This is a genomic window from Polaromonas jejuensis NBRC 106434, from assembly GCF_001598235.1.
In the GTDB taxonomy this organism is placed as follows: domain Bacteria; phylum Pseudomonadota; class Gammaproteobacteria; order Burkholderiales; family Burkholderiaceae_C; genus Polaromonas; species Polaromonas jejuensis.
Genome location: NZ_BCYO01000024.1, coordinates 1 through 56166, shown reverse-complemented (window position 1 = coordinate 56166; position 56166 = coordinate 1). Strand labels below are relative to the sequence as shown.

Genomic DNA, 56166 nt, shown 5'->3' with positions numbered 1-56166 from the left:
AGCGTCGAGACCGATTCCTTTGCGGCCAGCAGCTCGTTCTGGATGCTGCGGCCATGCTGGTACAGGCGCAGGCCGACCTCGGTGGGCTCCACCCGCCGTGTCGTGCGCCGCACCAGCTGCAGCCCGACCGATCGCTCGAGCTGGTTCAGGTGGTAGCTGACATTGGCGCGGGTCATTTTCAGCTTGCGCGCGGCCTGGCTGAGGTTGCCGGCATCGAGGATGTCGACCAGCAGGGTCAGAGAGGTGAGGTCCATGGAGGTCCAGTGTCAAATATTACTTGACAGTCTGTCAACGATCTAGGTGATTGTCAAGAACGATATTCCCTAGAACAATCGTTGGCTCACACCCAGAGCCCGATCGCGGTTCTCAACCCGGAGACAAATACCATGGCCTCAGGCCTCAATTCCCAAGTCGTCAAGTCCGAGCTTCGCGCCAGCGTGCTGGTGGTGACCATAGCCAACCCGCCCGTCAACGCCCTGGGCATGGATGTGCGCCGCGGCCTGATCGAAGCGATAGCCGCGGCAGAAACCGACGCCGCCGTGGCCGCGGTGCTGATCGTCGGCGCGGGCCGCAACTTCATTGCCGGCGCCGACATCCGCGAATTCGGCAAGACCCCGCAGCCACCATCGCTGCCCGAAGTCTGCCTTGCCATCGAGAACTGCCGCAAGCCCGTGGTGGCCGCCATCCAGGGCGCCGCGCTCGGCGGTGGCCTCGAGGTCGCGCTGTCGGCGCACTACCGCCTGGCCGTGGCTTCGGCCAGGCTCGGCCTGCCCGAAGTCGCATTGGGCCTGCTGCCGGGCTCGGGTGGCACGCAGCGCGCGCCGCGCCTGATCGGTGCCAAGGCCGCGCTCGACCTGATGCTCAGCGGCCGCCACGCAGGCGCCAGGGAAGCGCTGGCGCTCGGTCTGATAGACCGCCTGGGCGAAGGGGCCGACGCCTTGCCCGAGGGCCTGGCCTATGCACAGGAACTGGTCGCCGCCAAGGCACCGGTGCGCCGCACGCGCGATGCGCAAGCGCTCGCCGACGCCGAAACCAGCCGCGCCGCGCTCGAAGCCGCGCGCGCCGACACCGCCAGGAAGAGCCGGGGCCTGTTCTCGCCGATGAAGATCATCGAAGCCGTCGAAGGCGCACTCACGCTGCCCTTTGACGAGGGCATGGCGCTGGAGCGCAAGCTGTTCCTGCAATGCATAGCCAGCCCGCAGCGCGCCGGCCTGATCCACGCCTTCTTCGCCGAGCGCGAAGTGCTGAAGGCGCCCGAGACAAAAGCCGCCAAGCCGCGCGCGCTGGAGTCGGCCGGCATCGTCGGCGGCGGCACCATGGGCGCGGGCATCGCGGTGGCGATGCTCGACGCGGGCCTGCCCGTGACCATGATCGAGCGCGACGAGCCCAGCCTTGCGCGCGGCCGCTCGCATGTCGAGAAGGTCTACGACGGCCTGATCAAGAAGGGCCGCATGACGCCAGAGGCCAAGGCGGCGGTGATGGCGCGCTTCTCGGGCTCCACGTCTTACGACGCACTCGCGCAGGTCGACATCGTGGTCGAGGCCGTGTTCGAGGAGATGTCCGTCAAGAAGGCCGTGTTCGCCGAACTCGACCGCGTCTGCAAGCCGGGCGCAGTGCTCGCCACCAACACCTCCTACCTCGACATCGACGAGATCGCGGCCAGCGTCTCGCGCCCCGGCGACGTGGTGGGCCTGCACTTCTTCTCGCCGGCCAACATCATGAAGCTGCTGGAAATTGTGGTGCCGGCCAAGGTCAGCGCCGACGTGGTGGCCACCGGCTTCGAGCTCGCGAAGAAGCTCAAGAAAACACCGGTGCGCGCCGGCGTGTGCGACGGCTTCATCGGCAACCGCATCCTCGCGGTGTACCGCCAGGCTGCCGACCACATGATGGAAGACGGCGCCTCGCCCTACCAGATCGACGAAGCCGTGCGCAACTTCGGCTACCCCATGGGCCCGTTCCAGGTGTCCGACCTGGCCGGCGGCGACATCGGCTGGGCCACGCGCAAGCGCAAGGCCGCAGCACGCAAACCGGGCGACCCGAAGGTCCGCTACGTGCAGGTGGCCGACCGCATCTGCGAGCGCGGCTGGTTCGGCCAGAAGACGCAGCGCGGCTACTACCTCTACCCCGAAGGCGCACGCACCGGGCAACCCGACCCCGAAGTGCTGGCCATCATAGACGCCGAGCGCCAGCGCGCCGGCATCAAGCCGCGCAGCTTCACCGAGGAAGAAATCATGCGCCGCTACATGGCCGCGATGATCAACGAAGGCGCCAACGTCGTTCACCAGCGCATCGCGCTGCGCCCGCTGGACGTGGACGTGACCTTCCTCTACGGCTATGGCTTCCCGCGCCACCGCGGCGGCCCGATGCAATACGCCGACAGCGTGGGCCTGCCCAAGGTGCTGGCCGACATCCGCGAGTTCGCCAAGGAAGACCCGCTGTTCTGGCAGCCCTCGCCGCTGCTGGTCGAGCTGGTCGAGCGCGGTGCCGATTTCGCCAGTCTCAATCAATCCGAATAACTGCAGCCCAGGAGCAAAACCATGCGTGAAGCCGTCATCGTTTCCACCGCCCGTACACCGCTGACCAAGTCGCACCGCGGTGAATTCAACATCACCCCCGGCGCGACGCTGGCCGCCTTCGCGGTACGCGCCGCCGTCGAGCGCTCGGGCCTGGACCCGGCGCTGATCGAGGACGCCATCCTCGGCTGCGGCTACCCCGAAGGCACCACCGGCCGCAACGTGGCGCGCCAGAGCATCATCCGCGCCGGCCTGCCGATCACGATTGCCGGCACCACGGTCAACCGCTTCTGCGCCTCAGGTCTGCAGGCCATCGCCATGGCCGCCGGCCGCATCGTCGTCGAGGGCGCGCCGGCCATGATCGCCGGCGGCGTGGAAAGCATCTCGGCCATTCGCACCCGCGAGGACGGCGATACCGGCATGGACCCGTGGATCGTGGAACACAAGCCAGCGCTGTACCTGTCGATGATAGAAACCGCCGACATCGTGGCTCAGCGCTACGGCATCAGCCGCGAGGCGCAAGACCGCTTCTCGGCCGAGAGCCAGCGCAAGACCGAAGAGGCGCAGCTCGCCGGCCGCTACCAGGAAGAGATCGTCGCCTGCACCACCACCATGGCCGTGACCGACAAGGAAACCAAGGCGGTGACCCGCCGCGAAGTCACGGTGGACGCCGACAACTGCAACCGGCGCGGCACCACCTACGAGGCGCTGGCCAAGCTGGCGCCAGTCAATGGCCCGGACAAGTTCGTCACCGCCGGCAACGCCTCTCAGCTCTCCGATGGCGCCTCGGCCTGCGTGATGATGGAAGCCAAGGAAGCCGAGCGTCTCAATCTCAAGCCGCTGGGCGCCTTCCGTGGCCTGGCCGTGGCCGGCTGCGAGCCCGACGAGATGGGCATAGGCCCGGTGTTCGCGGTGCCGAAACTGCTGGCGCGCCATGGCCTGAAGGTTCAGGATATCGACCTGTGGGAGCTCAACGAAGCCTTTGCCTCGCAGTCCATTTACTGCCAGCAAAAGCTCGGCATTCCATCGGAGCGGCTCAACGTCAACGGTGGCGCCATCTCCATCGGCCACCCGTTCGGCATGACCGGCGCCCGCCTCACGGGCCACGTGCTGCTCGAGGGCAAGCGACGCGGCGCGAAGTACGCCGTCGTGACCATGTGCATCGCCGGTGGCATGGGTGCGGCCGGCCTGTTCGAGATTTATTGAAACCTTGCGGGACAGACCAAGAAATTGCGCGGCAATTTTGCTCTGTCCTCAACTGACTAAAGACACGACATGGACCTGAACTTCACCCCCGAAGAAGAAGCCTTCCGCAGCGAAGTGCGCGCCTTCCTGGCCGCCAAGCTGCCCGCGCGCCTGTCCGACAAGGTCGCGAGCGGCAAGCATTTGAGCAAAGCCGACATGCAGGAATGGCACGCCATCCTCAACGCGCGCGGCTGGCTCGCCAACCACTGGCCCGAACAGTGGGGCGGCCCCGGCTGGACCGCGATCGAGAAGTTCATCTTCGAGAACGAATGCGCGCTGGCCCATGCACCGCGCATCGTGCCCTTCGGCGTGAACATGCTGGGCCCGGTGCTGATCAAGTACGGCAACGAGGCGCAGAAGCGCCACTGGCTGCCGCGCATCCTCGACGGCTCGGACTGGTGGTGCCAGGGCTACTCGGAACCCGGCGCCGGCTCCGACCTGGCAGCGGTCAAGACCTCGGCCGTGCGCGGCACCGATGCCCAGGGTGATCACTACATCGTCAACGGCCAGAAGACCTGGACCACGCTGGGCCAGCACGCCAACATGATCTTCTGCCTGGTGCGCACCAACCGCGAGGCCAAGAAGCAGGAGGGCATCAGCTTCCTCTTGATCGATATGACGACGCCCGGCGTCGAGGTGCGGCCCATCATCACGCTCGACGGCGAACACGAAGTCAACGAGGTGTTCTTTTCCGACGTGCGCGTGCCGGCCGAGAACCTGGTGGGCGAAGAGGACAAGGGCTGGACCTGCGCCAAGTACCTGCTGACCTACGAGCGCACCAACATCGCCGGCGTGGGCTTCTCGGTGGCGGCGCTGGAGCAGCTCAAGGGCATTGCGGCGAAGCAGACGAAGAACGGCAAGCCGCTGAACGAAGACCCGGCCTTCGCGGCGCGCCTGGCGCGTGTCGAGATCGACCTCGAGAACATGTTGACGACGAACCTGCGCGTGATCGCGGCCGTGGCCGGCGGCGGCGTGCCGGGCGCGGAGAGCTCGATGCTCAAGATTCGCGGCACCGAGATCCGCCAGGAAATCTCCTCGCTGGCCCGGCGCGCGATGGGCGTCTATGGACGGCCTTTCGTCGCAGAGGCCCTGCAGGATGGCTACGAAGGCGAGACCTTCGGTCCGGCCTACGCATCGGCCGCCGCGGCGCGCTACTTCAACAACCGCAAGCTGTCGATCTTCGGCGGCTCCAACGAAATCCAGAAGAACATCATCTCCAAGATGATCCTCGGGCTGTAAAGGAGACATGCCATGAACTTCGAACACACCGAAGATCGGCGCATGCTCGCCGACAGCTTGAATCGCTTCATAGCCGAGCAGTACGCCTTCGATAAGCGCGACCGCATCGCCAGGTCGGCCCAGGGCTTCAGCACCGAGATCTGGCAGCAGTTCGCCGAACTGGGCGTGATCGGCGCGCTGTTCAGCGAAGCCGACGGCGGCTTCGGCGGCGCAGGCTTCGACGTCGCCGTGGTTTTCGAGTCGCTGGGCCGCGGCCTGGTGGTCGAGCCGCTGCTGGGCGCCGTCATGGCCGGCGAAGCGATCTCGGCTGCTGGCGACGACGCGCAGAAGGCCCAGCTGGCCGACATCATAGGCGGCACGACCATCGCGGCCTTCGCACATGACGAGCCCGATGCCCACTACGAGCTGGCGCGCGTGCAGACCCGCGCCGAGCGCAGCGGCAACGGCTGGGTGCTGCAAGGCGCCAAGGCCGTGGTGCCGCAGGGCGAGCAGGCCGACCTGTTCGTGGTCTCGGCCCGCAGCTCGGGCGCAGCAGACAGCGAGGCCGGCATCTCGCTGTTCCTGGTTCCCGCAAAGACGCCAGGACTCAGCGTGCGCGGCTGTCCCGCCATCGACGGCGGCCGCGTGGCCGAACTCACGCTCGACGGCGTGACGCTCGGCGCCGATGCGCTGCTGGGCGCCGAAGGCCAGGGCCACACCACGCTGGAACGCGCCATAGGCCGCGGCGTGCTGGCGCTGTGCGCGGAAAGCCTGGGCGCGATGGAAGCCGCCAAGACCGCGACACTCGACTACCTGCGCACGCGCAAGCAGTTCGGCACACTGATCGGCAGCTTCCAGGCACTGCAGCACCGCATGGCGGACCTGCTGCTCGAGATCGAGCAGGCCCGCTCGGCCGTGATCAATGCCGCCGCCGCGATCGATGCCGACCGGTTGACGCGCGAGCGCGCGCTGTCGGCCGCCAAGTTCAGCATAGGCCGCATCGGCACGCTGGTGGCGGAAGAGAGCATCCAGATGCACGGCGGCATCGGTATGACCTGGGAACTGCCGCTGGCCCACTACGCCAAGCGGTTGGTGATGATCGACCACCAGCTGGGCGACGAAGACCATCACCTGCAGCGCTACATCGCGCTCGGCAAGCAGGTGGCGGCATGAGCGAAACGGTTCAGCAACCAAAGATTCAGCAAAGAACTGAACGCACACCTCAGGGGGCCTCAATGCAATCTCATCTCGTCGATCCTTCACGCCGCCAATGGCTGGCGCGCACCGCCTTCGCCGGCGCCTCTCTCGGTTTCGGGCCGCTCGTGCGCGCCCAGGCCGCCTGGCCCGGCAGGCCGGTGCGCCTCATTGTGCCTTTCAATGCCGGCGGCGCCACCGACATCGTGGCTCGCGTGGTGGGCGAGAAGCTCTCGTCGCGCCTGGGCCAGCCGATGCTGGTCGACAACCGAAGCGGCGCCGGCGGCATCCTGGGCACCGAGGCGGTGGCGAAGGCGCCGGCCGACGGCTACACCTTCGCGGTGTCGCTGAGCACATCGCTGCTGATCAACCAGTTCCTCTACCAGAAGCTGCCCTACGACCCGCGACGCGACCTGTCGCTGGTTTCGCTGATCGCTTCCGCGCCGGTGACGCTGGCCGTCCATCCGAGCCTGCCGGTCCGCAACGGTCCGGAACTGCTGGCCTACATCAAGCAAAACAAGGGCAAGTTGTCGTATGGCTCGTGGGGCATCGGTTCCTACGCCCATCTTGGCGGCGCTTTCATGAGCCGGAGCCAGGACGCGGACATGGCGCACGCGGCCTACCGCGGCGAGGCGCCGATGCTGCAGGACCTGATCGGCGGGCAGATCAAGATCGCCTTCGCCAGCGCGCTGGGCACCAAGGCGCACGCGGCAGCGGGCAAGCTCCGGCTCATCGGCGTCACGGGTGAACAGCGCATGGGCATTCTTCCCGACGTGCCGACGCTGCAGGAGCAGGGCCTGAAGGACGATGCCTACCGCGTCGTCGGTTTCGTGGGCATGGCGGCGCCCGCCAGGACACCGGCCGAGATCGTGCAGCGCATGGCCAGGGAAGTGGGCGCCATCTGCGCACTGCCAGACGTGCGCGAACGCATCGAGGGCATGGGATTCCGGTCGGTGGGGAGCACGCCCGAAGCTTTCGCCGCCGCCTACCGCAAGGACTGGCCGGTATGGGAGGCCCTCGTGAAGCAATCCGGCGCGCAACTCGATTGAGGTACGGCGCAGCATGAGCAGCCAGAACCCCACCGCGGCGCTGCCGCCGTTTCGCAGCCTGTCGGACCTGGTGCGAGAGCATGCCCATCAGCGCCCGCATGCTCTCGCCCTGTGCGACGCCGAGCAAACCCTGGACTACGCCGCGCTCGACGTGTTGATGGATCGCGTCGCCGCGGCACTGCAGCTTGACGGGTTGAAGCCGGGCGATGTCATCGCCCTGTGCGCAACGCCCTCGGTGCGCTATGCGGCCGTTTTCCTGGGTGCGCTTCGAGCGGGTGTTGTGCCCGCGCCGCTGGCGCCTTCGGTCACCGCCGCGAGCCTGGCCGCGATGCTGCACGATGCAAACGCGCGCGGTCTGTTCGCCGATGCCGCAGCGGCGGCGCTGCTGCCTCCGTCGCCAGGCGACGGTGATGCGCCCACGCGCATTGCCCTCGACGGCGTGACCGCCGGCCGCCGCTTCGAGGATTGGCTCGCGCCCGAGGGCTCGCGGCCCCAACCCGTCGAGGTCTCGCCGCAAGACCCTTTCAACATCATCTATTCCTCAGGCACCACCGGCACGCCCAAAGGCATCGTGCAATCGCATGGCATGCGCTGGGCGCACATCCAGCGCGGACTGGCCTACGGTTATGGCCGCGACAGCGTGACGCTGCTGGCCACGCCGCTGTACTCCAACACCACGCTCGTCTCGTTTTTCCCCACGCTGGGATGGGGCGGCTGCGTGCGGTTGATGCCGAAGTTCGACGCACTGGGTTACCTGGCGCTCGCCCAGCGCATCCGCGCGACGCATTCGATGCTGGTGCCGGTTCAATACCAGCGCATCATGGCCCACCCGCGCTTCGGCGACTTCGACCTGTCGTCCTTCCGCTTCAAGTTCTGCACCAGCGCGCCGTTCCATGCCTCGCTGAAAGCCGACGTGCTGGCCCGCTGGCCCGGCGGCCTGGTCGAGTTCTACGGCATGACCGAGGGCGGTGGCAGTTGCATCCTCTCCGCGCACGAGCATCCGGACAAGCTCCACACCGTGGGCCAGCCCGCCCAAGGCAGCGACATCAGGCTCATCGACGAAGAGGAACGCGAACTGCCGCCGGGTTCGACCGGCGAGGTCGTGGGGCATTCGGCCGGCATGATGACCGGCTACCACAACCAGCCCGAAAAGACGCGGGAGGCCGAATGGTTCGATCGAACCGGCAAGCGCTTCATCCGCACGGGTGACGTCGGCCGCTTCGACGCCGACGGCTTCCTCACGCTGGTGGATCGCCGCAAGGACATGATCATCAGCGGCGGCTTCAACATCTATCCGAGCGACATCGAGGCCGGGCTGCGCGCCCATCCGGGGGTGCAGGACGTGGCCGTCATCGGCGTGCCGTCGGAGCAATGGGGCGAGACACCGGTGGCCTTCGTTGTGCGGCACGCGGACGCCGCCGAAACGCCGGCACAACTCATGGCCTGGTACAACGCGCGCGCCGGCAAGACGCAGCGCCTGGCCGACCTGCGCCACCTCGACGAACTGCCGCGCAGCGCCATCGGCAAGGTGCTCAAGCGTGAGCTGCGCGATGTGTATCTGAGCGATCCCGAAAGTGCAACGCAATGAGAGAACCGTCATGAACTGCGAACACATCAAAGACCATCATCTTCAGCGCTCCAGGACGCTGGAAAAGGAAGCCGCCGCATGAGCAATTCAGTGCTGATCCGCCAGGAGGGCGCCGTCCGCATCCTGGTCAACAACAACCCGGCCGCGCGCAACGCCATCACGGCCGGCCTGTACACCGAGCTGCCGGCCGCACTGGCCGCCGCAGCGGCCGACCCCGAGGTCGGCGCCATCGTGCTGACCGGCGTCGGCGATTTCTTCTGCTCGGGCGGCGACCTGAACCAGCTGGCGACCCGCCGCCAACTGGCGCCCGCGCAGCGGCGCGAGAAGCTCGAAGGCCTGCACGGCATGATTCGCGCCATCCGCGATTGCGGCAAGCCGGTGATTGCCGCCGTCGAAGGCGGTGCGGCCGGTGCGGGCGTGTCGATCGCGCTCGCCTGCGACATGCTGGTGGTGGCGCGCAACGCCTTCTTCTCTGTCGCCTACGTCAAGGTCGGCCTGACGCCGGATGGCGGCGCCACCGCCTTTCTGGCGGAGTTCGTCTCGCGCCAGGTGCTGACCGAGCTGTGCCTGACCGGCGACCGCGTGCCGGCCGAACGCCTGCATGCGCTGGGCGCCGTCAACCGGCTCAGCGAACAGGGTGCGGCACTGGCCGAGGCGGTCGCCCTGGCGGCCCGCATCGCCAGTGGCCCGACGCGGGCCAACGCCCGCATCAAGGCCCTGTGCCACCATGCCTATGGTGCCGATCTGGAAGCCCAAATGGCGCTGGAGGCGCAGCTGATGGTCGAATCGCAGGCCGACGACGAGGCGGCCGAAGGCATAGGCGCCTTCCTTGCCAAACGCACGCCGGATTTCGCCCTGCTGCGTGGCAAGCCGAACGCGCCTTGATGCCAATCATGTCCTTTCATTGCGCAGCCATGCAATGGATTCCTGAACCCCTGGAGTTGCCATGTCAACGATGAATTCCTCGCTACCGCTGGCCGGCGTACGCGTTCTCGATCTGTCCCGTATCCTTGCCGGCCCCTGGTGCGGCATGGTGCTGGCCGACCTCGGCGCCGAGGTGATCAAGGTCGAACACCCCGGGCGCGGCGACGACACGCGCGACTGGGGCCTGCGCGTCGGCTCCACCGAGACGGCCTACTTCAACAGCGTCAACCGCAACAAGCGCTCGGTCACGCTCGACCTGCAGACCGCCGAAGGCCAGGAGATCGCGCGTGAACTCGCACGGAAAAGCGACGTCGTGATCCAGAACTTCAAGTACGGCGGCATCGACAAGCTGGGCCTCGGCTACGAGCGCCTGCGCGAAGAGCAGCCCGGGCTGATCTACTGCTCGATCTCCGGCTACGACCGCACCGGGCCGGAGGCCGCACGCCCCGGCTACGACCTGGTCGTGCAGGGCGAGGCCGGACTGATGGCGCTCAACGGCGAAGCCCACCAGCCGCCGCTGAAATTCGGCGTGGCCGCGGTCGACCTGTTCACCGGCATGTACTCGGCCCAGGCCATTCTGGCCGCGCTGTTCGAGCGCCACAAAACCGGCAAGGGCCGTCACATCGAGATGGCGCTGTTCGATTGCGGGCTGATGATCACCGCCTACTACGGCCTCGAGGCGCTGCTGATGGGCGAAGACCCGCCGCGCTACGGCAACGCGCACCCGTCCATCGTGCCCTACGGCGTCTTCGATGCGCAAGACGGGCCGCTGGTGATCACGGTCGGCAACAACAGCCAGTTCGCACGCTTTTGCACCGAGGTGATAGAGCGGCCCGACCTGGCGGCCGATGAACGCTTCAAGACCAACATCCTGCGCTCGGCGAACCGGGCGGCGCTGATGCCAGAGATCAACCGCGAGCTCGGGCGCCGCAAGCGCAAGCAGCTGCTCGAACAGCTGACCCGCTCCGGCATTCCCTGCGGCGAGGTGCTAGGCCTGCACGAGGCGCTGACCTCGAAACGCGCAACCGATGCCGGCCTCGTGACGACGCAGCCGCATCCCGAGGCTGGCAGCGTCAACGTGCTGGCGCCGCCCTACCGCTTCGACGGTGAGCGCCTGCCGGTGCGCAGCGCGCCGCCGCAGCTGGGCGAAGGGACGCGCGAGGTGCTTCAGTCACTGCTCGGCCTGTCCGAAGAAAAGCTTTCGCAGTTGAAGGCGAATGGCGTCGTTTGACGTTTGAATCGCCCCCTTTTATCCATGGAGAAGACAATGCAATCCCTGTTATCCATTTTCGGCTTGACACGCCGTTCCCTGCTCGCCCTGGCGCTGCCGCTGCTCACCGGCGCGGCGTTCGCCCAGGCCTATCCGAACAAGGTCATCAAGCTGGTCGTGCCGTTTCCTGCGGGAGGACCGACCGACACGGCGTCGCGCATTGTGGGCCAGAAATTGGGCGAGCGCCTGAAGCAGCCCGTGGTGGTCGAGAACCGCGCGGGCGCCTCCGGGTCGATCGCTGCGGCCTTCGTCGCCAAGAGTGCGCCGGACGGCTACACGCTCATGATGCTGGCGACGCCCACGCTGCTGGCGCCCCATCTGTACAAGAAGGCCGGCTACGACATCCTGAAGGACTTCGCGCCGGTCGCCACGGTCTACGACCTGCCCATCGTGATGGTGGTCAATCCGGCGCTTATGCCCAGCGTGACGGATTTGCAAAAGCTGATCACCCATGCCAAGGCGCAGCCGGGCAAGCTCAACTACACCAGCTCGGGCGCGGGAAGCTTCGGTCACCTGAGCATGGAGTTGCTCAAGACGCAGGGCCAGTTTGACATGCAGCATGTGGCCTACCGGGGCGGCGTGCCGGCCATCACCGATCTTCTCGGCGGCCAGGTTCCCATGATGTATGCCGATCTCGTCGCGGCGCTGCCGCACATCCAGGCAGGCAAGCTGCGCGCCATCGCCGTCGGTTCGCCGCGCCGCGTGAGCCTGATTCCGAATGTCAAGACGGTCGCGGAACAAGGCATCTCGGGCTTCGATGCCGTGTCATGGGGCGGCCTGCTGGCGCCGGCGGGCACACCCAGGGACATCGTCGCGCGCCTGAGCGCAGAAGTAAAACAGATATTGGCGGAGAAAGACGTGCAGGAGAGGCTGGAGCACGTCGGCACCTTCGCGGCCTACCAGTCGCCGGACCAGATGGCCGCGCGCATGCGTCAAGACTATGATAAATGGGGTAAGGTGATTCGTGACAAGGGCATCTCTGCGGAGTAATGACAGCCCTGACTGGAGACATCGCGTGAACCCCATCCATCCCCCCTTTGCCCCCTCGTTTCCGATCCGCAGCATCGACGATGTTCGCCGCCTTGAGCAGACACCGATAGCGACGGCCCTGCCGGTGCGCAGCACCTACGAGATATTCAGCAACGCGGCCCACGCCTTTGGCAACAAGACCGCGCTGACTTTTCTGCGCAGTGGCGATCCCGATGACACGCCGATCCGCTGGTCCTATGCCCAGCTGCTGGCCGGCATCCACCAGACCGCCAACCTGCTGCATGCACTCGGCGTCGGGTCCGGGGACGCGGTGGCCGTGTTGCTGCCGGCCTGCCTCGAATACCACCTGGCGCTGTGGGGCGGCGAGGCGGCCGGCATTGTGCAGCCGCTCAACCCGCTGCTGACCGACGAAAAGCTGGTGTCGCTGATGAGCGCGGCCGGCGCCAAGGTGCTGATCGCCTGGGGCTCGGACGACGAATCCGGCATGTGGTCCAAGGCCATGCGCCTGCGCGACCAGGTGCCCACGCTCCGGGCGGTGCTGCGCGTGGCGCCGCACGATGAGCCGCCAGGCAGTGCACCTGCGCTGCCCGAAGGCGTGGCCGACTTCAACGCGCTGCGCGCAGGTGAGCCGGCCGACCGCCTCGTGAGCGGCCGCGACATCGCGCCGACCGACATCGCCGCTTACTTCCACACCGGCGGCACCACCGGCGCACCCAAGCTGGCGCGCCACAGCCATGGCGCCCAGGTCTTCACTGCCTGGGCCAGCGTGAAGCTGCAGGGGCTTCAGCACACCGACATCACCATCAACGGCTATCCGCTGTTCCATGTGGCCGGGGTCCTGCCGGCCTCGCTGGCCTCGCTGTCGGCGGGCGTCGAGGTCATCATTCCGACCACCGCCCTGATGCGCAACAAGGCGGTGATCAGCAATTACTGGCGGCTTGTCGAGAAGTACCGCCCGACCTCGCTGTCGGCCGTGCCCACGGTGCTGGCGGCGCTGGCCAATGTGCCGCTGGACGGCGCCGATATCTCGTCGATACGCTACTGCCGCACCGGCGCTGCCGTGCTGGCGCCGGAACTCGCCGCGCGCTTCGAGCGCCTGTTCGGCCTGCATGTGCATGAGAGCCTGGGCATGACCGAGATGGCCGGCATCTCGACCATCACGCCCCCCGGGGTCGTGGGGCCGGCGGGCTGCGTCGGCTTTCCCTTGCCCTATGTGCGGCTGCGCATCGTGGCGCTGGACGAGCATGGCAATGCCTCCGACCGCGACCTGGCCGCAGGCGAGCAGGGCATGGTGCTGTTCAAGTCGCCCAACCTGTTCTCGGGTTTTCTCGATCCGGCCGACAACGCCAAGGCCTTCACCGCCGATGGCTGGCTCGCCACCGGCGACCTGGGCTGGCTTGATGACCAGGGCCGGCTCAACCTCACGGGCCGCTCCAAGGATCTGATCATCCGCAGCGGCCACAACATCGACCCCAAGGTGATAGAGGACGCCCTGGGCGCCCATCCGGCGGTGCAGCTGTGTGCGGCCGTGGGTGCGCCCGATGCCTATGCCGGCGAGTTGCCGGTGGTCTTCGCGACCCTGGTGCCCGGGGCCTCGGCCAGCGAGGAGGAGTTGCTCGCGTTCACCGCCGCGCGCGTTGACGAAGCGCCTGCCAGGCCCAAGTCGGTGGTCATCATCGAACATATGCCCATGACCAACGTCGGCAAGATCTACAAGCCCGAGCTGCGCGCGCTGGCCGCACGCAAGGTGGCCGATGCGCTGGTGGACGAAGCCTGCGCCGCGCTGGGCCTGCCTGCCGCGGCACGCCCGCAGGTGCAGGCCGACGGCGAGAGCGCGCTCAAGGTCGTCATCGACGCGGCCGCTGCCGGGACGCTGGCAGCGCAGTTGCAGGCGCAACTGCAGCAGGTGCTAGGGCGCCTGCCGTTCAAGGCGCAGGTGATCCTGCAGTAGCCCCATCCCCCTCATATTTTGAAAACCCGAACAGGAGACACACCATGAACTCCAGATTCCTGGACCGCCGCGCGTGGCTTTGCGCCGCAGCCTCAGTCGTCGCGTTGTGCGCCGGGACCGCCACCCAGGCCCAGACCTACCCGAGCAAGCCTATCAAGATGGTGGTGCCCTTCGCCGCCGGCGGTGCAACCGACGTGCTGGCGCGCGTGATCGGCCAGAAGATGGCGGCCAGCATGGGGCAGCCCGTCATCATCGACAACAAGCCGGGCGCGGCCGGCATCATTGGCACCGACGCGGTCGCCAAGGCGGCCCCGGACGGCCACACCATGGTGCTGTCGCTGAGCAACTCGCTGCTCACCAACCAGTTCCTGTATGAGAAGCTGCCCTACGATCCGCAGCGCGACCTGACGCTGGTCTACCAGATCGCCACGGCGCCGCTGGTGCTGGTGGTGCACCCGAGCGTGCCGGTCAAGACCGCTCCCGAACTGCTGAAGTACGTGAGCGCCAACAAGGGCAAGCTGGCCTATGGCTCCTACGGCATTGGCGCTTATCCGCACTTGGCCGGCGCGCACATGAGCCTGACGCAGCAGGCCGACATGAGCCATGTCGCCTACAAGGGCGAGGCGCCGATGATGCAGGACCTGATAGGCGGCCAGATCCAGATGGCCTATGCCAGTGCGCTACAGGCCAAGCCGCACATCGAGGCCGGCAAGGTCAAGGCCATCGGCGTGACCGGCGAACGCCGCATGAACACCTTGCCCAACGTACCGACGCTGGTCGAGCAGGGGCTGAAGGACGAGGCCTACCGCGTGACCGGCTGGCTGGCCATTGCGGTCCCCGCCAAGACACCCAAGCCCATCGTGGACCGCATCGCCGAGGAAGTGCGCAAGGCCACGCAGCAGGCCGATGTGCAGCAGAAAATCGCAGCGATGGGTTTCGAGATCAAGGACAGCTCGCCCGAGGCCTTTGCCGCGGCCTACAAGCTGGAGCGCCCGGTGTGGGAGCGCCTGATCAAGCAGTCGGGCGCCAAGCTCGAGTGAGCTGGGGCCGCTCAACAACCTCTGGAAACAAAGCATGAAAACCCGTATCACAGAATTGCTCGGCATCCGCTACCCCATCATCCAGGGCGGCATGCAATGGGTCGGTCTGGCCGAACTGGCCGCGGCGGTCTCCAACGCCGGCGGCCTGGGGCTGCTGACGGCGCTGACGCAGCAGACGCCCGACGATTTGCGGCGCGAGATCGAGCGCACGCGCGCCATGACCGACCGCCCCTTCGGCGTGAACCTGACCATCCTGCCGGCCGTGAAACCGCCGCCGTATGCCGAGTACGTGCATGCCATCATCGACAGCGGCATCAAGATCGTCGAGACCGCGGGCAACAGCCCCAGGGACTTCATCGACCAGTTCAAGACCCATGGCGTGAAGATCGTGCACAAGTGCACCACGGTGCGGCATGCACTGTCGGCCGAGCGCAATGGCGTCGATGCGGTCTCTATCGACGGCTTCGAATGCGCGGGCCATCCCGGTGAAGACGATGTGCCGGGGCTGGTGCTGCTGCCGATCGCGGCACGTGCGCTCACGATTCCCATCATCGCCTCGGGCGGCATCGCCGACGGCCGCGGCATGGCGGCCGCGCTGGCGCTAGGCGCCGAGGGCATCAACATGGGCACGCGCTTTTGCGTGACGCAGGAGGCGCCCATCCACTACAACATCAAGCAGGCGCTGGTCGCGGCCTCCGAGCGCGACACCAAGCTGATGTTCCGCACCATGAAGAACACGGCGCGCGTGTTCAGGAACGCCATTTCGGAAGAGGTGGTGGCGATGGAAAACCGCCCGGGCGGCTGCCAGTTCGAGGACATCCGACCGCTGGTGGCGGGGGTGCGCGGGCGCGCCGCGCTGCAGGCCGGCGAGGTCAACGGAGGCGTCGTTTCAGCCGGCCTGTGCATAGGCCTGATCGACGATGTGCCGACCTGCGCCGAACTGATCGCGCGCATGGTTCGCGAATGCCGCGAACACCTGGACCGGGCTCGCGCCTGGTGTGATTGAGCAATATTGAAAGGTTTGTCATGAAAATCCTCGTCCCCGTCAAACGTGTAGTCGATTTCAACGTCAAGGTCCGCGTCAAGTCCGACGGCACTGGCGTCGACATCGCCAACGTCAAGATGAGCATGAACCCCTTCGACGAGATCGCCGTCGAAGAGGCCACCCGCCTGAAGGAAAAGGGTGTGGCCACCGAGGTCATCGCGGTCAGCTGCGGCGTCGCCCAGTGCCAGGAAACCCTGCGCACCGCCATGGCCATAGGCGCCGACCGCGCCCTCCTGGTCGAGACCGCCGAAGAACTGCAGCCCCTGGCCGTGGCCAAGCTGCTCAAGGCCCTGGTCGACAAGGAAGCCCCCCAGCTGGTGATCCTGGGCAAGCAGGCCATCGACGACGACTGCAACCAGACCGGCCAGATGCTGGCCGCCCTGCTGGGCTGGCCCCAGGCCACCTTCGCCTCCAGGGTCGAAGTCGAGGGCGGCCAGGCCCGGGTCACCCGCGAGGTCGACGGCGGCCTGGAAACCCTGGCGCTCACGCTGCCGGCCATCATCACCACCGACCTGCGCCTCAACGAGCCGCGCTATGTGACGCTGCCCAACATCATGAAGGCCAAGAAAAAGCAGCTCGACCGCTTCTTGCCCGAGGACCTGGGCGTGGACGTCAAGCCCCGCCTCAAGACCCTCAAGGTCAGCGAGCCGCCCAAGCGCAGCGCCGGCGTCAAGGTCGCCGATGTGGCCGCCCTGGTGGACAAACTCAAAAACGAAGCGAAGGTGATCTAAATGACCGCACTTGTAATTGCCGAACACGACAACCATTCCATCAAGCCCGCCACCCTCAACACCGTGACCGCCGCCGCCCAATGTGGCGGCGAGGTCCATGTGCTGGTGGCCGGCCAGGGCGCCGAAGCCGCGGCCCAGGCCGCCAGCCAGATCACCGGCGTGGCCAAGGTCATCCATGTCGAGGGCGAGCATTTCGCCCATGGCCTGGCCGAAAACATGGCCGCCCAGGTGCTGGCCATGGCGCAAAACTACAGCCACATCCTGTTCCCCGCCACCGCCTCGGGCAAGAACATCGCCCCCCGCGTGGCTGCCCTGCTGGATGTGGCGCAGATCTCCGACATCACCAAGGTCGATGCGGTGGACACCTTCGAGCGCCCGATTTACGCCGGCAACGCCATTGCCATCGTGCAAAGCCTGGACGACAAGAAAGTCATCACCGTGCGCACCACCGGCTTTGATGCGGCGGCGGCCAGCGGTGGCGCCGCCACCGTGGAGACCCTGGCCGGTGTGGCCGACAGCGGCAGGTCCAGCTTTGTCGGCAGCGAGATCGCCAAGAGCGACCGCCCGGAGCTGACCGCCGCCAAGATCATCGTCTCCGGCGGCCGCGCCCTGGGCTCGGCCGAGAAGTTCAACGAAATCATGACGCCGCTGGCCGACAAGCTGGGCGCCGCGCTGGGCGCCAGCCGGGCCGCCGTCGATGCCGGCTACGCGCCCAACGACTGGCAGGTGGGCCAGACCGGCAAGATCGTCGCGCCCCAGCTCTACATTGCCTGCGGCATCTCGGGCGCCATCCAGCACCTGGCCGGCATGAAGGACTCCAAGGTCATCGTGGCGATCAACAAGGACCCCGAGGCACCGATCTTCAGCGTGGCCGACTATGGCCTGGAGGCGGACCTGTTTACCGCCGTGCCGGAACTGGTGGCGGCGCTGTAAGCCACTGGCGGGTTGAGCGTTCAGCGAAAAATGCCAACGCTCAATTAGGGCCTGTTCGCACTTGCAAAAATAGTGTGAACGGGCCCTAGGCTGCGCTGAGCACGTCGGCGAGCACGGCCGCATCCACATTGCCGCCGCTGAGCGTCAGGCCGACCTTCAGTCCCGCCAGCCGGGCACGTTCCTGCATGGCGGCGGCGAAACTGGCGGCGCCAGCGCCTTCGGCCACGTTGTGGGTGTCGGCATAGAGGTCGCGCATGGCCTGGGCAATTTCGTTGTCAGTGACTTTCACGATGCGCTCCAGATGCGGCAGCAGGATGTTCAGGGCGCTCTGGTCCGCGATGCGGCAGGCCATGCCGTCGGCCAGCCGGGTGGTCACGGGGGCCTCCACCACAAGGCCGGTGGCCAGCGAATCGGCGTAGGTGGTGGCATGTGCACTGACCACGCCGACGACGCGCAGGCTGCGCTTCAAGGCCAGCTTGGCGGCAATCGCCGCGCAGGCGCCCGAGCCCTGGCCAATCGGCACGTACACCACATCGAGCTCGGGCACGGCCCGCATGAACTCCCACCAGTAGGTGGCCACGCCGCGCAGCAGATCGGTGTGAAAGCTAGGCACCATGTGCGCGCCGCGCTCGGCGGCCAGGCGGATGGCGAACTCGCGGCTTTCCTGGAAGTCGTTGCCGTGCTCGATCAGCGTCACACCCAGGGCGCGCATGGCGGCATTTTTTTCCAGCGAATTGCCCTGCGGAACCACGATGGTGCAGGCCACGCCATGGGCGCGTGCCGCCCAGCCTATGCTCTGGCCATGGTTGCCGCGCGTGGCGCTGATGACTTCCTGGGGCAGCTGGCCGGCTTGCTGGAGCGCCTCAAAGTAGGTCAGCCCGCCGCGTATCTTGAAGGCGCCGACCGGCGTGTGGTTCTCGTGCTTGATCCAGCAGTCGGTGCCCAGGCGCTGGCTGGACAGGCCCCAGCGGTATTGCGGCGTGGCCTGGAATTCGCGGTAGACGACGCGGGCGGCGGCCTCAATGTCTTCCAGGCCTGGCAAACCAGCGCCAGGTTCACTGCGCAAAACAGCGTTCATTGGCCCCCACGCTTGTCGCTTCGCGTAATGCGCTGCCCCCCGAGGGGGCTGAACTTGCTCGGGGCGGCCCTTCGCGGCGTTCATGCCGCCGCCCGCTTCTCGGTCAGCAGGCGCAGCGCCAGCAGGCCCAGCACCGTCCCCATCACATAGCGCTGCACGCGCATCCAGCTGATGTTGCGGTTCAGGAAACCGGCAATGGCCGCTGCAAAGCAGATCAGGATGGTGTTCACGCCGGTGCTCACGCCAATCTGCACGGCGCCCAAAGTCAGGCTTTGCAGCAGCAACTCGCCGCGCTCCGGATGCAGGAACTGCGGGAAAAAAGACAGGTAAAACATCGCCACCTTGGGATTGAGCAGATTGGTCATCAAGCCCATGAGGAACAGCGTGCGTGGCGGGTCGTGCGGCAGCTCCCTCGTCTCAAATGGGGCTAGTCCGCCCGGCTTGACGGCCTGCCAGGCCAGCCACAGCAGGTAAGCCGCGCCTGCCATCTTGATGGTGTCAAACGCCAGCGGCACGGCCAGCAGCAGCGCGGTCAGGCCGAACGAGGCCGCCAGCAAATGCACCACAAAGCCCAGCACCACGCCGCCCAGTGACACCAGCCCGGCGCCGCGGCCCTGGCACAGGGTGCGCGAGATGCAGTAAATCATGTTGGGGCCGGGCGTGAGCACCAGCACCAGGGCGGCGAGTGCAAAGAAGGCGAGTTCCTGAAACGTCAACATCTAGATTCCCCTTGATTCAAGCGTGAGCAGGCCGCGCGGCGTTTGCAGCGTGGCGATGAGATTGGGCGGGCCCTGCATGACTTCCACATCCGTCAGCCCGATCGCCGCGTAAGCGGCGCGCAGCACCTCGGGCCGCGGGTGCTGTGCCTGCAGCGCCTGCAGGGTGATGCCCGAAGGTGCCATGCCGGGCGTCGGGTGCACCGCGCCCCACTGGATCAGCGTGGGCAGCGTGCCGTAAAAAAGCCGCTGGCCATCATGGCGCACGGTGATCTGCCATTCCAGCAGGCCTTGCGGCGTCATGCGAGAGGCTGGCAGCACCTCACCCCGCTCCAGCCCGAGGCGGGCCAGGGCACGCACGCCGGCCTGCGCCTGCGTGGTGCTGGCGACAAAGTGCGCCAGTTGCGGTCCGTTCTTGTCCAGCCGCAGCTGCAATTCCCGGTCATCCATGTCAAACCAGCGCTTTGCGCCCTCGGCACGGGCGCAGGGTGCTCCTGAATGAATAGCAATTATTTCAAGATAGGTCCGCGGGAACAAGGCTGACGTCACCGGGACGAGACGGTTGTGCGTGCCCATCAGCCCATGTTCGCCGCCCGGCCCGGGCGTGATGCCCAGCAGGTCTTCGCACCACTGCACGCCCTCGGCCAGGCTGGCCGCGACCACCACCAGGTGATCGACCTGCGAAGCCAGGGGCCCTGAGGCGGATGCGGCGGTTTTCATGGGCATTCCCGCTTAAAGCGTGACCTGGCCGGTGATGCAGGTCACCGATTCACCGCCCACCCATACCTGGCCCGACGCGTCGCGCTCCAGGTACACCTGCCCCGCGCGGCCCAGGCAAACGCCTTGTGACGCGGTATAGCGCTCGGGCATGTGGCCTTCGGCCATCAGCCATTGGGCCAGGCTGGCATTGAGGCTGCCGGTCACCGGGTCTTCGTTGACGCCTATCGGTGCCGCAAATCCGCGCACTTCCAGGTCAGGCGCAGCGCTTGCTGTAGTGGCAAGCGCGGGGGCTAATTCCGTCGAAGGGCCGCCCCGAGGCGGAATAGCCCCCTCGGGGGGCAGCGCAGCGCGCGTAGCGGCAGGCGTGGGGGCCATAAATGTGCGTGCTTCGCGATTGGCCCGGGCGATCAGGGCTGGCGTTTCCTGGGCTTCATAGACGGCCGCAACGCCGACCTTGGCATCCAGCTTGACGAGTTCCGCATGGTTGGGCGCCAGCTGCAGCACGGTCTCGGGGCTGTCCAGCAGCAGGCCCAGCCAGAGCGGTCCGTTGTCCAGCAGTTGCGCCGCCACGATTTGCGTGGCTTTCAGTCCGAGGGCGGCCGCAACCTGGGCCAGCCGCACGGGGCTGGGCGCCGAGCGCTTGAGCGGCGGGGCGGCAAATGCCAGGCGCTGGGTGCCGGGTTCGCGGCGAATTTTGACCAGGCCCACCTGGCATTCCTGCACGATGAAGTCCTTGCCCTGCGGCTGGCCGCCCGCCTGCAGCCAGCTGTGGCAACTGCCCAGCGTCGGGTGGCCGGCAAAAGGCAGTTCGCCGCCGGGCGTGAAGATGCGCACGCGGTAGTCGGCGGACGGATCTGTGGGCGGCAGCAAAAAAGTGGTTTCCGACAGATTGGTCCAGCTGGCAAAGCGCCGCATGGCGGCATCGTCCAGCGCGCTGCCGTCCAGCACAACGGCCAGCGGGTTGCCGAAATAAGGGGTTGCGGTGAACACGTCAACTTGCTTGAAAGGGCGTTGTTTCATCGGTCTTCTCTCTGTTGTCTGGTGTTTTTGTGTGTGCTCGGGCTCAGGATAGCGGCAGGTCCAGCACGCCGCGCGTGGCCGGGCGCGCCAGAATCGCCTGGTACCAGCGGTCCAGGTGCGGACGTGCAGGCCGTGGCTGGGGCAGGCCAAACCAGCGATGCATTTCGCATGCCAGCGGAATGTCGGCCATGCCGAATTGCTCGCCTCCCACAAAAGGGTAGCGCGCCAGGTGCGCATCCAGCATGGCCAGCAACGGTTCGGTGGCGGCGTTGGACTGCGCGATGAGTTCGGGCCTGCGCTGCTCGGCCGGTGTGCGGATCCACTGAATGAAGGCGTTTCGTCCCGCAGGGTTGAAGGTGGTCTGCTGCCAGTCCATCCATTGTTCGGCGGTAAAGCGCTCCGGCAGCGTGAGCGGATACAGGTGGCCCGGGGAATGCCTGGCGCACAAGTAGCGCACGATCACGTTGGATTCCCACAAAACCAGTTCACCGTCTTCAATCATGGGCACCAGGGCGTTCGGGTTCTTGCGCAGGTAGTCGGGCTCCTTCACGATGCCGAACTGGCGCCCGGCATCCGTGCGCTGCACCTCAAGATCCAGCTCCTTGGCGGCCCAGACGACCTTGCGAACATTGATGGAGCTGATGCGCCCCCAGATATGCAGCATGTTTCAGATTCCTTTGGCGGGCCGGTCGAGAAAAAGAAGCCGCAGCGCCAGTCCTATCATGACAAAGGCCAGCAGCCCGTGCTGGAATTTTTCAGCGCCTGGCCGTGCCTGCAGGCGGCGGCCGATCTCGCCGCTGAAGGCGCCGAGCAGGGTGTTGAATACCAGTGCCATGGCGGCCAGCGTGACACCGAGCGCCAGCAGCTGCAGCGTGACATGGCCGTGTGACGGATTGACGAACTGCGGCAGGAACACCATGAAAAAAAGCAACGCCTTTGGGTTCACCAGGTTGTTCAGCAGCGCCATGCGCACAATGCGCGGGAATGCCATGGGCCGGGCCTGCCCGTTGCTGCGCGTTGGGGCCGGACGCATGGCCTGCCAGGCCAGCCACAGCAGGTAGATGGCGCCCGCATAGCGCAGCACATCGAAGGACGGCGGCCAGGCCGCGACCAGCGCGGTGACCCCGGTGGCGGCACACAGCGTATGGACCAGGTCCGCCGCAGAGATGCCTAGCGCCGCCGCGAACCCGCCGCGCACCCCGTGCGCCACGCCATGGGAGAGCACGAAGGCCATGTTGGGCCCGGGCGACAGGAACAGCGCCAGCACCGCCAGCAAAAACAGCGAGAAGGTAGCCGGGTCAATCATGGTGCGCTCCGTGCTGTCAGGCCGCCGGCAGTGCAACCGGGTCGCGCTCGGCCTGCACGTGCGCGGTGCCGGGCAACTGTTCGCGTATCGCTGCCGCCAGTGCGGCAATGCCGATATTGATCTGCTCCACGCTGGAGGTCACGAATGACAGCCGCAAGGTGCGTGCGTCGGCCTTATCGGCGTAAAACGCCCAGCCGGGCACAAAGGCCACATTGCGCTCCACCGCCTTGGGCAGCAGGTCGATGGCGTTCATGCCCTCGGGCAGGCGCGCCCACAAAAACATGCCGCCGGCCGGGGTGTTCCAGGTCACGCCCTCGGGCATCTCGCGTTGCATGGCGGCCAGCATGGCGTCGCGCTGCGACTTGTAGAGCGCGCGTATGGTCGGCACATGGCGGCCCAGGAAGCCGTCCTTCATCACCTCGGCCACCATGCGCTGGTTAAAACCGGGGCTGTGCAGATCGGCCGCCTGCTTGGCCTGCAGCAGCTTGGGGTAGAGCGACTTGGGCGCCACCATGAAGCCCAGCCGCAAACCGGGCGCCAGCACCTTGGAAAACGATCCCAGGTAGACGCAGCCTTCCGGGTTGCGCGCGGTGAGGGGCCGCGGCGGCGCTTCGTCAAACCACAGATCACCATAGGGGTTGTCTTCGACGATGGGCAGGCCCAGCCGTGCGGCTTCGGCGCTCAGCGCGGCGCGGCGCTGCTCGGTCATGGTGCGGCCGGTGGGGTTCTGGAAATTGGGCAGCACGTAAAAGAAGCGCGCGCCCGCCGCCTTGCTTTGAAGATCGGCAATGTCCACGCCTTCGCCGTCGCTGGCCACGCTCACGATGTCGGGTTCCATGGGCGTGAAGGCCTGCAGCGCGCCCAGGTAGGTCGGCGTTTCCACCAGCACGCGGCTGCCGGCGTCGATCAGGATCTTGGCGATCAAATCCAGGCCCTGCTGCGAACCGGTGGTGATCAGCACCTGGGCCGGATCGACCTTCCACGGCAGCATGGCGGCCACCATTTCGCGCAGCGGCGCATAGCCTTCGCTGGCCGCGTACTGCAGCGCGGCATGGCCGTCTTCGTGCAGCACCTTGTCACAGGCCTCGCGAAAGGCGCTGACCGGAAAGGTCTTGGGCGAGGGCAGGCCGCCGGCAAAGCTGATGATGCCGGGCTTCTCGGTGACCTTGAGGATCTCGCGGATCACCGAGGGGTTCATTTTTTTGGCGCGCTGCGCCTGGGTCCATTCCATTTCACTCTCCTCATTGCGGGCCGTAAAAAACGACCCAGGTCACAAAATATTCCGTCAAGTTTTCAAAGTGGTGCGCCGCCCTTCGGCCACAAAGAAAAAAGTCTCGCCCGCTCCGGCTTCAAGGCGCTGGCCATTGATGATCTCACCTTGCCGGGCAGGCACAAAATACCGCTCGTCCTGCGTGTGCGGCTGCTGCCCGCCATCGTCCAGCTTGGTGCGCGCAATCGCCGAACAGCCGGACGTGCCAAACGGGATGTTGCGCAGGCTCACAAGGCCTCCCGCAACCTGGGGACATTGACCGGCATTTTCTTGCCGATGAACACGGTGGCGATCACCGCCAGGCCAAAACCCACGGTCACGGCATCCAGGCGCTCGCCCAGCAGCGGCACGGCAAACAGCATGGACAAAAACGGCTGCACCAGCTGCACCTGGCTGACGCGTACCGTGCCGCCCAGCGCCAGGCCGTGGTACCAGGCAAAAAAGCCCAGCCACATAGAGAACACCGCCACATAGGCAAAGCCCCACCAGGCCGTGGCCTTGAGCGCAGCGGCGGGCCAGGTGAAGAGGGCGAGCGGCAAGGTCAGCGGCAGCGAGATCACCAGCGCCCAGCAAATCACATGCTCGGCGCGCATGCGCTGCGAAAGCCGCGCGCCGTAGCCGTAACCTACGGCCGCACACAGGCAGGCAGCCAGCAGCAACAGGTCGGCAAAATTGATAGCCAAGCCGCTGCCCGAGTGCAGCATGGCAAACGCCACCACCAGCGCACTGCCCAGTGCGGCGCACCCCCAGAAGCCGGCGGACGGGCGCTGGCGGTGCAGCAGTGCACCCACGGCGGCGGTGGCCAGCGGCAGCACGCCCACGATCACGCTGGCGTGCACGGCCTCCACATAGCGCATGGCGATGGACGTGAACAGCGGAAAGCCGAACACCACACCGCCGGCAGTGATGGCCAGCGGCCGCCAGTCCTGGCGCCGCGGCAAGGGCGCGCGCGTGGCGAGCAGAAATACGGCCGACAGGCCCGCGGCCACGACGGCCCGGCCCAGCGCAATGAAGACGCCCGACATTTGCGGCGCCTCGGGCGTGCCCACCGCCAGCCGCGTCATTGGCAGCGTGACCGAGAAGATTACGATGCCCAGCAGGCCCAGCCACATTCCCCTGTCGCTCTTGTTGATTTGATGCTGTGCGTTGTTCATATAAAGAGCATCCAGGCGGCCGTGACCACCAGCACCAGCGCCATGGCGCGGTTGAACCAGACCAGCCGCCTTCCCGTGCCCGCGGGGCCGGCGAGCCACTCGCGCAGCAATGAGCCCGCCAGCGCATAGCAGAGGTTGCTGACAAAGGCAAAAGCCAGCATGACGGGCAGCACCACGGCAAGGCGCGAGCCCGGCTCGCTGCGCCCGGCAATCCAGCCGCTCACGATCGCCAGCGCCAGCATCCAGGCCTTGATGTTGACAAACTGCAGCGCCGCGCCCTGCCAGAAGCTCACGTTCAGGCGCGCCGCATCGGCTTCGCTGAGCTGGCGTGACTGGGAAATTTTCCAGGCCAGCCACAGCAGGTAGGCCACGCCGATGACCTTGACGGCCCAGCTCAGCAGCGGCACGGCCAGCACCAGCGCGCCCAGGCCCAGCGCGCACACCAAAAGCAACACGCTCCAGCCCACCGGCACGGCACAGACAAAGGGCAGCGCGCGCCTGAAGCCGTGGTTGGCCGCCAGCGCCGTGGACAGGGTGGTGTTGGGCCCGGGCGTGAAGCTCATGGCCGTGGCCAGGATCAGCAAAGTCGTAAATTCTTGCCAGTTCATGGCAATCGACTTTATAGTTGAAGCCAGCACACTGCCAATACAGTTAAGGGTACAAATTCCCAAACTGTATTGCTCGCCTTGTCAGCACACACCGCCTCGCCAGGGGCACGAAGGTCACGCCATGTTGATGAAAACCGCCTCGCAATCCCTGACCGAGCAACTCTGCGCGCGCTTTGCCGAGCGCATTCGCAGCCGCCTCCTGGGCCCGGGCGCGCGCCTGCCCTCGGTGCGGCTGTGCGCCGAGCAGCAGGGCGTGAGTGTGTCCACGGTGGTCGCCGCCTACGACCAGTTGCAGGCGCAGGGCCTGGTGGTGGCACGCAAGAATCGCGGTTTTTTTGTCCGCGATGCAGCGCTGAATATGGCTCTTGCACCCGCCAATAAAGCGCTTCAAGCTACTAAAAACATAGCTAGTGCGGCGCTGGACGCAGGCCCTGACGGCCTTGCACCCTGGATGTCAACGCGGCAGGCGCCGGTGGGGGCCACCACCCTGATTCGCGGCATGTTCCACAAGGTCAGCAACAAGCCGCAGCCCGGCATGGGCGTGTTTCCGCCGGACTGGCTGGAAACCAGCTTCATGCCCGCGGCGGTGCGCAAGGTCACCAGCGTCAGCGCGCTCAGGGAGTTTTCGCTGCAGTACGGCGAGCCCATGGGCGACAGCGGCCTGCGCCGCGCCCTGTCGCAAAAGCTGAGCGCGCTCAATGTGCACGCGGTGCCCGAGCAGATCATCACCACCGTAGGCGCCACCCATGCGCTGGACATCATCAGCCGCACCCTGCTGCGGCCCGGCGACTGCGTGATGGTGGAAGAGCCTGGCTGGGCGGTGGAGTTTGCCCGGCTCGATGCCCTGGGTATGCGCATCCTGCCGGTGCCGCGCCGCGCCGATGGGCCCGACCTGGAGGTGATGGCGCAGTACTGCGAGATTCATAGCCCCAAGCTGTTTGTCAGCGTCAGCGTTTTCCACAACCCGACCGGCTACTGCCTCACGCCCGGCAGCGCCCACCGCGTGCTGCAGCTGGCCAACCAGCACAACTTCCACATTGCCGAGGACGACACCTACAGCCACCTGGCGCCCGAGCACGCCACGCGCCTGTGCGCGCTCGACGGCCTGCAGCGCACCATCTACGTGAGCGGCTTTGCCAAGATCCTGGCGCCCGGCTGGCGCATCGGCTTCATGGCCGCGCCGCCCGACCTGGTCGAACGCCTGCTCGACACCAAGCTGCTGGCCACCCTGACCACGCCCGCCCTGCTGGAAAAAGCGCTGGCCTGGTGCATAGACCAGGGCCAGCTGCGTCGCCACGCCGAACGCATACGCACCCGCCTCGACGCCGCGCGCGCGCGCAGCGTCAGGCTGGCGCTGGCGCATGGCTGCACGTTTGCGGCGGAGCCGGCGGGCCTGTTTGGCTGGGTGGAGACCGGCGTGGACACCGACACCCTGGCGCAGCGCATGCTGGACGAGGGCTACCTGATCGCCCCCGGCGCGCTGTTTCACGCGGTGCGCAAGCCCAGCACCCTGATGCGCATCAACTTCGCGACCACGCAGGAGGCGGCGTTCTGGAAGGTGTTTGCGCGGCTGCGCGATGGGGTGAAGTAGCCCGGGCTTGTTTGGCCCGAATATGTGAGTGTTTTGGTCGCTATCCAAATGAATGCGGTAATTTCTTGCTATCGAATTGGTAGCGAATTAGGGCTCGGCAAGAGCGGCCCCCACTTATAGTGCAGGTAAGCAGTCGTTCCAGCGGACCGCTTAAGTTAAGCCAGGTCAAACATCAGGCGGTGGATGGTTGGGCCGTGTGGCCGCCCGCTCAGAGCCGGTTCTTGTTCACAGGAGACGTCAAAATGAAGTGGCCCCTTGTCTTCAAACTCTCACTCTTCGGCCTGGCCATGGGGCTCTTGACCGTATTCGTCATTCCGTCAAACGCAGAGCCCTTCTTTTGGCTGGCAATCTTTGTTCTCTGCGCCTACATCATCGCCAGGCGCTGCTCAAGCAGGCACTTCATTCACGGTTTGTCTGTCAGCCTCTTGAACAGCGTCTGGATCACAGCGGCACACGTGATCTTCTTCGCGCCATACATGTCCAGCCACGCCAAAGAAGCAGCAATGCTGGCGTCAATGCCGCTGCCCGACTCACCTCGCTTGATGATGGTGATGATGGGTCCCCTCATCGGCCTTGCTTCTGGCATTGTGCTTGGACTCTTCGCACTCATCGCCAGCAAGTTCGTCAAGCCAGGCGCGGCGGCCCCAGGCAAGCCGTGATCAAACGCCGTCATCAAAAACGGCTTGACAAAAGAGTCCTCATAGAAGCGGTCATTCATGATCTAGTCAATACATCAGCATGCGATTGGTGGAGTCGCATAGCGCTCGCCCGCTGACTCGATCAGAAGCGCTGAGCCGCTTGCCGCGCCGGCGCCTATGCGCGGAACCGTTTGCGGTAGCCGCCGGGGCTGGTGCCGAGCCGGCTGCGGAAATGGCCGCGCAGCGTGGCGGCGTCGCCAAACCCGACCTGAACGGCGATGTCGTCCATGCTGGCATCGGTCTCTTCGAGCAGTGTTTTGGCCGCGGCCACGCGCTGCGTCAGCAGCCACTCGCCCGGCGGCATGCCCATTGCGCTGACGAAGTGGCGCTGAAAGGTGCGGGCGCTGGTGGCGGTCTGCTGGGCCATTTTGGCGATGGGCCAGTCCTTGCCTAGATTGGCGCGCACGGCATCCAGCAGCGGCGCCAGCGAGGCGCTGGCGCGCCGGGAGACGGGCTCTTCGATGTACTGCGCCTGTCCGCCCTCGCGGTGCGGGGGCATCACCAGGCGCCGTGCCACCTGGTTCGTCACGCGCGGGCCCAGGTCGCGGCGGATCAGGTGCAGGCACAGGTCGATGCCGGCCGCGCTGCCGGCCGACGTGAGGATGGAGCCCGCATCGACATACAGCACGTCGGCCTGCACCTGCACCTTCGGGTAGCGGGCCGCCAGCGCCGGGGCATGGCGCCAGTGCGTGGTGGCGCGCCTGCCGTCGAGCAGGCCTGCCGACGCCAGCACGAACGCACCCGTGCAGATGGACAGGATGCGTGCGCCGCGTGCATGGGCCTGGCGCAAGGCTTCGCACAGTGGCTCGGGGACGGGCGCTTCGATGCCGCGCCATCCGGGGACGATGATGGTGCGAGCCCGGGCGAGCAGTTCCAGGCCCTCGGCGGGCTGGATCTGGATGCCGCCTGGGCCGCGCAGCACGCCGGGTTCGGCCGCGCAGGCGGCAAAGCGGTACCAGCGATCGCCCAGTTCGGGCCGCGGCAGGCCGAAGACTTCGACGGCGCAGCCATATTCGAACAGGCTCAGGCCGTCATAGACGATGACGGCCACCAGTCCAGGGTCGGTGCGGGTGGATTCCATATTGGCATGATTATTACGTAAGTTGTCATTCGTGCCACTCGTCCGCCCCGCACGTACTTCCTACCATCTCAACCACGATGCACCCGCCCCAGGTGGTCGCATCGCCCCATCCGTTGAACCTCCTACCCAAGGAAAGCACCCATGCGAAAAGACCAACTGTTCATGCTCAAGCCCGGATTTTTCAAGGAGTCCGAAGGCCCGTTCTACTGCGGCGACTCGGTGGCCGTGGAGGGGCTGCTGAGCTTCTGCCCGCAGCTGCGCAACGAGGTCGATGTGCACTACATCGACGCGCCGCGCCCGCGCGCGGCCATCGTCGCGCTCATCGGCGAGGACAACCAGTCCGCGCCCGTGCTGGTGCTGGGCAGTGAACGGGTCCCGGTCGACGCCGGCGTGGCGATCCGCACGCACAAGCAGGCCCGCTTCATCGACGCGCCCGACCAGATCCGGCGCTACCTGTCCTCGCAATACGGCGTGGCGCACGCGAGCTGATCGCCCTCCCATCGTTGTGAACAGGCCCTCCGGGGCACGGCCTCGGCCGTGCCGTGTCCATGCTTGCCACGGAGGGCCCCGCATTGATGAACGTACCCCGCAACCCCACTCACCAGAGCCAATGCCCATGTCGCAACACGCCGTTCATACCGAGACCCTGCTCGCCCACAGTGGCCGGGCACAAAAAAAGGCCGGAGGCACGGTCAATACCCCGGTCTATCGCGCCTCCACGCTGTTGTTTCCCACGGTGGATGCCTTGCGCTCCGCCTATGGGACGCACCATACCTATGGCCGGCATGGCAACCCGACCACGCGTGCGCTGGAATCGGCGCTGTGTGAACTGGAGGGTGCACACGGGGCCATGCTCACGCCCAGCGGCCTGTCCGCGCTGACATGCGCCCTGCTGGCCACACTCCAGCCGGGCGATCACCTGTTGATGACCGATTCGGTCTACGACCCGACCCGGGCCTTTTGCGACGGTGCGCTCAAGCGCCTGGGTGTAGCGACCACTTATTACGATCCGACGATAGGCGATGGCATTCGCGCCCTCATGCGGCCCAATACCAAGCTCGTCTTCGTCGAATCGCCCGGCTCCCTCACCTTCGAGATGCAGGACATTCCGGCCATCAGCCAGGTCGCCCACGAACATGGCGCATGGGTGATGCTCGACAACACCTGGGGCACACCGATCCATTTCGCTTCGTTCAGGCATGGGGTCGATGTGTCGGTGCATGCTGCCACCAAATACATCGTCGGGCACTCGGATGTGCTGATGGGGGTCATCCTCACCACCGAGGCGCTGTATCCCCGCATCCGCGGTTTTTACAAACAGTTGGGCCTGACCGTGAGCCCCGACGATGCGTATCTCGCGCTACGTGGCCTGCGCACGCTGTCGGTGCGGCTGGAGCGCCATCAACACAATGCCCGGCAGGTGGCGCAGTGGCTCGCCGCCCAGCCCGAAGTGGAGCAGGTGCTGTACCCGGCCCTGCCCGATGCGCCCGGCCATGCCCTCTGGAAGCGCGATTTCACCGGGGCCTGTGGCCTGTTCGCGGTGCAGCTTCGGTCGATGGCAGAGCAGGCCGTGACCGCCATGCTCGACGACATGCGCCTGTTCGGCATGGGCTTCAGCTGGGGCGGCTTCGAGAGCCTGATTCTGCTTACCCATCCCGGCAACGACCGCACCGCCAAGCCGTGGCAGGGACGTGGCCCGCTGTTGCGGCTGCATGTCGGCCTGGAGAACCCCGAGGACCTGATCGCCGACCTCAAGGCCGGATTCGACCGGATGCGCAGCGAGCCTTCTTCAGTCGGCACCACTTAGGGCGTGCCGTGCGGGGTGAGTGAAGGCGCCGCAAGCCCACCGCCCTTTTCTTTTTCGATAACTACTAGGAGACAAAGCATGAAAAAGCATCCAACCCTTAAGCGCGCTTGTGCACTGGCACTGGCCGCCCTGCTGGCGGCGGCAAGCTTGCCGGCTGCGGCCGACCAGATGGCCGACATCAAGAGCAAGGGCGAACTCGTGTGCGGCGTGCTCGGCACCGACGAGCCCTTCAGCTTCATCAAGGACCCGGCGAACCGCGAGATCGTCGGCTACGACGTGGACATCTGCCATGCCGTGGCCAAGAGCCTGGGCGTCAAGCCCGTGCTGCGCCAGTTGGCCGGTGCGGCGCGCATACCCGAATTGCAGCAGGGTCGCGTCGACCTGCTGGCGGCATCCCTCACCCATAACCGCGAACGCGAGGCGCAGATCGATTTCTCGCTGTCCGTCTTCGTCACCGGCCAGAAGGTGATGGTCAAGAAGTCCAGCGGCGTCACGCAGCTTGGACAGCTGGCCGACAAGAAGGTGATGACCATGAAGGGCTCCACCATGGAGCTGAATACCAAGAAGGCATTGCCGACGGCGCAGATCGTGTCCTTCGACAGCTCGCCACAGGCCTTCCTGGCGCTGCAGCAGGGCAAGGGGGTGGGCTATGTCAACGATGAAACCTCGCTGGTCAACAATTTTTCCAAGCTGGGCAGCGCCGCCAAGGACTATGTGATCCTGCCGGAAAGCATTTCGGTCGAGCATCTGGCCCTTGGCATCAAGAAGGGCGAGCCAGCCTGGCGCGAGCAGGTCAACAAGGTGCTGCGCGAGCTGGAGGCATCCGGGGATGCCGAGAAGCTGTTCATGAAGTGGTTCGGCCCGACCACCAACATGGGCTTTACCGCCCGGACCTTCAGGATCGAGAGCGACAAGATCGATTGATATCACCGCAACGCCCGGCTCGCGCCGGGCGAGGTGACAGGCCATGAATGCATTCAATCTTCCCCTGCTTTTGTCGGGCCAGTACCAAGAATGGCTCCTCAACGGTTTGCTGCTGTCGATCCAGCTCGCCTTGGTGGCACTGGCCTTCGCGCTGCCGCTGGCCATGCTCATCGCCGTGCTGCGGATTTCGCCGGTCGCGCCGCTGCGCGGCGCCGCCGTGGCGTATGTCGAAGCTGTGCGCAATGTGCCCCTGCTGGCGCACATGCTGTTCTGGTACTTTGGCGCGCCGGAGCTGCTGCCGGAGTCGGCCAAGGCCTGGCTCTACGAAGGCAACGTGGAGGCGACCAGCGCCGTGATCGCGCTGGTGCTCTACACGGCTGCCTATATGTCGGAAGACCTCCGCAGCGGCCTGCGCTCGATTCCGAAGGAGCAGATGGAGGCCAGCCGTGCGCTGGGTTTCGGCTTTCTCGCATCGATGCGGCTGGTCATCCTGCCGCAATCGCTGCGCATCACGGTGCCGCCGCTGATCGGCCAGACGCTGAACCTGTGGAAGAACACCAGCATCGCCATGGTGATCGGCGTCGGCGAGCTGATGTACCAGGCCCAACAGGTGGAAAGCGCCACGTTCCGCTGGCACGAGGCCTTCACCTTCGCCACGGCGGGCTATCTGGGCATCTCGCTGCTCATCACGCTGCTGTCGAGCTGGTACCAGCATGCCTACCCGGTAAGGAGCACCTGAATGTTTGAGATCCTGCAAACCTACGGGGTGTTCTACCTGATCGGTCAGTATCCCAAGGGCCCGCTCGGTGGGCTGGTGCTGACGCTGCTGCTGGCGGCCCTGGCGCTGGTGCTCGCCCTGCCGGTGGGCCTGCTGCTGGCGCTGTGCCGCATCAGCCCGTTTCGCGTGCTGCGCTGGCCGGCCACGGCGCTGGTCTATGTGGTGCGCGGAACGCCGCTGCTGATGGTGATTTTCTGGGCCTACTTCCTGCTGCCTTCGTTGACGGGCCACAAGACCGATCAGTTCAACACCATGCTGACGGCGCTGGTCATCTTCGATGGTGCCTATCTGGCCGAGATCATCCGCTCTGGAGTCCAGAGCCTGCCACGCGGGCAGATGGAGAGTGCGCGCTCGCTGGGGTTTTCCTACCTGCACGCGATGGGGCTGGTGGTCCTGCCGCAGGCGCTACGCAACATGCTGCCGTCCCTGGTGAATCAATTTGTCTCGACCATCAAGGAGACCTCGCTGGGCTACATCGTCAGCCTGTCGGAGGTCTCGTTCGTGGCCGGGCAGATCAGCACCCGCTTGATGACCAAACCGATCGAGGTGTATTTGCTGCTGGGCCTGACCTATTTCGTGATGTGCTTTTCCCTGTCGCGTTGCGCCTTCTGGCTCGAACGCCGGCTGGGCTCCCGTACTGTGAAGGTGTAAGACCATGATCACCCTGGAAAATGTGAACAAGTGGTACGGGGACTACCAAGCCCTCGATGACGTCAGCGCAACCGTGGCCAAGGGCGAGGTGGTGGTCGTGTGCGGGCCATCCGGCTCGGGCAAATCGACCATGATCCGCACGCTCAACCGGCTCGAGCCCATCCAAAGCGGGCGCATCCTGATCGACGGCCAGGACATCCATGCCCGCGGCGCCTGCGTGGACACGCTCAGGAGCCGCATCGGCTTCGTGTTCCAGCAGTTCAACCTGTTCCCGCACCTGAGCGTGCTGCAGAACTGCACGCTCGCTCCGACGCGTCTGCTCAAGCAAAGCAAGGCGCTGGCGCGCGAGCGCGCGCTGGCGCTGCTCGACCGTGTCGGCCTGGCGCACAAGGCCGAGGCGTATCCCGCGCAGCTCTCCGGGGGGCAGCAGCAGCGCGTGGCGATCGCGCGCGCCCTGGCCATGAACCCGCCGGTGATGCTGTTCGATGAGCCGACCTCGGCGCTCGATCCCGAGATGGTGGGCGAGGTGCTGCAGGCCATGAAGGGGCTGGCGCGCGACGGCATGACGATGGTGTGCGTGACCCACGAGATGGGGTTTGCGCGCGAGGTCGCGGACTGGGTCGTTTTCATGGACCAGGGCAAGGTGCTCGAACGCGCCAAGCCGGAGAGCTTCTTCAGCCGGCCCGAGCATCCGCGCGCGCAGCGTTTCCTGGCGGATATCCGCGCGCCCTGGGCGGTTTTGGCATGAAGGCGGGGGCACGGCATGGTGATCGAGCACAAGCCGCGTGTCCGCCTGGGCTAGCATGGGGCCGCCAGCGCTATCCCAAAGCCAAGCAGTTGGTGATCACCGCCGACGGTGGCGGCAGCAATGGGCATCGCGTGCGCCTCTGGAAGCTGGAACTGAGTCGGCTCGCCCAAGAGACGGGCTTGGACATTCGGGTCTGTCACTTCCCGCCTGGCACCAGCAAGTGGAACAAGATCGAGCACCGCTTGTTCTCGTTCATCACCATGAACTGGCGTGGGCGAGCACTGGTCAGTCATGAGTGGCGGCCGCAACGCCTGCCAATGCGGTCAAACCGAGCATCGTTCTCGTGCACGGAGGGTTCGTGGACGGGTCGGGTTGGGAAGGCGTCCACAAGATCCTGAAAAAGGATGGCTACGAAGTGACCATCGTCCAGAATCCAACGATTTCGCTTGCCGACGACGTGGCTGTCACCAAGCGCGCGATTGCGGCACAGCCCGGCCCCGTTGTCCTGGTCGGGCATTCCTACGGCGGTGTCGTGATCACGGAGGCGGGGAATCACGACAAGGTCGCGGGCCTGGTCTACATCGCCGCGTTCGCTCCCGACAAAGGCGAGTCCGTCAGCACGCTGACCAAGGATCCGCAACCTGGTGCTACGGTGCCTCCAATCTTGCCTCCGCAAGACGGCTTCCTGCTGCTCGACAAGTCGAAGTTTGCCGCCTCGTTCGCCGCAGATGTGAATCGTGACACCGCTGCGTTCATGGCCAACTCGCAAGTGCCTTGGGGCGTCGATGCACTCGGCGGAGCGGTCTCTGATCCGGCGTGGAAGTCAAAGCCGAGTTGGTACCTGGTAGCTACCGACGACAAGATGGTTCCGCCGCCAGCGCAACGCCTCATGTTCAAGCGTGCCGGTGCTGCCGTCGTGGAAACCGGAGGTAGCCACGCGGTCTATGTGTCAAAACCGAAAGCCGTAGCCGAGTTAATCAAACAGGCCGCCTCGAACGTGAAGGTCGCAGCCAAATAGGCTACTGCGTGAGCGGTGTGAGCGCTGCCCGCCGAGCTATCGGGCGGGCAGCGTTTGCATCGACGGCAAAAACTGCATGCTTCTTACACTGTATGAATGGAGTCCCGCTAAGCTGTTGAATTGCGCTGAAGCCTGACCCATAACTGGATCAGATTTCGACGGAATTCAACAGGAAGAATTGAGGGAGATCAAATGCCTGGACGGGTGGAGCGTCGTCGGTCCAACATGCGATCTCTACCAGGGCCGACAGGGCGCTAGGGGCTTGCGTCAGGCGCGAAGTGCCGAGGTCGGCGGTCAGTACGTTAGGGTTGCCATGCCGTTCCAACCCCAGGTCGCCAGGGTCGAACCATGCACCGGTGGACATGACCACTACGCCGAGACTGACATTTTCGTCGAGCATTGCGCCCGCCAAGCAACTTCCGCGGTCGTTGAATACCCGCACAATTGCGCCATCGTGGATGCCGCGTCGCGCTGCTTCTGTTGGGTGCAAGCGCACAGGCTGGCGGCCATGGATCTTTGCCGTACGTGAGACGATTCCAGCATCCATTTGAGAATGCAGTTTGTCCGCCGGCTGCGAGGTTACCAGGTGTAACGGCCAGCGCTGTGCATGAGTTGCACCCAGCCACTCGGTAGGTGGCACCCAGGCCGGATGCGGGGGGCATTCATCGTAGCCAAAGCTGGCAATGCGCTCCGAATACAACTCGATCTTTCCGCTGGGCGTTTTCAACGCATGGGCGACAGGGTCTTCTCGGAAATCGGCCATCAATACAAAGGACTTTTGCGGCGCGGGCAAGCGAACGTAGCCCTTTTCCCAGAAAACGTCGAACTCTGGTGAGTCAAAGCCAGCGGCGCGCCAGTGCGTGGCCATACTGTCGTAGATGTGGCGGATCCACGTTGTTTCGTCTCGGTTTTCGGTGAAGGCAGCCTCGCAGCCTGCACGTGCGGCGAGATCGCGGTAAATATCAAAGTCGTTGCGGCTTTGGCCCTGCGGCGCCAGCGCCTGGTGCATCGCCAGCACGAACCGGTCACGCGAAGAACCACCGATGTCGTTTCGCTCTAGGGTAGTGGTGGCCGGCAGCACGATGTCGGCACGTCGAGCGGTGGGAGTCCACCAGCTTTCGTGCACAACGATGGTTTCGGGCTTTTCCCATGCCCGTATCAGGCGATTCAAGTCCTGGTGGTGGTGAAACGGATTGCCGCCTGCCCAGTACACCATGCGGATGTCGGGATACACATCCTGCTTGCCATTAAAAGCATAAGGCTCGCCCGGCTGCAACAGCATGTCAGCGAAGCGTGCCACCGGAATGATGCTGCGAGCAGGGTTGGGACCGGCACTCATCTCTGGCGCTGGTACGTCGGGGCGCGGCGTACCAGCCCCGTTGATCGAGCCGTGGCCAAAGGCGAACCCACCGCCCGGTAGGCCAATTTGGCCCAGCATGGCAGCCAGAGCGATGCTGGTCCAGTAAGGCTGCTCGCCGTGCTGTGCACGTTGCAGCGACCAAGTGCAGTTCAGCAGCGTTCGGTGTCCCGCCGCCTTCAGCGCCAAGCTGCGGATAACATCGGCATCGACGCCGCAGATGGTGGCGGCCCAGTCAGCGGTTTTAGGCTGGCCGTCCTGCTTGCCTTTCAGGTAGTCAGCAAAAGGGGCGAAGCCTTCACAGTAACGATCGAGAAAATTGGTGTCGTGAAGATTGCGCAGAAGCAGTGTGTGCGCCATGCCCAGCATCATGGCTGTGTCGGTGTTGGGACGGATGGGAATCCATTCCGCCTGCAGGCCTTCGGGAACGTCGCCCCGTGTGGGACTGATGACGACGAACCGGATGGCACTCTCTCGCGCGCGCGCTAGCCATTCGTGGGTGCTGTGCGCGCCAGCGCCACCGGAGGTAATCTGCGCATTGCGTAGCGGTATGCCGCCGAAGGCGATGAACAACTCGGTATGGCCAAGCAAGCTTTCCCAGTCCGTGACGCGGCCAGTCACCGGCGCATAGGTCCCGATGACGTACGGCAACAGGAACTGCGCCGCCCCCCAGCTATAGTTGCCGGCCTGTGTCGTACAACCGCCGCTGGCGTGCAGGAAACGATGGGTCAGAGTTCGTGCATGGTGCAGCCGACCGGCCGATGACCAGCCGTACGAGCCGCCGAATAATGCGGCCGGACCATGGTCGCCGCGCACTCGCGCGAGTTCACCGGCTACCAGATCCAGCGCTACATCCCAGTCGACCTCGACAAAGGCTTCGCTTCCACGCGCACTGCGGTCGCTCCCCTGACGCTGCGCGAGCCAGCCCTGTCGCACCGCCGGGCGGCGGATACGCAAATCTGAATGCACCATGCCCGGCATGGATTGCAGAATGGGCGAAGGGGCGCTGTCGTGCGCAAAAGGTTCACAACTGACTAGTCGGCCGTCGGTGACCACTGCGGTAAAAGCCCCCCAGTGGGACAGTGATGGAAAACGGGCGGTGGATGAGGTCATGCGGTGTGTGTGTAGTCGAGCGGCAGAGCTGTGGTGTATTTGATTTCTTCCATGGCGAAGCTTGAGCTTACGTCGAATAGCTCGGCGATCTGGATCAACTTCTTGTACACACGGTCGAAGCCAGCGATGTCAGGCGCAACGATCTTCAAGAGGTAGTCGGTGTCGCCGCTCATGCGGTAGAACTCCAGCACCTCCGGCAGGTCACGCACGCCCAAGGCAAACTTCCGCAGCCACTGCAAGTCGTGGTGGCTAGTCTTGATAGACATGAACACTGTTACGCCTAGACCCAGCATCTTGCTGTTAAGTAGCCACACCTGTTGACGCAGGTAACCTCCTTCATTGAGGCACTGAATGCGCTTCCAGCAGGCGGTGGTAGATAGATTGACCCGCTCAGCGATGTCGCTTATTGAAAGCTTCGCATCGGTTTGGAGCAGGGCGAGAATGCTGCGGTCTTTTTTATCCATGGTGATAACCTCATTGTTAAAGCACTCATGGTAAATATTTTTCTCTTGCGCATTCTTGCGGAGTCAGAATATGGAAAATATTTCATCACGCCCGGTCCTAGACTTACGCCATCAACAAGTGCAAAGCGCATCGATTGGCAAGTCGCCGCAGTCTGCGCATTACCGGAGTAAATTGATCATGAAAAGTAATACGCAGCTGGTGTCCGCAGGACGCCACCCAGAACGTTTTGCTGGCGTTGTGAACACGCCGATCTTCCGGGCATCCACTATCCTGGCTGACTCTATGGCAGAGTGGGATGCAATGAAGCGTGCCCGGGCTGCCGACCAAGTCGGAGCCAGTACCTATGGGCGCTTCGGAACACCCACTACCCACGCGCTCGAGGAAGCGGTTGCCGCAATCGAAGGCGGCTACCGTTCCCTGGTCTACCCGTCTGGTCTGGCCGCAATTGCCACTGTGCTCACGGCGCTGTTGGCTGCGGGCGACCATGTATTGGTCCCCGATAGCGCGTATTCACCGACGCGCACGTTTCTTATGCAGGTGCTAGCACGTTACGACGTCGAGGTTACCTGCTACGACCCGCTCGTAGCCTGTGGCATCGACACTTTGATGCGTCCCAACACCCGTGTGGTTTATGTGGAGTCGCCAGGCTCAGAAACCTTCGAAATCCAGGATGTCCCTGCCATTGCTGCCGTAGCCCACGCGCAGGGCGCGGTGGTCGTGATGGATAACACCTGGGGCACTCCTCTTTTCTTCAAGCCCTTCGAGCATGGCGTTGACGTATCCATTCAGGCGGCCACCAAATACATCGTCGGACATTCGGACGCCATGCTCGGCATCGCTACGTGCACTCGCGAAACGTGGCTAAAGGTGAAACAGGCCACCTACGACATGGGCCAGACTGCCGGGCCGGACGAGATTTACCTAGCATTGCGTGGCCTGCGCACGATGGGTGTACGCTTACAGCAACACGGCGCTTCTGGCCTGCGCATCGCGCAGTGGCTGGAAGATCAGCCCGATGTTGAGGTCGTATTGCACCCAGGATTGCCGTCCCACCCGGGCCACGTACTTTGGAAGCGCGACTTTACCGGTGCCTGCGGATTGTTTGCGATTGTGCTTCGGACCAGGTCGCAGAAAGCTCTGACGGCATTCGTGGACGCCCTGCAGCACTTCGGTCTGGGTGTGTCATGGGGTGGCTATGAGAGCCTGGCGATTCCCTTCACACCAGGCAAGTCCCATGTTGGTGCGCGCTGGCCTTACCAAGGGCTGGCACTACGCTTGCATGTGGGACTAGAGGACACTGAAGACCTGATCGATGACTTGCGTCATGGATTCGAGGCCCTGCAGCGCGTCCAGAGTGTTGCCGAGGAAAGCTATGCCTAATTTACACGTAATATAAGTTCGCAGCGGCAAAGTCGAATTTCACGCGCTGACACCTCTAAGTTAACGGCACTTTTTTAACACCTTACCAGAGTTAAACACCATGAGTAAAATGAAAATAGAAGGTTCCTTCGTAGCGTTAATCACGCCTTTCAACCAGGACGGGAGCACTGACTTCGGTGCGTTCCGCGAACTGCTGAAATTCCAAGAAGACAACGGTACCAGCGCCGTGCTCATTATGGGCTCCACAGGCGAGGTCTCGATGCTGTCGCAACAAGAACGTCACGCGATCATCGCCGAAACGGCAAAGATGAAGACCGGCAAGATGAAGTTTTTCTACGGCTGCACTGGCAACAATACCGAGGCCACCATCGACTACCTGCGTTTCGCCAATGCCAATGGTGCCGACGGCGCCATTCTTGCCGCGCCAGCCTATATATGCGGCCCCGAGTCAGACATTGAGAGCTACTTCCTCGAGGTAGCGGACGCCACCGACCTTCCGCTGGGTCTATATAACAATCCGCCGCGTGTAAAGACAGATTTGCATTGGGATCATCTTCTGCGCATCTTCAAGCACCCCAACTACGTGGTGCACAAGGAGTCCACCACGCGTGTGGGCCAGGTTGCGCAGGTGCTTCGTGCCCGTCCCGACGTAGCCGTAATGTGCTGCGACTCGCCGAACCTCGGCTTGGTTGTGCCTACCATGAGCTTGGGCGGTCACGGCACGGCCAACATGACTGGCAACATTGCACCGGCCGAACTCACGACAATCTCGAAGCCTTGGACATCACCCGAGATGTCGATCAGCTTTCGCGAAACGTACCTCCGCAATTTGCAGTTGCTGCACTACTCCTACTCCGCCGTTAACCCGGTAGCCATCAAGTCCCTGATGAAGGCCGTGGGACTGCCCTCTGGCGACCTGCGCAAACCGCTCAAGGGTTTGGAAGGAGAAGCTCTAGCCAAGGGTCTGCGCATCGTCAAGGAACTAGAACTCGACAAGCGGTACGGCTGGAGTTCGCCGGCCCTTAAAGCTGCATAAGCGGAGGTTACGACATGGATCTCGGAATTGCCGGTAAATCGGCCCTCGTATTTGGCGGCAGCAAGGGCATGGGGCGCGCCTGCGCGCAACGCCTGGCCCAGGAAGGCGTTCAGGTCGTCATCGCCGCCCGCACCGAGGCCACGTTAGTCCAGGCCGCCGCCGAGTTGTCTCAGTTGTCGGGGCAGAAGGTGCGCTATGTGGTGGCCAACATCACCACGGACGCCGGACGCGATGCGGCGCTGGCAGCCTGCCCAGCGCCAGATATCCTGGTTAACAACGCTGACGGTGCGGCTCCTGGCGATTTCCGGACATGGACACCGGCCGACTGGCATGCGGCCATCGATGCCATGATGCTCGGCCCTATCGAAATGATGCGTCGCACGGTAGACGGCATGATGGAGCGGCGGTTCGGTCGCGTGGTCAACATCGTTTCGCGCAGTGTAAAGACGCCGCAACTGGAGTTAGGCTTGTCTAACGGTGCGCGTTCGGGCCTAGTGGGATTCACTGCCGGGCTGGCTCGGCAGACAGTGCGGCACAACGTGACCATCAACAACCTCCTGCCTGGTGTGTTTGCCACAGATGCTCAGCGTCACCACATCGAAGGAATGCTGGAGAGCACCGGCAAGAGTTTCGATCAACTCTGGCGTGAGCGTGGTAGCAACAACCCCGCGGGCCGCTATGGAGAGGCAGATGAACTCGGTGCCCTTTGCGGCTTCATCTGCTCTGTTCATGCTGGGTACATCTGCGGCCAAAACATCCTGATCGACGGGGCGGCCTACCCGGGCACATTCTGACGTAAGAATAACAACAGGGCCAGGAGACAGTCCGCTAATTTCTATTGCTGATTTGTTAAGGACACGTATGAAACGTTTTGCTCATCGTTCTTTCGTTGCCACCGGCTTAGCCGCTCTGGCTGCCGCCGTGGTCCCCATGTGCACGGCGCTGGCCCAGACGGACTATCCCGCCCGCGTTATCACCATCGTCGTGCCCTACGCGCCTGGTGGCTCAGTGGACGGTGTGGCTCGCACCTATGCCGAGATGCTGCGCAAGGAACTCAAGCAGTCAGTCGTGGTCGACAACCGTCCAGGCGCTTCCGGCCTGGTTGGCGCCGGCACGGTGGCGCGCGCCGTGCCCGATGGCTACACTTTGTACATCAACGCCTCCATTCATAACATCAACCCGCTGCTGTACAAAAAAACCATCAAGTACGACGCAGTCAAGGACTTCACTGCTATCAGCATGCTGGCGCAGGGCGCGTTGATCTTTAGCGTCAACCCGCAGGTCCCGGCCAAGACCGTGTCTGAGCTGATCAGGGTGGTGAAGGCAAATCCTGAAAGATATAGTTTCGTCACTAGCGGCTTCGGCTCTGCTGGCCACCTGGGCATCGCCCAGTTCATGTATGAGACCGGCATTGAGCCCCTGAACTTACCGATCGCGCTCTACAAGGGCGCCGGGCCCGCGCTGACCGACCTGATTGGTGGCCAGGTCCAGGGCATGATGGACCCTATGCTGTCTTCGTTGTCCAACGTCAAAGCGGGCAAGCTGCGAGCCCTGGCCGTCACGGGCCGTGAACGCAGTCCACTGTTGCCCGATGTTCCCACCATGCGCGAGTCGGGTGTGAAAGATTTCGAGTTTTATTCCTGGTACGGCCTCTGGGCGCCGGCTAACCTGCCCACGCCAATATTGAAAAGACTAGAGGCGGCCTCGGCCAAGATCATGGAGTCGCCTGAGATGACAGCCAAGCTGGCGGATTTTGGCTTCAATGTTGCCTACAAGAACTCGACGGACTTCAACAAGTTCATCGGCGTCGAGATCAAGCGTTACCAGACCATCATCGACAGTGCTCACATTAAGGTCGAATGAGCGGCATGCGTGTGATAGTTCTTGGCGCCGGTGTCGTCGGCGTCGCGACAGCCTATTACTTGTGGCGCGATGGCCATAGGGTGACGGTGGTGGAGCGCCAGCCTGGTCCTGGGCTGGAAACCAGTTACGGCAACGCTGGGGGGTTGTGTCCCAGTTTTGCTGGCCCATGGGCTGCGCCCGGTATGGTCGGCAAGGTGTTGAAAATGGCTCTGCAACCGAACTCACCGGTCCGTTTTTCACTGTGGCCTGATCTCGAGCGTTTGCGCTGGGTTCGGCAATGGGCTGGCAACTGCAATGTAGATAGCTTCGGCGTCAACAAGGCCCGCATGCAGCGGGTCGCGCATTACAGCCTGGCTTGCCTGCGCAAGCTGGCAGAAGAAGCCGATTTGGATGGTTTCGACTATCACTGCAATGGCGTACTGCAAATTTTTCGTACGCCGCAGGAACTGGAGCTAGGCCGCATAGCCGCTCGTACTCTGCAGGAACTGGGCATTCCGTGGAAAATGCTGGATCCAGCCGATGCAAGCGCCGTGGAACCGGCTCTGGCAGCCTCGTCCGAACCCTGGATCGGCGCTCTGCACCTGCCGTCCGATGCATCAGGTGATAGCCATAAATTTTGCACCTCGCTGTCGGCGTATTTGCAGGCCCGGGGAGTGGTGTTCCGCTACGACACGTCGGTGCGCGCGCTGCAGCACTGCGGAGGTGACATCACCGGCGTCGATATTGGCGTCGGTGAGCGGCTGGAGGCCGACGCTTATGTGGTAGCCCTGGGCAGTCAGGCGCCCTCGTTGCTGAGGCCGCTCGGCCTGCGCCTGCCGGTCTACCCACTCAAAGGCTATTCGATCACCGTGCCCATCGTCGACGACGCGTTGGCGCCACATGTCGCCATCATGGACGAGCACCACAAGATCATGGTGTCGCGCCTGGGCGATCGCATCCGGGTGGCCGGCATGGCCGAGTTGGTGGGTCATGATCTTCAACTGCAAGACGATCGGCGCGCACTGCTAATGCGGCTGACGCGGGAGTTGCTTCCAAATGGTCTCGATTTTGCTCGCACCGAATTCTGGGCAGGGCTTCGGCCTATGACTCCCGACGGGCCTCCGGTGTTAGGGCCGACCCGCATAGGCCGGCTGTTCCTCAACGGCGGCCACGGCTCCAATGGATGGACCCAGGCCTGCGGCACCAGCCGAATCGTGGCCGACATGGTCTCGGGACGTCAGCCCGAGATCGACACGGAGGGGCTTACGGCGGGACGATTCGGGATGGGGTACCCGTGAGCAATGCCATTGCTTCAGGCCTGCATGTAGAGACTTTCTTCGACCCGGCGACGTCGACGTTCAGCTACTTGCTGTTGGACCCGCTCAGCCGAGCCTGCGCTCTGATCGACCCTGTGTGGGACTTCGACATTGCCTCTGGGCGTTGCAGCACGGCCAGTGCCGACCTCTTGTTGCAGCGCGTAAAGGAACTCAATGCACAAGTGGAATGGATACTGGAAACCCATGTGCACGCGGACCATCTATCGGCTTCCGATTACCTTCGTCGCCACACCGGTGGCAGGGTTGCCATAGGCAAGCAAGTAACCGTCGTGCAGGCCGTGTTCAGCAAGCGACTGGGCCAGAGCTTGGGCGATGACGAGCAACGGTTCGACCATCTATTCACAGACGATGAGGCTTTCTGTATCGGCACAGTGGAGGCAAGGGCGTGGCACACACCGGGCCATACGCCGGCCTGTGTTACCTATGTGGTGGGCGATGCCGTATTTGTAGGCGACACACTTTTTATGCCCGATTGCGGCACCGCGCGCTGTGACTTCCCGGGTGGTGACGCCCGGGCTCTGTACGCATCGATACAGCGCATCCTCGGCCTGCCGCCGCATATGCGCTTGTACGTGTGTCATGACTATCCGCCCGACGGCCGTGTGGCAATTGCCTGCACCACCGTCGCTGCACAACGAGCCGGGAATATCCACGTAGGCCATGGAATTGGCGAGGACGTTTTCATCCAGATGCGCCGGGCTCGGGATGCCACACTTGCTACGCCAAAGCTGTTTTGGCCGGCCCTGCAGGTCAATATCCGTGGTGGCCGGTTGCCACCGACTGAGGTCAACGGTGTCCGCTATCTGCGTCTGCCGGTGTCTCTGGGGGGCTAGTCTTACTGTGTCATAAACGTAATCTTGGACTTATGGCAATGCTGATTAAGGTCCACGGCTACCGCACATGAAGCGTTACCTGACGATGAAACAACAGACCCTGGCCATGGCTGCCGATCAAGGATCGGGATTCGAACAACACCGCAAGCCCACGAGGCGAGACGAGTTCTTGAAGACCATGGAGGCCATCGTGCCGTGGACGGCGCTGTGCGAAGTCATCGAGCCGCATTACCCCAAAGCCGGCAATGGCCGTCCACCCATCGGCTTGGAGCGCATGCTGCGCATCCATTTCATTCAACACTGGTTCGACCTGGCAGATCTGGCCTGCGAGGAGGCGCTGTACGACAGCGCCAGCCTGCGCCGTTTCGTGGGCATCGATCTGGGCCGCGAGCCGGTGCCCGACGCCACTACCCTGCTCAAGTTCCGCCGCCTGCTCAATGACAACAAGCTCGGTGAGGCCCTGTTCGCTCGGGTGAGGCAGGAACTGCAAGACAGAGGCTTCAAGGTCAACACCGGCACCATCGTGGACGCCACCATCATCGGCGCGCCCAGCTCGACCAAGAACGCGGACAAGACACGCGACCCCGAAATGCGCCAGACCCGCAAGGGCAAGCAATGGTATTTCGGCATGAAGCTGCACATTGGCGCGGACAGCCAAAGCGGTCTGGCGCACAGCGCCGTGGTCACAGCGGCCAACGTGCATGACAAACACCCGCTGCCTGATTTATTGCACGGCAACGAGACGCGGGTCTACGGTGACTCGGCGTATGCCAGCCAAAAGGCTCTGATCGAGGGCAAGGCGCCCAATGCCAAAGACTTCACGAACCAGCGCACCCGGCGAGGCGGCATCGTTGATGAAGCAGTCCGAGCCAAGAACCGCAACAAGTCACGCATCCGCTCGCGGGTGGAGCACGTGTTCGGCGTGGTCAAGCGGCTGTGGGGCTTTGGCAAGGTGCGCTACCGGGGCCTTGCCAAGAACGCGACCCGGGCGTTCACGGCCTTGGCACTGGCCAACCTCTACCTCGGCCGGCAACGGCTGATGGCGCAGGTGCGCCCATGAGGGCGGCAGGCGGGCCGGTAGGCCTGCAAAACAGGTCGGATGGGCCACAAGAGAGGTCGCTTGGCGACCTGTTTGCTCGTAATCGAACCATCATCATCCCGAGCGGGCGTTTTGACGGTACTTGTTCAGCATTACCCTAAATTCCTTTGAGATAGGTCTCAGGCCCCATCCGCGCAACAATCAGCTCATGCAGCGCCAACGCAGCCGCAGACAAGCTTCCCTGCTGCCTGCGCACCAGGTAAATCTTGCGTGTCAGGCCCGCGATGGCCAAGGGGCGGGTCACCAGGCTTTGGCGCTCAAAGTGGAACAGCGTGAGCGCCGGCACCACGCTGATGCCCAGGCCGGCCTCGACCATGCCCGCCACCGTGGCCAGCTGCTCGACCTCAAGCACCGTGTTGGTCTGCAAGGGATGCAGCGCCGCATCGAGTGCCTGGCGCACGCTGCTGTTGCGTGACATGTGGATAAAGGGGTGGGGCGCCAGCTTTTTCAGGGTCAGCACTTTTTCGCTTGCCAGCGGGTGGTCCTTGCGGCACACCAGGTAAAACCTGTCCGTGCACAGCAGTTGGGCACTCAGGCCGGCGTGGCTGGCGCCTGTGGAGGCGAGGGCAAAGTCGGCCTTGCCGCTGCGCACCAGCTCTATGCACGGGTCCGACAAGGTGTCGCTGAGGTTGAGGTCAATGCCGGGCCAGGCTTTTTTGAACTCGGCAAATATCGCCGGCAGCCAGCCCGCCGCCAGCGAGGGCAGGGCCGCCACATGCACGCGGCCTTTGCGGCGTTCAACGTGATCGCTCAGGTCGTTGACGGCCACGCCGAAATCCCCGAGCAACTGGCGCGCAGAAGGCTCGAACAGACGGCCTTCCGGCGTGAGCTGCACGCTGCGCGTGTCGCGGTCAAACAGCCGGGTGTTGAGCGCCTGTTCGAGCGTGCGGATCAGCGCGCTGAATGCCGGCTGCGACAAATGACATGCCGCCGCCGCTTTCGTGAAGCTGCGCTGGTCGGCGAGCACCAGAAAGGCACGCAGTTGCCGGGTGGAGAGGTCGGGCATCGCCAATTGAGTTGACTTTCAAATGAATTGATATGCATTTTCGATTTTACAAATGAGCTGCGCAAGCCTAAAGTTCGGTCAATCCCTCACCGCACCATGACATCTACTTCCACTTTCCCTCTGCTGATCGGCTGCGCCGCCGGTTTTTCGGGCGACCGCGTCGATGCCGCCGGGCCGGTGGTGGACACCCTGATTGCGCGTTGCGCCCATCATCCGGGGCAGCGGGCGTTCCTGATTTTCGAGACGCTGGCCGAGCGAACCCTGGCGTTGGCCCAGTTGCGCCGCCGTGCCGACCCCGAGTCCGGCTTTGAGCCCTTGCTGGACGACCTGCTGCGGCCCGTGCTGGCGCGCTGCCTGCAGCACCAGATTCGCATCGTCAGCAACTTTGGCGCGGCCAATCCGCTGGCGGCGGCGCGGCATATCCGCAAGATGGCCCAGGCGCTGGGCTTGCCCGCGCCGCGCATTGCCGTGGTCGGCGGTGATGATGTGTCGGGTGCGCCGCATCGTCAACTGCTGCGCGAACAGCTGGGCGCGGCGATTGACGGCATCCAGATGGTCAGCGCCAACGCCTACATCGGCGCCGAGGCGATTGCCGCCGCGCTGGACGCCGGTGCGCAGATCGTGGTGGCGGGTCGCGTGGCCGACCCGTCGCTGACGGTGGGGCCGGCCATGTCGCATTTCGGCTGGCGCACCGATGACTGGGATCGTCTTGCCCGCGCCACCATGGCCGGGCATCTGCTTGAATGTGGCGCCCAGGTCTGCGGCGGCTACTTTGCCGACCCCGGCTACAAGGAGGTGCCAGAGCTGCACGCCGTGGGCTACCCGATCGCCGAAATCAGCAGCGATGGCCACAGCGTCATCGGCAAGGCGGCGCATACCGGCGGGCTGGTCAGCCTGGCCAGCGTCAAGGAGCAGCTGCTGTACGAGGTGCACGACCCGGCCGCCTACCTGACGCCCGACGTGGTGGCCGACATCAGCGCCGCGCAGATCGAACTGCTGGCGCCGGACCGCGTGGCGCTGACCGGTGTGCGAGGCCATGCCCGGCCCGCCACGCTGAAGGTCAACGTGTGCCACGAAGGCGGCTGGCTGGCCGAAGGCGAAATTTCCTATGCCGGGCCCCGCGCCGAGGCTCGGGCCAGGCTGGCGGCCGATGTGCTGCGCCGGCGCCTGCCGGACCTGGCGCTGCGTGTGGACCTGATCGGCGCCTTGAGCATCTTCGGCGACGACGCAGGCCGTTTGCTGCAGGCGACACCCGCCGGTGACGCGCGCGACGTGCGCCTGCGTGTGGCCGCCGCGCACAGCGAACGCGCGCAGGCCGAGCGCCTGGCGCGGGAAGTCATGGCGTTGTACTGCTGCGGCCCGGCCGGCGGCGGCGGCGTGCGCACCGCCTTGACGCCGCGGCTCAACACGCTGTCTTGCCTGCTGCCGCGGGAAGCCGTGCCCACGCATTACGAGATGCTGGCCGCGGAGGCCGCGGCATGAGCGAGTTTTTGACCGTTCCGCTGTACCGTGCCGCCCACGGCCGCACCGGCGACAAGGGCAACCGCTCCAACATCAGCGTGATTGCCTGGCATTCCAATTTGTACCCGGTGCTGGTCGAGCAGCTCACGCCGCAGCTCGTGGCCCAGCATTTTGCGCACCGCCGGCCCGCTGCGGTGCAACGCTACCTGCTGCCCCAGCTGCACGCCATGAATTTCGTGCTGGACGAGGTGCTTGACGGCGGCGTGAACGATGCGCTGAACCTGGACACGCACGGCAAGGCGCTCTCGTTCTGGCTGCTGGACTTGCCGCTGCGCATTCCCGTGTCGCTGGCGCCGCTGCTGGCGGGTGACCCGTTTCAATTTGACGATTTAAAAAAGGAGACCTCATGAAACCCATTTCCACCCTTCGCATCCGCCCCGTCATGCTCGGCGTGGCCGTGCTTTGCGCGCTGGCGCCGGCGCTTGGCCTGGCGCAGGGCTTTCCCGACAAGCCGATCACTTTTGTCGTGCCTTTTGCCGCCGGCAGCGCCACCGACCAGCTGGCCCGTGCCATTGGGCAGGCCGTGAGCGCCAGCACCAAGGCCAGCGTGGTGGTGGACAACAAGCCAGGCGCCAACAGCTTCATAGGCGCGCAGATGGCGGCCAAGGCGAAACCGGATGGCTACACGGTGTTCATCACCACCAACACCACGCAAGCGGCCAACGAGCATTTGTTCAAGAAGCTGCCCTATGACCCGGTCAAGGACTTCGTGCCAGTGACGACTCTGGGCCGCGGCGGCCAGATCATGGTCGTCAATCCGAACCTGCCGGTGAAAGACGTGAAGGAGTTCATTGCGCTGGCCAAGTCCAAACCCGGCAAGCTGTCTTTTGGCAGCGGCAGTTCGTCCAGCCGGGTGGCGGGTGAAATGTTCAAGCAGCTGACCAATACCTACATCCTCAATATTCCCTACAAGAGCAACCCGCCGGCGGTCGCGGACCTGATGGGCGGGCAGATCGACATGATGATTACCGACATGGCCACAGGCTTACCGCAAGTGAAGGCTGGCAAGCTCAAGGCGCTCGGTGTCTCCACCAAACAGCGCTCGCCGCTCGCTCCCGATGTGCCCACTTTGGAAGAGGCCGGTGTCAAGGGTTACGAGATGACCTACTGGTTCGCGGCCTATGCGCCGGCGGGCACGCCGGCGGAGGTGGTGGGCAAACTCAACGAGATACTGGTGAAGGCGGCGCACAGCAGCGGTGCGGCAGGTTTCTACCAGTCCACCGGAACCGAAATCTTCACCGGCACCCAGGCAGAGCTGGGCAAGTTTCAGGCGGCGGAGTCGCTGAAGTGGGGCCGCATCATCACGGCGGCGGGCATCGTGCCGGAGTAAGGCGCTTAAAGCATCTCGTCCGGCGCAAACGGTGCGATCAGCCTGAGCATCAGTTTGAGCCCCAGGCTGGCGTCCGGCTCTTTCCTGGAATCCTCCCGCCCGGAGTCCTGCGGCGCGCGCCACACCAGCTGGCCGTCCACCAATTCCACATGCCAGGCGCCGCTGGCCAGCGCCGGCTCTATCATGCGGGTGGCTTCGGCGGCCAGGGCGCGCTTGCGGATGACGATGGCCGTCTCGCTGTTTTTCAGTTGGGAGCGCAAGTCCAGGTTCATGGAGCCCACCACCAGCCAGTGGCTGTCCACCACGACCACCTTGGCGTGCAGGCTGGCGCGCGAGCCGCCGCTTGAGCCGCCCGTCGAGCCGGCGGCCAGGCCGAAATTGCTGATGGAGCCCTTTTGTTCGGCGCGCATTTCGTACATGTCGACACCCATGGCCAGCAGGGCTTCGCGGTAGCGGGCGTAACCCACGTGCGCCGCGGGCACGTCGTTGGAGGCCAGTGAATTGGTCAGCACCCGTATGCGCACGCCGCGTTGCCGCAGGTCGGCAAACTGCTGCATCATGCGTTTGCCGGGCACGAAGTAGGGCGAGACGATGAGCAGCTCGGTTTGCGCCTGCGACATGAGCTGCAGCAGGCCATCGACCGTGGTGTCCTGCGATTCGTCCGCCGTGTCGGCGTCGGCGGCAATCTTGGACGGCTTGTCGGTCAGCATGACGGAGGACGCCCAGGTCCAGCTCAGCAGGCGCAGATTGGTCGAGTCGGGCAAGGCCGACACGGCGGTGGTGCTTGTGTTGGCCGGGCTCGTCGCCGGCTGCGTGGCGCTGGCCAGCACGGCGGGGTCTTCCAGGCTGCTGGAGTTGGCGGTGGCCGCAGGGGGTTGGGACTTGAGGGCTTCAATATCCCTGGCCGTCATCAGCGACTGCACCGGGTAGGCCAGCGGGTTGTTCCAGTACTGGTCAAAGCTGCGCGACAGGTCGCGCGCGATGCGGCCGGCGGCCAGCACGTCGATGTCGACAAAGTTGATGCCTTCGCTCTGGCCGAAATAGGGCTCCCCCAGGTTGCGGCCGCCGGTGATGGCGACCGCGTTGTCGGCTACAAAAATCTTGTTGTGCATGCGCCGCTGCATGCGCCCCACGTCCTTGAGGTTGCCCAGGACGCGAAAAAACATCGAGCCGCGTCCGCCAGGCAGGGGGTTGAACAGGCGCAGCTCGAAGTTCTTTTCAAAGGCGAGCTTGAGCACCTGGGCGTTTTTTCCCGAGGTGTTGAAGTCATCCAGCAGGATGCGGATGCGCACCCCGCGGTTGGCGGCTTCGCGCAGGGCCTCGAACAGGCGCTCGGTGGTGTCGTCGGCAAAAATCGCGTAGTACTGGAGGTCCAGCGTTTTCTGTGCGGCCTTGATCAGCGTCATGCGGCTGGTAAAAGCCAGCTCGGCGTTGCCGACCAGCGCAAAACCCGAGTCATTGCCGGTCTTGGCCTGGGCGGCGCGGGCTTCCACGCGCTGGCCGAGGTAGGTTTCCGAGGGGTTCTCCAGTGCCCTGGAAAGGGGGCGCTCCACCTCACTCGGCAAGGAGGCGCAGCCGCCCAGCCAGCATCCCAGCAGCAGCACGCCCAGCCAGCGAAGGCCGGTTGAGTGCTGCCGGCTCAGCGAAACCGGGCGTGACGGGGCAGTCGGCGAGGCGGGCGGCGAGTTGGATGGCGAGTTGGACGAGACAGCGGCGGTGGGCATGGTGCAAACCCACTGTAGCCTAAGCCGCCCGTTTGGGTTGCCCGGCTGGGTGGCAATTCCCGCGGGTCTTGAGGTAGGCGCCCGGCTTGACCGCCGGGCGTCAAGCCTGCCGGCGTGAACGACGGGGCTTCAGGACGACAGCGCTTCCCAGCGCTGCAGCGCCGCCATCAACTCTTCCTCTATCTTGGTGTTGCGCGCATTGAGCTCGGCTGCCCGTTTGGCGTTGTTGGCGTAGAGCGTGCCGTCATACAGCTCCTGCTCAATGGCCTTTTGCTGCGATTCGAGCTGCGCAATCAGCGCCGGCAGGCCGTCGAGCTCGCGCTGTTCCTTGTAGCTAAGCTTCTTTTTTGATAGCTGCTGAGACCCGTCCTTGCTGGGCTGAGGGCTTGTTTTGCTTGCAATTTTGGCGGCAGGGGCGGATGTGGTGGCTTTTCCGCTGCCGGTGATCTGCGCGGCCCGCTTGGACTGGGTGATCCAGTCCGTCACGCCGCCCTCGTACTCGCGCCAGAAGCCCGGGTTCTCGGGCGTGCCCTCATAGGCGATGGTGCTGGTGACCACGTTGTCGAGGAAGCGCCGGTCGTGGCTGACCAAAAATACCGTGCCTTCGTAGTTTTGCAACAGGTCTTCCAGCAGCTCCAGCGTGTCGATGTCCAGGTCGTTGGTCGGCTCGTCCAGCACCAGTACGTTGGCCGGGCGCGCAAACAGGCGCGCCAGCAGCAGGCGGTTGCGTTCGCCGCCCGACAGCGTGCGCACCGGCGAGTTGGCGCGCGCCGGGGAGAACAAAAAGTCGGTCAAATAGCTCTTGACATGCTTTTTCTGGCCGTTGATTTCCACCCACTCGCTGCCCGGGCTGATGAAGTCTTCCAGCGTCGCGTCCAGGTTCAGGCTGTCGCGCATCTGGTCGAAGTAGGCCACCTGCAGGTTGGCGCCCTGGCGCACCTTGCCGGGCGGATGGGTCGCGTCGGGTTGCAGTTCGCCCAGGATGAGCTTGAGCAGCGTGCTTTTGCCGGCGCCGTTGGGGCCCAGCAGGCCGACCTTGTCGCCGCGCAGCAAGGTGGCGCTGAAGCGGTTGACGATGAGTTTTTCGGAACCCGGGTGGCCAAAGCTTTTCGACACCTCGGTGAGCTCGGCCACGATCTTGCCGCTTTTCTCGCCGCTGGAGACGTCCAGGTTGACCCGGCCGACCGCATCGCGCCGCGATGCACGGGTTTCGCGCAGGGCTTCGAGGCGGCCTATGCGCGCCACGCTGCGGGTGCGGCGGGCCTCCACGCCCTTGCGGATCCAGATTTCTTCCTGCGCCAGCAGCTTGTCGGCCTTGGCGTTGATGACGGCTTCCTGCGCCATCTGCTCTTCCTTCTGGATCAGGTACTGGGCAAAGTTGCCGGGGTAGCTGGTCAGCTTGCCGCGGTCCAGCTCGACGATGGCGGTGGCCACGTTATCCAGGAAGGCCCGGTCGTGGGTGATGGTGATGATGCTGCCGTTGAAATTGACCAGCAGCTCTTCCAGCCAGGCGATCGAATCCAGGTCCAGGTGGTTGGTCGGCTCATCGAGCAGCAGCACGTCGGGCCTGGCGACCAGCGCCTGGGCCAGGGCCACGCGCTTTTTGGTGCCGCCCGAGAGCGAGCCGACGATGGCGTCCTTGTCCAGGTGCAGGCGGTGCAGGGTTTCCTCGACGCGCTGCTCCCAGTTCCAGCCGTCGAGGGCTTCGATTTCCGATTGCAGGGCGTCCAGGTCGGTGTGCTCATCGGCCGCCAGATATTGCTCCACCACGTGCTTTGTTCTTGCCAGTCCTGCGCTGGCAGCTATGAAAACCGTAGCGTGCGGGTCCAGGCTGGGCTCCTGCGGCACATAGGCAATGCGCAGGTTTTGCTGCAGCTGCAAGGTGCCGTCGTCGGGTTTTTCCAGGCCGGCCAGGATTTTGAGCAGGGAGGACTTGCCCGTGCCGTTGCGGCCGATTAGGCCTATGCGCTGGTTGGTTTCGAGGGCGAAATCTGCGTGGTCCAGCAGTGCGACATGCCCAAAAGCGAGTTGGGCGTCCAGAAGGGTAATTAATGCCATATAGGGGAGTGATTATCCGGCTGGCGGCTTAAGGCGGCGCTTTGTCAGGGTTTACCGGGGACCGGCGGTCTGGGAATTCGGCCCCTATCGTGGCTATAGTGGCCAGTCCGGTTCATGGGCTTTCAAGGAGCGCCGCATGGAGTCACCGATCAAGCTGGATCTCAATGGCCGTCGCCTGCAGGTGGATGCCGATCCCGGCATGCCGCTGCTGTGGCTGCTGCGCGATGTGCTGAACCTGACCGGCACCAAGTACGGCTGCGGCGTGGCCGCCTGCGGCGCCTGCACCGTGCGGGTGGACGGCCAGGCGGTGCGCTCCTGCATCACGCCGGTGTCCAGCGTCGTGGGCAAGCGTCTGCAAACCATTGAGGCGCTGGGCACGCCCGGCAAACCCCATGCCCTGCAGCTGGCGTGGATTGCCGAACAGGTGCCCCAATGTGGCTACTGCCAGTCGGGCATGCTGATGGCCGCTGCCGCCCTGCTGGGCAAAACGCCCCAACCCACCGACGCCGACATCGATGCCGCCATGACGAATATTTGCCGCTGCGGCACCTATCAGCGGATACGGCTGGCGATCAGGCGGGCGGCCGGCATGGCGCCCAACGGCGTGGCGAGGAAGGCCAAAAAGTGAAAAGACGGGCCTGGCTCTTGAGCGCGGCAGGGGCGGCGGGCGCGCTGGTCGTTGGCTGGGGCTTTTTGCCCGCCCGCTCTCGGCTGGGCAGTGCGGCCAGGCCCTGGCCCTCCGGCGCGGAAGGGGGCGCGGGCTTGCCGGCGCTCAGCGGCGTGGTGTTCAACGGCTGGATCAAGATCCGCGCCGACGGCTCGGTGGTGCTGGCCATGCCGCGCAGCGAAATGGGGCAGGGCGTGCACACGGCGCTGGCCATGCTGGTGGCCGAGGAGCTGGAGCTGCCCCTGGCGCGGGTGAGCCTGGCGCAGGCGGGCAGCGACAGCCTCTACGGCAATGTCGCCATGCTGGTGGGCAGCTTGCCGTTTCATCCCCTGGAGGTGGATGACTCCTCGCCGGAGGGCGCGCCCCGCGTCCGGCCCACCAAGATCAGGCTCGGCGAATGGATGGTGGGCAAGATCGCCCGTGAGCTGGGCATCAATGCCACGGGTGGTTCCTCCAGTGTGGCCGATGCCTGGGAGGTGCTGCGAACGGCCGCCGCCACGGCGCGAGGGTCCCTGCTGGGGGCGGCTTCGCTGGACTGGAGGTTGCCGGTCGATGAGCTGGTTGTCAAAGATGGCGTTATTTCCCACCCTTCGGGTCCCGCGGCGCATTACGGCATGCTGGCGAAGTTCGCCGCGGCCACCCCACCGGGCGAAGTGACGCTCAAGAGCCCCAGGGACTGGAAGCTGATAGGCCGGAGCGCCCCGCGCCTGGATGTGCCGGCCAAAGTCAATGGCACGGCGGTGTTTGGCGTGGATGTGCGCTTGCCGGGCATGTTGTATGCGGCCATCCGCCTGTGTCCCATGCTGGGCGGGTCGCCGGCCGCCATTCACCCCGAGGCGGTGCTGGCCCGGCCCGGCGTGGAGCGCCTGGTGCGCCTGCCGGCCTATGCGGGCTCGACCGCCGGCCTGGCCGTGGTGGGCACAACCTGGTGGCATGCCCAGCGGGCGGCCCAGGCCCTGCGGATGGACTGGCAGCAGCGCCCCGCCGGTGCGCTGGACAGCCGGCAGATTGAAAAGGCGCTCGAAGCCGCGCTGGGGCGCGAAGACGGGCATACCTTTTATGAGCGGGGCGCCGTGGAGGCCGCGGAGGCGGCCGCCACACGAACGGTCGAGGCAATGTACCGCGCCCCCTATCTGGCCCATGCCACGCTGGAGCCCATGAACTGCACGGCCCAGGTCAAGGACGGCAAGGTGCGCCTCTGGGTGCCCACGCAGGTGCCGCAAATGGCGGCGGCCATCGCGGCGCGGGTGGCCGGGGTGGCGTTGGCAGATGTGAGTCTGACCGTGACCTTGCTGGGCGGCGGCTTTGGCCGGCGGCTGGAAGTCGACTTTGTGGCCCAGGCCGTGCGCGTGGCCATGGAGTGCGGCGGCCGTCCGGTGCAACTGATCTGGTCGCGTGAAGAAGACACCACGCATGACTTTTACCGGCCCATGCAGGTCGCCCTGCTGCGCGCGGCGATGGATGCCGAGGGACGGGTGAGCAGCCTGCGCATCCGGTCCGCGGGCGATGCCATCACCCCGCGCTGGCTGGAGCGGGGCCTTCCCGCATTGAGCGGGCCGGTTGAGATCCCCGACAAAAGCGCCGCCGAGGGCCTGTTTGACCTGCCTTACGGCTTTGCCAGCCAGAAGATGTCGCATGTGGCGACCCGCATGGGCGTGCCAGTCGGCTTTTGGCGTTCGGTCGGGCATTCGCACAATGCCTTCTTCTCGGAAAGCTTCATGGACGAGCTGGCGTGGGACGCCAGGCAGGATCCCCTGGCCTTCCGGCGCGCCTTGTTAAAGGAGGCGCCCAGGCATCTGGCGGTGCTGGACCTGGCCGCCGGCAAGGCGGGCTGGGGCGGGCCGCTCCCTGCGGGCCGGGCGCGAGGCGTGGCCTTGCATGAGTCCTTTGGCTCCATCGTGGCGCAGGTCGTGGAAGTGTCTTTGTCGAACGGAGCACCCCGGGTGCACCATGTGGTGTGCGCGATCGATTGCGGCACCGTGGTGAATCCCGGCATCGTGGCGCAGCAAATGGAAAGCGCCGTGGTGTTTGCCCTGACGGCAGCGCTGCACGGCCAGGTCGATATCCATGAGGGCGTGGTCCAGCAGAAAAACTTCCCCAATTACCCCATGCTGCCACTGGCGCAGGCGCCATGGGTGCAAACACATGTGCTTCCCAGTACCCGGCCGCCGGGTGGTGTGGGGGAGCCGGGCGTACCGCCGCTGGCGCCGGCGGTGGCCAATGCGCTGTTTGCGCTGACAGGCAAGCGCTTGCGCAAGCTTCCCCTGGCGCTGAATGAGGTTCAGGTCTAAAATTTCCCTCTAGGCCCTACAAGGCGGAAACAGCCGTGCTATAGTCGCTGGCTCTGCTGAACACAGTGCACAAAGCCAATGCGAAGTGCGCAAGCCGCGAAAGCGGTGTGAGGGTAGAAAAAAGATCTTGAAAAATTGACCGGGACTTAAAAATCGGTATAGAATTCAAGGCTCTGCTGGAAACGAAAGTGCTGATTGCCAAGCGGTCAGGCGGCAGAAAAAGTCAAAAAATAATTTGACCGGGTTGC

52 protein-coding genes and 1 pseudogene (1 of these 53 only partly in view) are annotated in these 56166 nt (G+C 64.8%); 36 read left to right on the top strand and 17 right to left on the bottom strand.

The features are described 5' to 3' along the window. Positions 1–254, bottom strand: the 5' portion of a protein-coding gene (locus PJE01S_RS19875; RefSeq protein WP_068835391.1) for a LysR family transcriptional regulator. It extends 691 nt beyond the left edge of the window; 254 of the gene's 945 nt are visible here — the first part of the coding sequence; it begins with the start codon at positions 252–254; its stop codon lies beyond the left edge, outside the window. Between the two features lie 132 nt (positions 255–386). On the opposite strand from PJE01S_RS19875, the gene PJE01S_RS19870 reads away from it, so the two are divergent. The 14 genes from PJE01S_RS19870 to PJE01S_RS19805 all read left to right on the top strand — a co-directional run bounded on the left by PJE01S_RS19870 (position 387) and on the right by PJE01S_RS19805 (position 17691). After that, the gene (locus tag PJE01S_RS19870) at positions 387–2516 is read left to right on the top strand and encodes a 3-hydroxyacyl-CoA dehydrogenase NAD-binding domain-containing protein (protein WP_068835390.1); all 2130 of its coding nucleotides are present in this window, start codon (positions 387–389) and stop codon (positions 2514–2516) included. 21 nt (positions 2517–2537) lie between these two features. Then, entirely contained in the window at positions 2538–3719 is a 1182-nt protein-coding gene (locus PJE01S_RS19865; RefSeq protein WP_068835389.1) for an acetyl-CoA C-acyltransferase, read from the top strand. A gap of 69 nt (positions 3720–3788) precedes the next feature. Then, complete coding sequence (locus PJE01S_RS19860; RefSeq protein WP_068835388.1) at positions 3789–4997, top strand: acyl-CoA dehydrogenase family protein; 1209 nt, start codon at positions 3789–3791, stop codon at positions 4995–4997. Between the two features lie 12 nt (positions 4998–5009). Further along, the gene (locus tag PJE01S_RS19855; protein WP_068835387.1) at positions 5010–6149 is read left to right on the top strand and encodes an acyl-CoA dehydrogenase family protein; all 1140 of its coding nucleotides are present in this window, start codon (positions 5010–5012) and stop codon (positions 6147–6149) included. 62 nt (positions 6150–6211) lie between these two features. Next, positions 6212–7219 (top strand): Bug family tripartite tricarboxylate transporter substrate binding protein, encoded by a 1008-nt coding sequence (locus PJE01S_RS19850; protein WP_068835386.1) that lies wholly within the window; start codon positions 6212–6214, stop codon positions 7217–7219. A gap of 13 nt (positions 7220–7232) precedes the next feature. Next, positions 7233–8807 (top strand): class I adenylate-forming enzyme family protein, encoded by a 1575-nt coding sequence (locus PJE01S_RS19845; protein WP_068835385.1) that lies wholly within the window; start codon positions 7233–7235, stop codon positions 8805–8807. 78 nt (positions 8808–8885) lie between these two features. Further along, positions 8886–9692, top strand: coding sequence for an oxepin-CoA hydrolase, alternative type (locus PJE01S_RS19840; RefSeq protein WP_068835384.1), 807 nt, complete (start codon positions 8886–8888; stop codon positions 9690–9692). Positions 9693–9753: 61 nt separating this feature from the next. Continuing rightward, complete coding sequence (locus PJE01S_RS19835; RefSeq protein WP_068835383.1) at positions 9754–10962, top strand: CaiB/BaiF CoA transferase family protein; 1209 nt, start codon at positions 9754–9756, stop codon at positions 10960–10962. 36 nt (positions 10963–10998) lie between these two features. Beyond that, positions 10999–11991 (top strand): Bug family tripartite tricarboxylate transporter substrate binding protein, encoded by a 993-nt coding sequence (locus PJE01S_RS19830; RefSeq protein ID WP_245660872.1) that lies wholly within the window; start codon positions 10999–11001, stop codon positions 11989–11991. Positions 11992–12016: 25 nt separating this feature from the next. Continuing rightward, a complete protein-coding gene (locus tag PJE01S_RS19825; RefSeq protein ID WP_157090399.1) occupies positions 12017–13942 on the top strand; it encodes an acyl-CoA synthetase in 1926 nt (641 codons plus the stop codon). Between the two features lie 44 nt (positions 13943–13986). Next, entirely contained in the window at positions 13987–14982 is a 996-nt protein-coding gene (locus PJE01S_RS19820; protein WP_068835381.1) for a Bug family tripartite tricarboxylate transporter substrate binding protein, read from the top strand. Positions 14983–15016: 34 nt separating this feature from the next. After that, positions 15017–15988, top strand: a complete 972-nt coding sequence (locus PJE01S_RS19815) for an NAD(P)H-dependent flavin oxidoreductase (protein WP_068835380.1) — start codon at positions 15017–15019, stop codon at positions 15986–15988. Positions 15989–16008: 20 nt separating this feature from the next. Then, a complete protein-coding gene (locus PJE01S_RS19810; RefSeq protein ID WP_068835379.1) occupies positions 16009–16758 on the top strand; it encodes an electron transfer flavoprotein subunit beta/FixA family protein in 750 nt (249 codons plus the stop codon). Then, positions 16759–17691, top strand: coding sequence for an electron transfer flavoprotein subunit alpha/FixB family protein (locus tag PJE01S_RS19805; RefSeq protein WP_068835378.1), 933 nt, complete (start codon positions 16759–16761; stop codon positions 17689–17691). Between the two features lie 85 nt (positions 17692–17776). On the opposite strand, the gene PJE01S_RS19800 is transcribed toward PJE01S_RS19805, so the two are convergent. The 10 genes from PJE01S_RS19800 to PJE01S_RS19755 all read right to left on the bottom strand — a co-directional run bounded on the left by PJE01S_RS19800 (position 17777) and on the right by PJE01S_RS19755 (position 25563). Then, on the bottom strand, positions 17777–18769 hold the full coding sequence (locus tag PJE01S_RS19800) for a threonine dehydratase (RefSeq protein ID WP_068835377.1): 993 nt from the start codon (positions 18767–18769) through the stop codon (positions 17777–17779). A gap of 80 nt (positions 18770–18849) precedes the next feature. Then, complete coding sequence (locus tag PJE01S_RS19795; RefSeq protein ID WP_068835376.1) at positions 18850–19488, bottom strand: LysE family translocator; 639 nt, start codon at positions 19486–19488, stop codon at positions 18850–18852. Beyond that, entirely contained in the window at positions 19489–20205 is a 717-nt protein-coding gene (locus tag PJE01S_RS19790; protein ID WP_174548567.1) for a VOC family protein, read from the bottom strand. Positions 20206–20217: 12 nt separating this feature from the next. Beyond that, a complete protein-coding gene (locus tag PJE01S_RS19785) occupies positions 20218–21225 on the bottom strand; it encodes a PhzF family phenazine biosynthesis protein (protein ID WP_068835375.1) in 1008 nt (335 codons plus the stop codon). Positions 21226–21268: 43 nt separating this feature from the next. Further along, the gene (locus PJE01S_RS19780) at positions 21269–21889 is read right to left on the bottom strand and encodes a glutathione S-transferase family protein (RefSeq protein WP_068835374.1); all 621 of its coding nucleotides are present in this window, start codon (positions 21887–21889) and stop codon (positions 21269–21271) included. Positions 21890–21892: 3 nt separating this feature from the next. After that, positions 21893–22531, bottom strand: coding sequence for a LysE family translocator (locus tag PJE01S_RS19775; protein ID WP_068835373.1), 639 nt, complete (start codon positions 22529–22531; stop codon positions 21893–21895). Positions 22532–22547: 16 nt separating this feature from the next. Beyond that, positions 22548–23762: an aminotransferase-like domain-containing protein gene (locus tag PJE01S_RS19770; RefSeq protein ID WP_068835372.1), complete on the bottom strand. Its 1215-nt coding sequence runs from the start codon at positions 23760–23762 to the stop codon at positions 22548–22550. 54 nt (positions 23763–23816) lie between these two features. Continuing rightward, positions 23817–24032, bottom strand: coding sequence for a hypothetical protein (locus tag PJE01S_RS19765; RefSeq protein WP_068835371.1), 216 nt, complete (start codon positions 24030–24032; stop codon positions 23817–23819). Further along, on the bottom strand, positions 24029–24955 hold the full coding sequence (locus tag PJE01S_RS19760; RefSeq protein WP_068835370.1) for a DMT family transporter: 927 nt from the start codon (positions 24953–24955) through the stop codon (positions 24029–24031). Before PJE01S_RS19760 ends, PJE01S_RS19765 begins: the two co-directional genes overlap by 4 nt. After that, positions 24952–25563 (bottom strand): LysE family translocator, encoded by a 612-nt coding sequence (locus PJE01S_RS19755; RefSeq protein ID WP_068835369.1) that lies wholly within the window; start codon positions 25561–25563, stop codon positions 24952–24954. Before PJE01S_RS19755 ends, PJE01S_RS19760 begins: the two co-directional genes overlap by 4 nt. A 121-nt stretch (positions 25564–25684) precedes the next feature. Here PJE01S_RS19755 and PJE01S_RS19750 point away from each other — a divergent pair, with 121 nt between their 5' ends. Together PJE01S_RS19750 and PJE01S_RS19745 are read left to right on the top strand one after the other, a co-directional pair. Next, positions 25685–27154 (top strand): aminotransferase-like domain-containing protein, encoded by a 1470-nt coding sequence (locus PJE01S_RS19750; protein WP_068835368.1) that lies wholly within the window; start codon positions 25685–25687, stop codon positions 27152–27154. Positions 27155–27396: 242 nt separating this feature from the next. Then, positions 27397–27813 carry a hypothetical protein gene (locus PJE01S_RS19745; protein ID WP_068835367.1) on the top strand — a complete coding sequence of 139 codons (417 nt, stop codon included), beginning with the start codon at positions 27397–27399 and terminating at the stop codon, positions 27811–27813. A 154-nt stretch (positions 27814–27967) separates the two neighbouring features. On the opposite strand, the gene ftrA is transcribed toward PJE01S_RS19745, so the two are convergent. After that, positions 27968–28933, bottom strand: coding sequence for a transcriptional regulator FtrA (ftrA, locus tag PJE01S_RS19740; protein ID WP_068835366.1), 966 nt, complete (start codon positions 28931–28933; stop codon positions 27968–27970). A 141-nt stretch (positions 28934–29074) separates the two neighbouring features. On the opposite strand from ftrA, the gene PJE01S_RS19735 reads away from it, so the two are divergent. The 8 genes and pseudogenes from PJE01S_RS19735 (at position 29075) to PJE01S_RS19700 (ending at position 34859) form a co-directional block, all read left to right on the top strand. Then, positions 29075–29422, top strand: coding sequence for a DUF3088 domain-containing protein (locus tag PJE01S_RS19735; protein WP_068835365.1), 348 nt, complete (start codon positions 29075–29077; stop codon positions 29420–29422). A gap of 127 nt (positions 29423–29549) precedes the next feature. Then, entirely contained in the window at positions 29550–30740 is a 1191-nt protein-coding gene (gene metC, locus PJE01S_RS19730; RefSeq protein WP_068835401.1) for a cystathionine beta-lyase, read from the top strand. A 78-nt stretch (positions 30741–30818) separates the two neighbouring features. Then, positions 30819–31664 (top strand): ABC transporter substrate-binding protein, encoded by an 846-nt coding sequence (locus PJE01S_RS19725; protein ID WP_068835364.1) that lies wholly within the window; start codon positions 30819–30821, stop codon positions 31662–31664. Positions 31665–31707: 43 nt separating this feature from the next. After that, positions 31708–32403, top strand: a complete 696-nt coding sequence (locus PJE01S_RS19720) for an amino acid ABC transporter permease (RefSeq protein WP_068835363.1) — start codon at positions 31708–31710, stop codon at positions 32401–32403. Further along, complete coding sequence (locus PJE01S_RS19715; protein WP_068835362.1) at positions 32404–33093, top strand: amino acid ABC transporter permease; 690 nt, start codon at positions 32404–32406, stop codon at positions 33091–33093. A gap of 4 nt (positions 33094–33097) precedes the next feature. Then, positions 33098–33841, top strand: coding sequence for an amino acid ABC transporter ATP-binding protein (locus PJE01S_RS19710; RefSeq protein WP_068835361.1), 744 nt, complete (start codon positions 33098–33100; stop codon positions 33839–33841). 59 nt (positions 33842–33900) lie between these two features. Continuing rightward, positions 33901–34137: pseudogene (locus PJE01S_RS24705) on the top strand (ISAzo13-like element transposase-related protein); the annotation flags it as partial. Next, complete coding sequence (locus PJE01S_RS19700) at positions 34137–34859, top strand: alpha/beta hydrolase (protein WP_068835359.1); 723 nt, start codon at positions 34137–34139, stop codon at positions 34857–34859. The pseudogene PJE01S_RS24705 and the gene PJE01S_RS19700, both read left to right, overlap by 1 nt. Positions 34860–35007: 148 nt before the next feature. Here PJE01S_RS19700 and PJE01S_RS19695 read toward each other — a convergent pair whose 3' ends face one another. Both PJE01S_RS19695 and PJE01S_RS19690 read right to left on the bottom strand, forming a co-directional pair. Further along, on the bottom strand, positions 35008–37329 hold the full coding sequence (locus PJE01S_RS19695; RefSeq protein WP_068835358.1) for a molybdopterin-dependent oxidoreductase: 2322 nt from the start codon (positions 37327–37329) through the stop codon (positions 35008–35010). Beyond that, on the bottom strand, positions 37326–37793 hold the full coding sequence (locus tag PJE01S_RS19690) for an Lrp/AsnC family transcriptional regulator (RefSeq protein WP_068835357.1): 468 nt from the start codon (positions 37791–37793) through the stop codon (positions 37326–37328). The genes PJE01S_RS19695 and PJE01S_RS19690 overlap by 4 nt, the downstream gene beginning before the upstream one ends. A gap of 178 nt (positions 37794–37971) precedes the next feature. Here PJE01S_RS19690 and metC (PJE01S_RS19685) point away from each other — a divergent pair, with 178 nt between their 5' ends. From metC (PJE01S_RS19685) to PJE01S_RS19655, 7 genes are all read left to right on the top strand, one after another. Beyond that, positions 37972–39174 (top strand): cystathionine beta-lyase, encoded by a 1203-nt coding sequence (metC, locus tag PJE01S_RS19685; RefSeq protein ID WP_068835356.1) that lies wholly within the window; start codon positions 37972–37974, stop codon positions 39172–39174. A gap of 100 nt (positions 39175–39274) precedes the next feature. Then, positions 39275–40210, top strand: a complete 936-nt coding sequence (locus PJE01S_RS19680) for a 4-hydroxy-tetrahydrodipicolinate synthase family protein (protein WP_068835355.1) — start codon at positions 39275–39277, stop codon at positions 40208–40210. 14 nt (positions 40211–40224) lie between these two features. Continuing rightward, a complete protein-coding gene (locus PJE01S_RS19675; RefSeq protein ID WP_068835354.1) occupies positions 40225–41004 on the top strand; it encodes an SDR family NAD(P)-dependent oxidoreductase in 780 nt (259 codons plus the stop codon). A gap of 67 nt (positions 41005–41071) precedes the next feature. Beyond that, positions 41072–42073 (top strand): Bug family tripartite tricarboxylate transporter substrate binding protein, encoded by a 1002-nt coding sequence (locus PJE01S_RS19670; protein ID WP_068835353.1) that lies wholly within the window; start codon positions 41072–41074, stop codon positions 42071–42073. After that, positions 42070–43350: a D-amino acid dehydrogenase gene (locus PJE01S_RS19665; RefSeq protein ID WP_439650330.1), complete on the top strand. Its 1281-nt coding sequence runs from the start codon at positions 42070–42072 to the stop codon at positions 43348–43350. Before PJE01S_RS19670 ends, PJE01S_RS19665 begins: the two co-directional genes overlap by 4 nt. Beyond that, entirely contained in the window at positions 43347–44222 is an 876-nt protein-coding gene (locus PJE01S_RS19660; protein WP_245660870.1) for an MBL fold metallo-hydrolase, read from the top strand. The genes PJE01S_RS19665 and PJE01S_RS19660 overlap by 4 nt, the downstream gene beginning before the upstream one ends. Before the next feature lie 85 nt (positions 44223–44307). Next, on the top strand, positions 44308–45282 hold the full coding sequence (locus PJE01S_RS19655) for an IS5 family transposase (protein WP_068835399.1): 975 nt from the start codon (positions 44308–44310) through the stop codon (positions 45280–45282). A gap of 136 nt (positions 45283–45418) precedes the next feature. Here PJE01S_RS19655 and PJE01S_RS19650 read toward each other — a convergent pair whose 3' ends face one another. After that, on the bottom strand, positions 45419–46327 hold the full coding sequence (locus PJE01S_RS19650; protein WP_068835351.1) for a LysR family transcriptional regulator: 909 nt from the start codon (positions 46325–46327) through the stop codon (positions 45419–45421). 96 nt (positions 46328–46423) lie between these two features. Here PJE01S_RS19650 and PJE01S_RS19645 point away from each other — a divergent pair, with 96 nt between their 5' ends. From PJE01S_RS19645 to PJE01S_RS19635, 3 genes are read left to right on the top strand one after another with little or no spacing between them, the layout of a single operon-like run. After that, positions 46424–47809 (top strand): acyclic terpene utilization AtuA family protein, encoded by a 1386-nt coding sequence (locus PJE01S_RS19645; RefSeq protein ID WP_068835350.1) that lies wholly within the window; start codon positions 46424–46426, stop codon positions 47807–47809. Continuing rightward, positions 47806–48198: an AtuA-related protein gene (locus PJE01S_RS19640; protein ID WP_068835349.1), complete on the top strand. Its 393-nt coding sequence runs from the start codon at positions 47806–47808 to the stop codon at positions 48196–48198. Before PJE01S_RS19645 ends, PJE01S_RS19640 begins: the two co-directional genes overlap by 4 nt. A gap of 32 nt (positions 48199–48230) precedes the next feature. After that, on the top strand, positions 48231–49178 hold the full coding sequence (locus PJE01S_RS19635) for a Bug family tripartite tricarboxylate transporter substrate binding protein (RefSeq protein WP_068835398.1): 948 nt from the start codon (positions 48231–48233) through the stop codon (positions 49176–49178). A gap of 5 nt (positions 49179–49183) precedes the next feature. Here the strand turns inward: PJE01S_RS19635 and PJE01S_RS19630 are convergent, their stop codons facing one another. Further along, on the bottom strand, positions 49184–50902 hold the full coding sequence (locus PJE01S_RS19630; protein WP_068835348.1) for a phospholipase D-like domain-containing protein: 1719 nt from the start codon (positions 50900–50902) through the stop codon (positions 49184–49186). Between the two features lie 129 nt (positions 50903–51031). Further along, complete coding sequence (locus PJE01S_RS19625) at positions 51032–52960, bottom strand: ATP-binding cassette domain-containing protein (protein ID WP_068835347.1); 1929 nt, start codon at positions 52958–52960, stop codon at positions 51032–51034. Positions 52961–53108: 148 nt separating this feature from the next. Between PJE01S_RS19625 and PJE01S_RS19620 the strand changes: the two genes are divergently transcribed. Together PJE01S_RS19620 and PJE01S_RS19615 are read left to right on the top strand one after the other, a co-directional pair. Then, positions 53109–53588 carry a (2Fe-2S)-binding protein gene (locus PJE01S_RS19620; protein WP_068835397.1) on the top strand — a complete coding sequence of 160 codons (480 nt, stop codon included), beginning with the start codon at positions 53109–53111 and terminating at the stop codon, positions 53586–53588. Beyond that, a complete protein-coding gene (locus tag PJE01S_RS19615) occupies positions 53585–55918 on the top strand; it encodes a xanthine dehydrogenase family protein molybdopterin-binding subunit (protein WP_068835346.1) in 2334 nt (777 codons plus the stop codon). Before PJE01S_RS19620 ends, PJE01S_RS19615 begins: the two co-directional genes overlap by 4 nt. Positions 55919–56166: the final 248 nt, after the last annotated feature.

What these genes read in the sequence shown, in the direction of transcription:
- PJE01S_RS19870 (WP_068835390.1), top strand. Translation starts at nt 387, where the DNA reads ATGGCCTCAGGCCTCAATTCCCAAGTCGTCAAGTCCGAGCTTCGCGCC.
- PJE01S_RS19865 (WP_068835389.1), top strand. Translation starts at nt 2,538, where the DNA reads ATGCGTGAAGCCGTCATCGTTTCCACCGCCCGTACACCGCTGACCAAG.
- PJE01S_RS19860 (WP_068835388.1), top strand. Translation starts at nt 3,789, where the DNA reads ATGGACCTGAACTTCACCCCCGAAGAAGAAGCCTTCCGCAGCGAAGTG.
- PJE01S_RS19855 (WP_068835387.1), top strand. Translation starts at nt 5,010, where the DNA reads ATGAACTTCGAACACACCGAAGATCGGCGCATGCTCGCCGACAGCTTG.
- PJE01S_RS19850 (WP_068835386.1), top strand. Translation starts at nt 6,212, where the DNA reads ATGCAATCTCATCTCGTCGATCCTTCACGCCGCCAATGGCTGGCGCGC.
- PJE01S_RS19845 (WP_068835385.1), top strand. Translation starts at nt 7,233, where the DNA reads ATGAGCAGCCAGAACCCCACCGCGGCGCTGCCGCCGTTTCGCAGCCTG.
- PJE01S_RS19840 (WP_068835384.1), top strand. Translation starts at nt 8,886, where the DNA reads ATGAGCAATTCAGTGCTGATCCGCCAGGAGGGCGCCGTCCGCATCCTG.
- PJE01S_RS19835 (WP_068835383.1), top strand. Translation starts at nt 9,754, where the DNA reads ATGTCAACGATGAATTCCTCGCTACCGCTGGCCGGCGTACGCGTTCTC.
- PJE01S_RS19830 (WP_245660872.1), top strand. Translation starts at nt 10,999, where the DNA reads ATGCAATCCCTGTTATCCATTTTCGGCTTGACACGCCGTTCCCTGCTC.
- PJE01S_RS19820 (WP_068835381.1), top strand. Translation starts at nt 13,987, where the DNA reads ATGAACTCCAGATTCCTGGACCGCCGCGCGTGGCTTTGCGCCGCAGCC.
- PJE01S_RS19815 (WP_068835380.1), top strand. Translation starts at nt 15,017, where the DNA reads ATGAAAACCCGTATCACAGAATTGCTCGGCATCCGCTACCCCATCATC.
- PJE01S_RS19810 (WP_068835379.1), top strand. Translation starts at nt 16,009, where the DNA reads ATGAAAATCCTCGTCCCCGTCAAACGTGTAGTCGATTTCAACGTCAAG.
- PJE01S_RS19805 (WP_068835378.1), top strand. Translation starts at nt 16,759, where the DNA reads ATGACCGCACTTGTAATTGCCGAACACGACAACCATTCCATCAAGCCC.
- PJE01S_RS19800 (WP_068835377.1), bottom strand. Translation starts at nt 18,769, where the DNA reads ATGAACGCTGTTTTGCGCAGTGAACCTGGCGCTGGTTTGCCAGGCCTG.
- PJE01S_RS19795 (WP_068835376.1), bottom strand. Translation starts at nt 19,488, where the DNA reads ATGTTGACGTTTCAGGAACTCGCCTTCTTTGCACTCGCCGCCCTGGTG.
- PJE01S_RS19790 (WP_174548567.1), bottom strand. Translation starts at nt 20,205, where the DNA reads ATGAAAACCGCCGCATCCGCCTCAGGGCCCCTGGCTTCGCAGGTCGAT.
- PJE01S_RS19785 (WP_068835375.1), bottom strand. Translation starts at nt 21,225, where the DNA reads ATGAAACAACGCCCTTTCAAGCAAGTTGACGTGTTCACCGCAACCCCT.
- PJE01S_RS19780 (WP_068835374.1), bottom strand. Translation starts at nt 21,889, where the DNA reads ATGCTGCATATCTGGGGGCGCATCAGCTCCATCAATGTTCGCAAGGTC.
- PJE01S_RS19775 (WP_068835373.1), bottom strand. Translation starts at nt 22,531, where the DNA reads ATGATTGACCCGGCTACCTTCTCGCTGTTTTTGCTGGCGGTGCTGGCG.
- PJE01S_RS19770 (WP_068835372.1), bottom strand. Translation starts at nt 23,762, where the DNA reads ATGGAATGGACCCAGGCGCAGCGCGCCAAAAAAATGAACCCCTCGGTG.
- PJE01S_RS19760 (WP_068835370.1), bottom strand. Translation starts at nt 24,955, where the DNA reads ATGAACAACGCACAGCATCAAATCAACAAGAGCGACAGGGGAATGTGG.
- PJE01S_RS19755 (WP_068835369.1), bottom strand. Translation starts at nt 25,563, where the DNA reads ATGAACTGGCAAGAATTTACGACTTTGCTGATCCTGGCCACGGCCATG.
- PJE01S_RS19750 (WP_068835368.1), top strand. Translation starts at nt 25,685, where the DNA reads ATGTTGATGAAAACCGCCTCGCAATCCCTGACCGAGCAACTCTGCGCG.
- PJE01S_RS19745 (WP_068835367.1), top strand. Translation starts at nt 27,397, where the DNA reads ATGAAGTGGCCCCTTGTCTTCAAACTCTCACTCTTCGGCCTGGCCATG.
- ftrA (WP_068835366.1), bottom strand. Translation starts at nt 28,933, where the DNA reads ATGGAATCCACCCGCACCGACCCTGGACTGGTGGCCGTCATCGTCTAT.
- PJE01S_RS19735 (WP_068835365.1), top strand. Translation starts at nt 29,075, where the DNA reads ATGCGAAAAGACCAACTGTTCATGCTCAAGCCCGGATTTTTCAAGGAG.
- metC (WP_068835401.1), top strand. Translation starts at nt 29,550, where the DNA reads ATGTCGCAACACGCCGTTCATACCGAGACCCTGCTCGCCCACAGTGGC.
- PJE01S_RS19725 (WP_068835364.1), top strand. Translation starts at nt 30,819, where the DNA reads ATGAAAAAGCATCCAACCCTTAAGCGCGCTTGTGCACTGGCACTGGCC.
- PJE01S_RS19720 (WP_068835363.1), top strand. Translation starts at nt 31,708, where the DNA reads ATGAATGCATTCAATCTTCCCCTGCTTTTGTCGGGCCAGTACCAAGAA.
- PJE01S_RS19715 (WP_068835362.1), top strand. Translation starts at nt 32,404, where the DNA reads ATGTTTGAGATCCTGCAAACCTACGGGGTGTTCTACCTGATCGGTCAG.
- PJE01S_RS19710 (WP_068835361.1), top strand. Translation starts at nt 33,098, where the DNA reads ATGATCACCCTGGAAAATGTGAACAAGTGGTACGGGGACTACCAAGCC.
- PJE01S_RS19695 (WP_068835358.1), bottom strand. Translation starts at nt 37,329, where the DNA reads ATGACCTCATCCACCGCCCGTTTTCCATCACTGTCCCACTGGGGGGCT.
- PJE01S_RS19690 (WP_068835357.1), bottom strand. Translation starts at nt 37,793, where the DNA reads ATGGATAAAAAAGACCGCAGCATTCTCGCCCTGCTCCAAACCGATGCG.
- metC (WP_068835356.1), top strand. Translation starts at nt 37,972, where the DNA reads ATGAAAAGTAATACGCAGCTGGTGTCCGCAGGACGCCACCCAGAACGT.
- PJE01S_RS19680 (WP_068835355.1), top strand. Translation starts at nt 39,275, where the DNA reads ATGAGTAAAATGAAAATAGAAGGTTCCTTCGTAGCGTTAATCACGCCT.
- PJE01S_RS19675 (WP_068835354.1), top strand. Translation starts at nt 40,225, where the DNA reads ATGGATCTCGGAATTGCCGGTAAATCGGCCCTCGTATTTGGCGGCAGC.
- PJE01S_RS19670 (WP_068835353.1), top strand. Translation starts at nt 41,072, where the DNA reads ATGAAACGTTTTGCTCATCGTTCTTTCGTTGCCACCGGCTTAGCCGCT.
- PJE01S_RS19665 (WP_439650330.1), top strand. Translation starts at nt 42,070, where the DNA reads ATGAGCGGCATGCGTGTGATAGTTCTTGGCGCCGGTGTCGTCGGCGTC.
- PJE01S_RS19655 (WP_068835399.1), top strand. Translation starts at nt 44,308, where the DNA reads ATGAAACAACAGACCCTGGCCATGGCTGCCGATCAAGGATCGGGATTC.
- PJE01S_RS19650 (WP_068835351.1), bottom strand. Translation starts at nt 46,327, where the DNA reads ATGCCCGACCTCTCCACCCGGCAACTGCGTGCCTTTCTGGTGCTCGCC.
- PJE01S_RS19645 (WP_068835350.1), top strand. Translation starts at nt 46,424, where the DNA reads ATGACATCTACTTCCACTTTCCCTCTGCTGATCGGCTGCGCCGCCGGT.
- PJE01S_RS19640 (WP_068835349.1), top strand. Translation starts at nt 47,806, where the DNA reads ATGAGCGAGTTTTTGACCGTTCCGCTGTACCGTGCCGCCCACGGCCGC.
- PJE01S_RS19635 (WP_068835398.1), top strand. Translation starts at nt 48,231, where the DNA reads ATGCTCGGCGTGGCCGTGCTTTGCGCGCTGGCGCCGGCGCTTGGCCTG.
- PJE01S_RS19630 (WP_068835348.1), bottom strand. Translation starts at nt 50,902, where the DNA reads ATGCCCACCGCCGCTGTCTCGTCCAACTCGCCATCCAACTCGCCGCCC.
- PJE01S_RS19625 (WP_068835347.1), bottom strand. Translation starts at nt 52,960, where the DNA reads ATGGCATTAATTACCCTTCTGGACGCCCAACTCGCTTTTGGGCATGTC.